The following is a 57,671-nucleotide window of genomic DNA, read 5'->3' as shown; positions in this document are numbered from 1 at the left end:
CTGCCCGCAGGGCGTGCAGACCAACATGCTGTTCGGCGAGAAGGGTGAGCGCAAGGGCTTCCTGCAGGAGGGTTCGGTCACCGCGGAGCACGTGGCCGCGGTGACGCTCGAAGGCGTGGCCGACGAGCGCTTCCTGATCCTGCCGCACCCGGAAGTGCTGGAGTATTACCGCCGCAAGGGCCAGGACTACGACCGCTGGCTGCGCGGCATGCGGCGCCTGCATGACAAGGTGATGCAGGAGTTCGGCGGCATCGCGGTGTAAGCGCGCAGGGGCCCGCGCGGGCCGGCTTCAGGCGTTTGCTTCGGCGTTCGCTTCAGGCGTCCGGTTCCGCCGCCGCCTGCGCGTTGCCTTCGCCGCTGGGATCGCGCAGCCGGCTCAGGCTGATGAGGGCGCCGACGGTCGCGACCGCCGCCGCCACATACAGCGCGATCCGCGCGGCGCCGTCCGGCGCCAGGCTGAACAGCAGCGCCACCAGCGCCGTGCCGGTGGTCTGGCCCAGCAGCCGCGTGGTTGCCTGCGCGCCGCTGGCGCCGCCGCTGCGTGCCGGCGGCGTGGCGCCGATCATGGCGCGGTTGTTGGGTGACTGGAAGAAGCCGAAGCCAGTGCCGCACAGCGCCATGCGCCACGCTATGTCGAGGCTGCTGGCATCCGGTCCCAGCGTTGCCAGTCCCACCAGCCCGCCGGCCAGCATGGCCAGCCCGAGGCCGGCGAGGATGCTGGCCGGGTAGCGGTCCGACAGCCGCCCCGACAGCGCCGCCATCACCGCCACCATCATCGGCCACGGCGTGATCAGCAGCCCGGTCTCCTGCAGCGAGCGGCCAAGCTGGTATTCGAGGTAGAAGGGCAGCGCGATGAAGGACAGCATCTGCGTCATGAACGAGCAGAAGGAGGTACCCACCGCCAGCGCGAAGGCCCGGCTGGCGAACAGGTCCACCGGCACCAGCGGCGCGGCGCGGCCGCGCTGGCGCCGCACCAGCAGCCATCCCAGCACGATCGCGGCGGCAAGCCCCGCGACGCCGGCCGCGCGCCAGGCCGCATGGCCGAGCCCGTCCACGCCCAGGATGAACAGCCCGAACACCAGCGCCGACAGCAGCGCACTGGGATAGTCGAAAGTGCGCGGCTGCGGTGGCGTGTCCGGCAGCGCGCGCCGGCTCAGCACCAGCGCCAGGATGGCCACCGGCACGTTCACCGCGAACAGCCATTGCCAGCTGGCTACCGCCAGGATCAGCGCGCCCAGCGAAGGCGCCACCGCAATGGTCACGCCCACCACCACCGCGTTCAGCCCGATGCCGCGGCCCAGCTTCGTGGGCGGATAGATAAAGCGCACCAGCGCGGTATTGACGCTCATGATGCCGGCGCCGCCGATGCCCTGCAGCACGCGCGCCGCCACCAGCATCGGCAGGTTGACCGACAGCGCGCATAGCAGCGAGCCGACCAGGAAGGTTGCGAGCCCGGCACGGTACACGCGCTTGTAGCCGAGGATATCGCCCAGCGACGACAGCGGCAGCAGGCACACGGTCACCGTGAGCTGGTACGCGTTGACGACCCAGATGGTGCTCGACGGCTCCGCGTGCAGTTCGCGCGAGATGGAGGGCAGGGCGATGTTGGCGATCGAGCCATCGAGCACGGCCATGATCAGGCCGAAGAAAACGGTGAGAATCGCCCAGGTGCGTTGCGGCTGGGGGAGGCCTTGTTCTGGCTGCATGAGGGAGACATTGGAGACAATGGCGCGCCCGGAAGGCGGGGGATGGCGGGCCATCGCGCGGCTTTGCCATTATCGTCCTGCGTGGCAGGACTCGCAAATCCGCCAATTGTGGTAGGGCGTGCCGGTCGGGCACTTGTGGGCACTTGCAGCCACCGCCGGCGCGCTAGGCCGCGGCGCCGATGTCTTCCATATAGCTGCGCAGCCGCTCGCGCAGCGCCGCGGCCGCGGCGGCGACCGCCGGGGTCCAGCCCGGCGCCGCGCCGCACAGCGCTTCCAGCGCCCGGCACTCGCGCACGATGCCCTTGCGGCGCACGATCATGAACGCGCCAGCCGCGGCATGGGTCCAGCGTCCGAGGGCTGCCAGGTTGCATTGCGCGATGCTGCGCTCCAGCTCGGGCAGGTCTTGCTGCAGTTGCCTGCGCAGCATGGCTTCGTAGCGCTGGCGGTCGTTGCCAGCTTCGATGCTGGCGTGATCCTGTGCCACGCCACCCTGGCGCCCGGGCAGATGGTCCAGGCAGTCCCGCAGGTCCTGCAACGATGCCGGCTTGGCCACGTAGCCGGCGAACCCGCGCTGGCGCCAGTCCACCGACCATTCGCCGCGCGGAAACGCGCTGAAGGCCAGCACCGGCACGCCGGGATGGCGCGCACGTACCGCCTCGAGCAGTTCATGGCCGTCCATGCCGGGCATCTGGATGTCGGTCAGCACGGCATCGACCCGCGCGGTCTCCAGCACCGCCAGCGCCTGCTTGCCGTTGCTGACCACGATCGGCTGGTAGTCGAGCGTTTGCAGCTGTTCGGTGATCAGGGCCTGGTTCAGCGGGTTGTCCTCGGCCACCAGGATGGAGCCCCGCGGCGTGGTCGGGACTGGCAAGGGCTGTGGCGCTGCGGGCGCGGTGTCCGCGGTGTCCGTGGTGTCCGTGGTGCTCTCGGCTCTGCTTTCGGTTCTGCTGTCGGCATTGCCTGGCCTGTTGCCCGGCCCTTGCGCACCGGCGCTGTCATGGCTGGCGTTGCCGGCTGCCGCCGCCACGCACGCCAGCAACGCATGATGGCTGTACGTTGTGACCTCGAGAATCCCGGGCGCGCGCTGGTGCGGACGATGTGGGCCGTCCGGCGTGACCCACACCACCGTGGCGGCGCCCGCTTCGTGCAGCGTGGCGAGCGCGGCCAGCGCAAAGTCGTCGCTGGCCACAATGACCCGGGCCGGCTTGTACGCCAGGTATTCCCGCGCTGCCGCCAGCGATGCCAGACCGCTCGCGCGCCAGCCCGCGGCATTGAGCCATGCTTCAAGGTTTTCCGCGATACGCGCATCCTGGCACAGCACCAGTACGTGGCCCTGCGCGTGGCCCTGCGGCGCAGTGGTGTCCGCGAGCGCGGTGGCCCGCTGCGCCGCCGGCACGGTCTGCACCGGCAACCGCACCGGCAACCGCACCGTAAAGGCGCTGCCGATATCGGGCACGCTCGCCACTGTGATGCTGCCCCCCATCAGCTCGCACAGCCGCGCGCAGATCGAGAGCCCGAGCCCGGTGCCGCCCAGGCGCCCCGCGCTGACACCATCGCCCTGCACGAACGGCTGGAACACCCGCGCCGCCAGCGACGGCGGCATGCCGATGCCGGAATCGCCGACGCGGCAGACCAGCTGGGGCACGCCCTGGCCCTCGGTGCACAGCTCCGCGCTGAAGGTGATGCGTCCGCTGGTGGTGAACTTGAACGCGTTACTCAGCAGGTTGTTGAACACCTGCACCAGGCGCGTGCGGTCGCCAGTGATCTCCACGTCGAGCGATGGTGACAGCAGCAGGTGAAAGCGCAGCGGCCGACCCGCCGTCATCGGCGCGTAGGTCAGCGCCAGGCTTTCGAGTGCGTCGATCGGGCGGAAGGGTTCGTCGACCAGTTCGAGCTTGCCGGCATCGATCTTCGAGAAATCCAGCACATCGTTGACGATGCGCCGCAATGCCTCGGCGGCCGCGTCGAGCGCCTGCAGGCGCGGCGCATGCGGCTGCAGCCCCGGGCTGCGCGCGAGCAGTTCCAGGTTGCCGAGCAGCGCATTGAGCGGCGTGCGGATCTCGTGGCTCATGGCGGCAAAGAAAGTCGAGCGCGCGCGCATCATGGCCTCCGTGGCCTGTTGCGCCGAGCGCAGCTGGTCCTCCAGCGCCTGTTGCGCGGTGCAGTCCAGCACCGCGCAGAACAGCACGTCATCATCGCGATAACGCGCCGGCGCATAGGTGACCTGCAGGAAGCGCCCGGCGGTGGCGGCGACATTGGTGGCGTCGGTGGCGTCGGTGGCGTCGGCGGGTGGGGCCGCTGCCGGCGCGGCGACTGTCAGGCTGGCAATGGCGGCAGGGCCGTCGCCGCAGCGGCGCGGCTGCGCGCCGAACGCTTGTACCAGCGCGTCGGGCATTTGCCGGGAGCCGCGCAGCTGCAGCAGCGTGTCGGCTCGCTGGTTGCACATCAGCACGCCGTAGTCGCGCTGGCGCACGATGCACAGCCCGACCGGCGTGGCGCTGACCAGGATATGCGTCATCAGCTCGCTTTCCAGCGCGCGCGAGGCATCGGCATGCGTGCGCCGCAGCAGGTGGCGGCTCCAGTAGCGTGCGGTCAGCACGATGCCGCCGACCAGCACCAGCATGGCCGCCGCGATGCCCGCGAACTCGGCGGCGAGCGCCGCGGCCAGCATCCGGTATGGCAGGAAGTACACCAGCAGTCCAAGGCCCGCCTGCAACGGCTCGACCAGCAGCACGCCGTTGCCGGCGTACCGCAGCGTATCGTGATCGATGTGGCGCGCCCGCGCCGTCAGGTCGTCTATCTGGGCGGCCGATGCCACGCCTTCGCGCGGCGACACGTCGATGATCTCGTCGGCTTCACTGACCAGCAGCAACAGCGCCGGATTGCCCGGCCGTTGCAGGGTCGCCAGGAAACCCTGCAACGGGATGCAGGCGGCGACCAGCGTAGTCGGCCTGTCGCCGGCATAGGCGGCACTGACCAGCATCATGACCGGGGTATCGTCGACCGGATGCCGCAGCGGGCCGATCCACACCGGCTGGTCGCGCGCCGGCACGGCATGGCCGGTGCGGTCCCGCAGCGCTTCGGTCAGGCGCATGCGCAGCAGCGGGATCAGCGTCGGGTCGAGCGCCATCGGCGCGCGTGCGCCGGCTTCGGGCTGGCGCACGACCACGGCGCTGTCTTCGTCCAGCGCGACGGCAAAGGCGTCGTGATCGAGGCCGAACGCCTGCTGCGTTGCCATGGTGGCCAGCGCGATGCCGCGCAGCCCGGCGAACTGCCTTGGCAGCCTGGCGCCCCAGGCGAGCCGCGTGTCGTCGGTGGCGAGCAGGTGATAGTCCTTGCCCACCGCGTCGATGTGGATGCTGGCCGCGCCGGTGCGCCGGAACGATTCAAAGGCGGCATCGCGCGCCGGGTCGGCAGCAGGGGTTTCACGCTGGTAGCGGATCGTCAGCACGCTGCGCCGCAGGAACGACGCCTCGTTCTGCAGCAGCTGCGACAGCGCCGCCATGTACTGCGCCACGTGCCCGCGCCGGTAGTCGATGTGCCGGCCCGCGGCCAGCCCGGCCAGCAGCAGGCCGGAGAACACCACCACGGCGATCAGCACGGCAATGGTGGCGGCGTAGCGCTGCTGCTGGCGCCGGGATTGCTCGGCCAGTGCGTCGAACGCGCTCGTGAGCGATTCGCGCGTGCGCTCCACGTTCGCTTCCATCGGCGCGTGTTCAGGCCGGCGCGGCGTCAGATAAGGCCATTTTCGTACGCATAGCGGATCAGGCCGGTGTTGGTCTGCACGCCGAGCTTGCGCATGGCGACCGTCTTCTGGCTGGAAATGGTGCTGACCGAGCGCCCGAGCTTGCCGGCGATGTCGGCCAGCTGGATCCCCTGCGCATAAAGCCTTACCACTTCCAGTTCGCGCAGGGTCAGTTCGGTCGCCGGGGCCGCGGCGAGTGCGGCGCTGTCAAGGATGGCCTGCGCCGAAGGCGAGTGGTAGCAACCGTCGCAGGCGACAACCTGGAGACAGGCCCGCACCACTTCATCGATCGGATCTTCCTTGCTGACGTAGGCGCGCGCACCCAGCTTCATGGCGCGGCGGATGATCGCGGCATTGGCCTGGGCACTGATCACCACGATGCGGGTCAGCGGATGGCGGCGCGCGAGCCGGGTCAGCAGGTTGAAGCCGTCCGACGAGGCATCGCCGCGGCCCATGCAGAAGTCGGTGATGGCAATGTCGGCGGGCTCGCGGTCGAGCGCTGCCAGCAGTTCCGTGCCGTTGCCGCAGGCGCTGGTGACCCGGAGGTTGGGCGTGCGCTGCAGGCAGTCGCGCAGCGCGACCATGACCAGTGGATGGTCGTCCGCCAGGGCGACACGGATGATTCGGTCGTACATCGTTTTCGGATCCTCGGGTTCTCGGCGCGTGCTTGGACGGGGGACCTGCAGGCGCCATGGCGGCACCGCAAATCCGCATTCTGGCTATGTTCCCGGCGCCCCTGAATCGTAATTCGGCTAGTTCCGGGGTACTGCCGTTGTGCCGGACGGCGGGTGGGCAGTCGGGTATAAGGGTACGGCCTGAACCCCGCATGGCGTGACGGCGAACTGCGCGGGAGCAGCGCGATTTTTCCGCGGATCGCGCGCAATGGCATTTGCGTGACATCAATGCATGGCGCAGCGGTGCTTTCCCGGGCAAGTGGATTGCCAACGACATATGCCGGGGCGCCGGCGGCAGCCATCGAACTTTCACGCTTGGCGCCCGCGCACGCTGTCCTAGAATGAACCTGACACGCGCCCGCGGCCATCATGCCGCGCAAGGCCCGGCTCGCGCCGGGTGGCGCTTGCGGCGCGTGCCGCGTGGGGGAATTGCCATGCCCGTTTATCAATACCGCTGCGAGAAGTGCGGCCATGTGTTCGAGAAAACCGAGCATCTCGCAGAACATGCCTCTGCCCATCCGAATTGCCCGAACTGCGGCAGCCAGTCCGTCCAGCACGCACCGGCCCCGTTCGTGGCAGTGACCCAGCGCAAGAGCTGAGCCGTAACAACAACGTTCCAGGAGATTTGCGCTCCGCCGCGAGGCCGCAGCGGGGCGTTGGCGTGCATGCCGCCGGGCGACTGCCGACGGGATGCCGGAGTGGTTTCATGCGTGGCGCCTGCACCGCCACGCGCGTTCGCGCTGCGCGCAAGCGGCGATCTCAACCTTGACGGAGGATGCCATGGCCACGAGACCGTTTTCCCAGTTTCCCGCCGACGAGCAGCAACAGGTAACGCAGGCTTGCATGCATGTCGGGATCGCGCTGGAGGCGTTCCAGATCACGGACGAAGGCGATGGCGCGGGCCGCCGCGTCAGCGTGAAGCGGCTCGGCACGGACGCGGTCAGCGTCTATGAGGCCGGGCCGGGCTCGGTTTGGGTCGAAGAGTTCGAGAGCGATCTCGAGTGCGGCCTGTTCGGCCGCGTGACGGCATAGCGCGCGAGGGTAGTGCGCGGGGGTAGTGCGGGCGGTGCGGGCGGTGCGGCTCAGTGCCGGCCGCGCTCGCCCAGGCGCGACACCACCGAGGCGCCGGCAATCAGTTCCTTGAGCAGTGCCAGCGAGGCCGCGCCGCAGGTTCGGAACGGATCGAGTTCGGCGCGTGCCGAGAACTTCAGCAGCGTCGCGGTGTTGATGCGCGCCGCGTTGACCTGCCCCATGGCCCAGCCGGCGAAGTCGCGCGTGCAGGTTTCCTCGAAATGCAGCAGCGTCACGTCCTGGTGGCGCGGGTCGCGCGCGATCGACTGGAACAGTTGCGAGACTTCCTGCCGGTCGCCTTCGAGCGCCTGCAGGAAGACGCCGTTGCCGTGGCACAGCACGCCGGTGATGCCGTGGCGCGGGTTGCGCTCCAGGCTGGTGGCCAGGATCGCGTCGAGCAGGGCCGTGTCGATGGCCTGGCGGGCACGGCTGGCATAGATCAGGCGGACTAGCATGGTCGTGGCGGTTCCGTGATGGGGAAGAGGCGGGTGCCCGTGCGTGGGCAGCGCTCCTAGCCGCGGTTATTGTTCAGCAGCGTGAGGAATTCACGCCGCAGGCTGTCGTCCTTCAGGAAGGAGCCGCGCATCACGCTGTTGGTCATCTTGGCGTCGGTGTCGCGCACGCCACGCCAGTGCATGCAGAAATGCTCGGCTTCCATCACGATGGCGAGGCCGTCGGGGTTCATTTTTTCCTGCAGCAGGTCGGCGACCTGTGCCACGGCTTCTTCCTGGATCTGCGGCCGGCACATGATCCATTCCGCCAGCCGTGCGTACTTGGACAGGCCGATCAGGTTGGAATGCTGGTTGGGCATCACTCCCACCCACAGCTTGCCGATGATCGGGCACAGGTGGTGCGAGCAGGCACTGCGCACGCGCAGCGGGCCCACGATCATCAGCTCGTTGAGCTGGCCGACGTTGGGGAACTCGGTCACCGCCGGGGACTTCGCGTAGCGGCCGGCGAAGATTTCCTTCAGGTACATCTTGGCCACGCGCCGCGCGGTTTCCTGCGTGTTGTGGTCGTTGTCGACGTCGATCACCAGCGCGCGCAGCACGCCTTCGATGCGGGACTGGACCTCGGCCTGCAGCTCCTCCAGCTCGCCCGGCTCGATATAGCGGGCGATATTGTCGTTGGCGTGAAAGCGTTCCTGCGCCGCCTGCAGGCGCGCGCGGATCCGCTCCGAGACGGAAGAGGCCGGGTCGCCGGCCGCCGCGTCGGCCGGGTGGGGGTCATGCGGGCGGTGCGCCGCGTCCTTGCTGTTCATGGAAAGCGTGGTGGGTTGCGGAGTGGTCCGGCACGGTTGCCGGCGGGTGTGCCGGATTCACTATATGGCAGATGCGGTGGCCCGACAACCTGCCCGCCCGACGCCCTGCGGATCCTTTCCCACTGCCGGACGCGCCGCATAACGCACACCCAGGCTTGCCTCCGTGAATTGTTCGTGACAACGCTCAACCTCGCCCCGCGCGACGCCGGCAAGCGCACATAATGTCTGCAAACATCAGCCGCCCGCCACCTGAATCCACCTGAACGGCGGGCGTATCACAAGTTGCGGCCTTACTTTTTGTCGGGAACAACGTGACCATGCCGATCGCCTTTCCGTGCAGCAGCCTGATGCTGCTCCATGTCGTGACGATACCGCTGCCGGCAACGCCGGTGGAAACGGGCGTGGCGGAGCATCATGCCAGCGCTGCCCGTGCGCGCAAGCCCGGCTTGCGGCGGCCGCTCGCCGTGGGCGCGCGCGCACCGACAGGCGGGCGTGCTCCCACCGGCTGAGGCGCGCGGCAGCGTGCCGGACCCGCTCAAGGCGCGCGGCAGCGTGCCGGACCCGTTCAAGGCGCGCGGCGGCGAGCCGGACCCTGCCCAGGCGCCCCGCAACGCCTACCAGAGCAGCAGCGCCAGCGCCGGCACCATCGCGGCCGGCATGACGATCGCGCCCAGGCGCAGGAACTGGCCGGCGCTGACCATATGTCCCTCGCGGCGCAGCGCGGTGAGCCATAGCAGCGTGGCCAGCGAGCCGGTCACCGACAGGTTCGGGCCCAGGTCGATGCCGATCAGCACCGCGCCGGTGACCGCGTGCGACGCATCGCCCGCGGACAGCGCCGACGCCGCGATCAGCCCGGCCGGCAGGTTGTTGGCGATATTGCCCGCCAGCGTCACCAGCCCGCCCACCGCCAGCAGCGCCAGCGCACCGCCATCGCGCGAGGCGGCCGCGACCGCATCGGCCAGGTAGCCGATCACCGACGTCTGTTCCAGCGCGGCCACCAGCACGAACAGGCCGGCCACCATCGGCAGCACGCTCCACGAGACTTCGCGCAGCGCCGGCAGCAGCAGGTCGCGCCGGGTGGCGCAGACCAGCAGCAGCGTGGCCACGCCCGCGGCGCAGGTGGGCCAGCCCAGTTCGCTGCCGCGCAGCGACGCCACCAGCAGCGTGATGCCGGTCAGCACGATGCCCAGCGCGGTCAGCCAGGCCTGCAGCGACAGCGGCGGCACCGGGACGTCGCTGCCGATCGGCTCGGCCAGCGCATGGCGCTGGGTCCACCAAAGCGCGGCCAGCGTCGCCAGTACCGCGGCCAGCGACGGCAGCGCGAAGCTGGCCAGCCATCCCGCCAGCGGCGGCATGCGCTCGCCGAAGATCACCAGGTTGGCCGGATTGGAGATCGGCAGCACGAAGCTGGCCGCGTTGGCGATGAACGCGCACGCGTACAGGTAGGGCAGCGGATGGCGCACGCGCGCCGCACGCGTGGCGGCCAGCACCGCCGGCGTCAGCACCACCGCGGTGGCATCGTTCGACATGAACGCCGTGACCAGCGTGCCGAAGCCGTACACCAGCAGGAACAGCCGCAGCGCCGAGCCGCGCGCCTGGCGCACCGCCAGCGCGGCGACGTGGTCGAACAGGCCGGTCTTGCGGGCCAGTTCGGAGATCAGCATCATGCCGGCCAGGAACAGGTAGACGTCGTAGCCGCGCATGACCGCCGCGAAAGCATCGGGCAGCGCCAGCAGCCCGGTGGCGCACAGCAGCAGCGCGCCGGCGGCGGCCCAGAATGCCTCGGGCAGGCGGAACGGGCGGAACAGGACGCCGGCGGTGGTCAGCGCGGCGACCGACCAGATCAGCTGCGGGCTGTGGCTGGATATCAACACGGGAACGAAGGTGGGGTGAGGCGGCAGGAAAGCGTGGAGTCTACAGGCCGTCCCGGCTGACGGACATGGCGGGCGCGGCCACGGCCGCAGGCGCCGGCATGCCGGTGGCGGTGCCGGAAGGCGGCGTGCCCGCGGCTGGCGGCGCCGAGGATGTGGCGGGATGGGCCGGGTTGACCGCGTTGCTTGCCACCGGGGCCGCGACAGGATCCGCGGCCGGCGCCACCAGCGGCTCCGCCGGCGGCGGGAAGCCGAGCGAGGCGATGCCATGGCTGCCGTCCGCGTACTCCGCATAGATCCAGTCGTTGCCCGCGCGCACCAGGCCGGCCGGGACGTCGGACTCCGCCTCGGGAATGCCGGCCAGCCGTCCTTCCATGTACGCCGCCCACACCGGCAGCGCGGTGGTGGCACCGAACTCCTGCTCGCCCAGGCTGCGGTTGTCGTCGTAGCCCATCCACGCCACCGTGACCACGCCGGCAGCATAGCCGGCAAACCAGCCGTCCATGGCTTCGTTGGTGGTGCCGGTCTTGCCGGCCACGTCGTGGCGGCGCAGGTAGCGGCGCACGCCCGTGCCGGTGCCTTCGTCGACCACGCTGCGCAGCAGGCTGTCCATCACGAAGGCGTTGCGCGCGCTGATCACGCGCGTCGGCGCTGCGGCGCCATCGGCGCCGGCGTGGCCCGCTTCAAACAGCACGTTGCCCTCGCTGTCGGTGATGCGCTCGATCAGGTAGGGCTCCACGCGCTGGCCGCCGTTGGCGAACACGCCGTAGGCCGCGGCCAGCCGCAGCGGCGAAGTGGTGCCGGTGCCCAGCGCCAGCGGCAGGTAGCGCGGCAGCCGCCTGGGCGAGAAGCCGAAGCGGCTGGCGAACTCCACCGCATAGGGAATACCGATCGCCTGCAGCGTGCGGATCGCCGGCAGGTTGCGCGATTCGGCCAGCGCCTGGCGCACGGTGACCGGGCCGATGAAGCGGCCGTCGTCGTTGGACGGCTGCCAGCGCGACGAATTGGCCAGCGGCGCGTCGTTGATGACCGTGCCGGGCGACATGCCGCGCTCCAGCGCTGCGGCATAGACGAAGGGCTTGAAGGTCGAGCCCGGCTGGCGCTGTGCCTGCGTGGCGTGGTTGAAGCGGCTGGTCCCGAAGTCCGCGCCACCCACCATCGCCTCGATCGCGCCGGTACTGGCGTCGAGCGATACCAGCGCGGCCTGCGGCCCCTGCGCCAGCGCCGGCACCGCCTTGCGGTGGCGGCGCGCATAGCGCTGCAGTCCGCCGGTCACGGCATCGTAGGCCAGCGTCTGCCGCACCGACGACACCGTGGTGTAGACGTTCAGGCCGCGCGTGTAGGCCTCGTCGCCAAAGCGCTCGCGCACCAGCTGGCGCGCCAGTTCGGCCACGTACCCGGCATGGCCGGCGAAGCTGCCGGGCGTTTCGCCGGAGATGGCCAGGCGCTCGGCGCGGGCCGCGCGGTAGTCGTCCTGGCTGACCATGCCGAGCGCCAGCATGCGGCCCAGCACGTATTCCTGGCGGCGCTTGGCGCGCGGCAGGTTGACCACCGGGTTCATGGTCGACGGCGCCTTGGGCAGCCCGGCCAGCATCGCGCTCTCGGCCAGCGACAGCGCCGCCAGCGGCTTGCCGAAATACGCTTGCGCCGCGCTGCCGAAGCCATAGGCATGCTCGCCCAGGTAGACCTGGTTCATGTACAGCTCGAGGATGCGGTCCTTGGACAGCGACTGGTCGATGCGCCAGGCCAGCAGCATTTCATACCACTTGCGCGCCAGCGTCTTCTCGCGCGACAGGTAGAAATTGCGCGCGACCTGCATGGTGATGGTGGACGCGCCCTGGGCGTAGCCCTGGCCGAGGTTGGCCAGCGCGGCGCGGAACAGCCCGGGGATGTCGACGCCCTCGTGCTCGTAGAACTGGTCGTCCTCGGCCGCCAGCAGGGCCTGGACCATGCGCGGGGGGATCTGCCCGAAGGGGATGAATTCGCGGTGCTCGCTGCCGAATTCGCCGATCTGCACGTTGTCGCTGGTGTAGATCCGCAGCGGGACGTCGGGGCGATAGTCGCGCAGGGCGTCGACCGGCGGAAGCTGCCGCAGGCTCAGCACCGCGGCAAAGCCGGCGAGCAGGCTGGCGGCCACAGCCAGCGCCAGTATGGCGCCGCCTGCCTTGACTGCGATTTTGTTCATGCGCGCATTCTACCTGCTGGCCGAACCGGCGCAGCGGTCATCGGGTGGCTGCCAGCGGCAGCGGGCTGCCGCTGTCGTCCCGCTCGGCGGGCGGGACGTTGAGATCCGGCACGGCATGCAGCGCCGGTGCAGGGCCTGCGGCGGTATTGTCAGGGTCCGGCTGCCCCGGCGTGCCCGCCGCCATGCGCAGCCTGGCCTCGCTGTGCTGGCGCGCGAACTCGCACAGCGACAGCCAGGTCTGCTGCTGCTCGATGATGGTGAAGTGGTCCGTGCCGGGCACGGTCTGCAGTGCGACCGGACCGGGCCACGCCGCCATCAGCCGCTCCGAGCAGGCATGCGGCACGACCTCGTCCGACTCCGCCAGCAGCACCTTGGTGCTCTGCACGACCTTCTTGCAATGCGAAATCGAATCGAAATGGTGGCGCATCAGCTGCCGCAGCGGCACCAGCGGGAAGCGCTTGCGCACCAGTTCCAGCAGCGAGTCGTAGGGCGTGATCAGCTGCAGGCTCTCGAATTCCTGCAGGTCGGCCAGCTGGATCGCCACGCCGGTGCCGAGGCTGCGCCCGACCACGTGCACGCGGGTGTCGGGAAAGACACGCCGGACATGCAGCAGGAACTGGCTGGCATCGGCGACTGCCCCCGCTTCGGACGGACGGCCGTCGGAATGGCCCAGCCCGCGGTAGTCATAGGTGGCGAAGGCCATGCCTCCCGGCAGCCAGCACGCGTACTGCAGCGTTTCCAGCACATCCTCGCCGCGTCCGGGCAGGTAGAACAGCAGGTCGCGCACGCTGTCGCCGGGCGTGTGATAGATGTAGCCGCGCACGACGCCGCCGGGAATCACGTGCGAATAGCCGATGATGCCCTCCGGCAGGTCGCGCGGCGGACGCCGGCGCGCGTCGAACAGCAGGCGGTCCTGGTTCAGCGTCAGGTAGGTCCAGTAGCAGGCGAAGCCGCTGGCGGTCATCAGCGCGGCGGCCAGCGCGTGGCGGGTCTTGAATCGCATGGCAAGTCTTCAGGTGCGCGGCGGGCGTGGCGCCGGGGGGCGCCGGCCATGCCGCCCAAGCTGCGCAGCCTACCTCATTTTCGTCAGGCGCGACCGTGCAGCGCAAGCCAGGCCGCGCAGTTCTTGTACGATATGCCTCATACGCGCGCGCCCACCCACAACCGGCATCCTGGCCGACGGCGCGCCCTGGGAGCAAGCATGAGCGAGCAGAAAGACGAGCAGTTCCGCACCGAAGAGGCGCAGGCCATGGAGCGCGTGGTCGCGGCCACGCGCCAGGTACAGGTGGCATTCACCGCGCTGCAGGCCCACTATCCGCCGCAAGGCAGCGGCAAGCCATCGAAGCTCGCGCTGCAGACCTTCGATGCGGCGCTGCAGGCGCTGGAGGACGCCCAGGCGGCGTTCGACGAGATCCTGAACGACCTGCTCGACGAAAAACGCTGAGCCCGGCGCCTCGGGGGGGCGGCGCGGATCCGTACACGGCCAGTCCGCTGTGATAAGGTTGCCGGACAACCGCCGCCCGGCCTGCCGCAGCGTCCGCGTGTGCGGCCGCTGCGAGCCGTGCCGAGGGACGGCAAGGCAGCGGCCGCCACGCGAGCCGCCAGCCGTTACCGGAGACCTCGCGGAGACCCGCCGTCATGCACCGTGCCGCCCATCCCGCAGCAGACCCAGCGCTTGCCGGCGCCCAGCGCCATGGCGCCGACACTGACGACAGCGACCGCACCGCACTGATCGCGCGCGCGCATGCGCGTTCGGCCGGCTTCGGGCTCGATGCCGGCCACGCGCCAGGCTACGAGGCCCTTGCCGCATGCGCACTGGGCGAACTGGTCGACGCCAGCCGCGACCTGTACCGCCATGCGCTGCCGGTGATGGAAACCCTGCACGCGCAGATCGCCAACACCGACAGCATGGTGCTGCTGACCGACAGCAGCGGCGTGATCCTGCACAGCCTGGGCGATGGCGCTTTCGTCGCGCGCGCCCGCCGCGTGGCGCTGGCGCCGGGCGTGTCGTGGTCGGAGCCCAGCAAAGGCACCAACGCCATCGGCACCGCGCTGGCCGAGGCGCGCCCCACCATTGTCCACGCCGGCGAGCACTTCCTGCAGGCCAACCACCAGCTCACCTGCTCGTGCGCGCCGATTGCCGGCCCCACCGGCGAGATCCTGGGCGCGCTCGACGTCAGCGGCGACCACCGCGGCTTCCATCGGCACACCATGGCGCTGGTGCGGATGTCGGCGCAGATGATCGAGAACCACCTGTTCGCCAACCATTTCCCCGAAGCCGTGCTGGTGCGCTTCCATGCGCGGCCGGAATTCGTCGGCACGCTGTTCGAGGGCATGGCGGCGTTCACGCCCGACGGCGCCTTCCTGGCCGCCAACCGCAGCGGTCTGTTCCAGCTCGGGCTGGCGCCGCAGGCGCTGGCGCTGTCCGGCTTTGCCGCGCTGTTCGGCCAGCCGGTGCGCATGGCCATGCAGGCGCGCGCGGCCGCGACGCTGCACGTGCTGACGCTGCCGAGCCGCGTGCAGGTGTTCGCGCGCATCGAATACCGCGCCGCGCCGGTCAGCGTGCGCCAGCCGCTGGCGGAGGAGCCGCTGCCGCCCGCGCTGGCCGCGCTCGACACCGGCGACGCCGCCGTGGCGGCCGTGCTGCGCCGCGTGCGCAAGGTCAGCGGCCGCGATATCCCGATCCTGGTCCAGGGCCGCACCGGCGCCGGCAAGGAGTGGCTGGCGCGCGCCATCCACGCCGCCTCGCCACGCGCCACCGGCCCGTTCGTCGCCGTCAATTGCGCGGCGATCCCGGAAACGCTGATCGAGGCCGAGCTGTTCGGCTATGAAGAAGGCGCCTTCACCGGCGCACGCCGCCGCGGCAGCCCGGGCAAGCTGGCGCAGGCGCATGGCGGCACGCTGTTCCTCGATGAAATCGGCGACATGCCGCTGGCACAGCAGGTGCGGCTGATGCGCGTGCTGCAGGAACGCGCGGTCACGCCGCTGGGCGCGGCGCAGGCGGTTCCGGTCGATGTGCGCGTGGTGTGCGCCACCCACCGCGACCTGCGCGCGATGATTGCCGAGGGCAGCTTCCGCGAAGACCTGTACTACCGCATCAATGCGCTGGCGGTGACGCTGCCCGCGCTGTGCGAGCGCAGCGACCTGCCGGTGCTGGTGGAGCGGATCCTGCAGCGGCAAAGAGAAGAGTCGGGGCCGGAATCTCCGCTACGGGTGAGCGCGCAGGCGATGGCGTTGCTGCGCAGCCATCCGTGGCCGGGCAATATTCGCCAGCTCGCCAATGTGCTGCGCACGGCGGCGATACTGGCCGAGGGCGAGGTGGAGATCGGCTGCGAGCACCTGCCTGAGGGGTTTGAGCAGGAGTGCGGCGGGCCGGTGGATCTGTCGCCTTGCGCCACGACGGCGCCTGCCTCAGGTGCGGGCCGCATGCGCGACTGGGAGGCCGGCATCATCCGGCAGGCGCTGGCACGGCACGGCGGCAATGTCAGCCATGCCGCGCGCGAGCTGGGGGTGTCGCGCAATACGATCTATCGCAGGCTGAAGGAAGGGCTGGACGACGACCCGGCAGCGGAGGGCTGACGCTCAGGCGAGGCGCTTCGTTTGCCGCCGGTTTGCTCCCCTCTCCCGCTCGCGGGAGAGGGGCCGGGGGTGAGGGCAGGCGCTTGCGTAGCGTGATGGCTCTCACTTCGTGGAGGCTCCCGCCCTCACCCCAACCCTCTCCCGCAAGCGGGAGAGGGAGCACACCATCGGCAAGCCATTCACAATCCCGGTTGCGCCGCCAGCCACGCCGCCTCTTCATCGCCGAACAACTCCGACCGCGTCAGGAACCTCTGGCCCGTTGGCCCCTCCAGCGAAAACATCCCGCCCGCGCCCGGCACCACGTCGATCACCAGCCGCGTGTGCTGCCAGTATTCGAACTGTGCGCGCGTCATGTAGAACGGCGCGCCGCCGATCTCGCCCAGCCGGACATCGGCCGGGCCGACCAGCAGCTCGCCGTCGGGGTAGCACATCGGCGCGCTGCCGTCGCAGCAGCCGCCGGACTGGTGGAACATCAGCGGGCCATGCCGCGCAGTCAGCTGCGCGATCAGCGTCAGCGCGGCAGGCGTTGCCACTACGCGGGCGACGGACGGGGCAGCAGAGGTGCAAGCCGGCATGACCCGTCTCCCCGTCAGGCGTTGAAGTCCAGCACGACCCGGCCTTCGACCTTGCCGTCGCGCAGGCGCCCGAACACGCTGTTGATGTCATCGAGCTTCGCGGTGGACACCGTGGCCTTCACGTCGCCATGCGCGGCAAAGTCCAGCGATTCCTGCAGGTCGCTGCGCGTGCCGACGATGGAGCCCCGGATGGTGATGCCCTTGAGCACCATGTCGAAGATCGGCGTGCCGAACTCGCCCGGTGGCAGCCCGTTGAGCGCGATGGTCCCGCCGCGGCGCACCATGCCGATCGCCTGCGAGAAAGCGATCGGCGACACCGCGGTGACCAGCACGCCATGCGCGCCGCCGATTTCCTTCTGCAGCCACGCGGCGGGGTCGGTGGTGCGCGCGTTGACCGTGGCCTCGGCGCCGAGCTTGCGCGCCAGCGCGAGCTTGTCGTCATCGATATCGACCGCGGCCACGCGCAGGCCCATGGCACGCGCATACTGCACGGCCACGTGGCCGAGGCCGCCGATGCCGGAGATCACGACCCACTGGCCGGGCCGCGTATCGGTCACCTTCAGCCCCTTGTAGACCGTCACGCCCGCGCACAGGATCGGCGCGATCTCGACAAAGCCGACCTTGTCGGGCAGCAGGCCCACGTAGTTGGGATCGGCGACGACATATTCGCCATAGCCGCCGTTGACGGAATAGCCGGTGTTCTGCTGCTTCTCGCACAGCGTTTCCCAGCCTTGCAGGCAGTGCTCGCAATAGCCGCAGGCGCTGTACAGCCACGGCACGCCGACGCGGTCGCCTTCTTTCACGCGGGTCACGCCGCTGCCCACGGCAGAAACATAGCCCACGCCTTCATGGCCGGGGATAAAGGGCAGGGTGGGCTTGACCGGCCAGTCGCCGTCGGCGGCGTGCAGGTCGGTGTGGCAGACGCCCGAGGCTTCGATCTTTACCTGGATCTGGCCGGGGCCGGGTTGGGGAACAGGAACTTCGTCGATCGTGAGCGGCGCGCCGAATTCGCGCACCACGGCGGCTTTCATCGTTGCAGGCATCTCGACTCCTTGAATGACTCCTTGGCAGGGTTGGCCCCGCGCCCGCGGGGCAACAACCCGGATCATGGCACGCGTGGGGCCGCTACAGGCGGCCATTGCGCCATGCTTTGCGCACCGTCAGAAAAATCCGAGTGCGTTGGGGCTGTAGCTGACCAGCAGGTTCTTGGTCTGCTGGTAGTGGTCGAGCATCATGCGATGGTTCTCGCGGCCGATGCCGGACTGCTTGTATCCCCCGAATGCGGCATGCGCGGGGTAGGCGTGGTAGCAGTTGGTCCACACGCGCCCGGCCTGGATGCCGCGGCCCATGCGGAATGCGCGCGCGCCGTCACGCGTCCACACGCCGGCGCCGAGGCCGTAGAGCGTGTCGTTGGCGATCGCAAGTGCTTCTTCCTCGTCCTTGAAGGTGGTGACCGACACCACCGGCCCGAAGATCTCTTCCTGGAAGATGCGCATCCTGTTGTGGCCGGCAAAGACCGTCGGCTTGACGTAGTAGCCACCCGCCAGGTCGCCGTCCAGCGCATTGCGCTCGCCGCCCGCCAGGCACTGCGCGCCTTCCTTGCGGCCCAGGTCGATGTACGACAGGATCTTTTCGAGCTGCTCCGCCGAGGCCTGCGCGCCGATCATGGTGCCCTTGTCGAGCGGATGGCCCTGGCGGATCGCCGCCACGCGCTTGAGCGCGCGTTCCATGAAGCGGTCGTAGATCGATTCCTGGATCAGCGCACGCGACGGGCAGGTGCAGACCTCGCCCTGGTTCAGCGCGAACATGGCAAAGCCTTCGAGCGCCTTGTCGAAGTAGGCGTCGTCGGCGGCCAGCACGTCTTCGAAGAAGATGTTGGGCGACTTGCCGCCCAGCTCCAGCGTCACCGGGATCAGGTTCTGCGACGCGTACTGCATGATCAGCCGGCCGGTGGTGGTCTCGCCGGTGAAGGCCACCTTGCTGATGCGCGGACTCGACGCCAGCGGCTTGCCCGCCTCCAGCCCGAAGCCGTTGATCACATTGACCACGCCCGGCGGCAGCAGGTCGCCGATCACCTCCATCAGCACCAGGATCGACGCGGGCGTCTGCTCGGCCGGCTTGAGCACCACGCAGTTGCCGGCGGCCAGCGCCGGCGCCAGCTTCCAGGTGGCCATCAGCAGCGGGAAGTTCCACGGAATGATCTGGCCGACCACACCCAGCGGCTCATGGAAGTGGTAGGCGACGGTGTCGCCGTCGATCTCCGAGATGCCGCCTTCCTGCGCGCGGATGCAGCCGGCGAAATAGCGGAAGTGGTCGACCGCCAGCGGCAGGTCGGCGGCGGTGGTTTCGCGCACGGGCTTGCCGTTGTCGATGGTCTCGGCCACTGCAAGCAGCGTCAGGTTGGCCTCGATGCGGTCGGCGATGCGGTTCAGGATGTTGGCGCGCTCGGTGGTGGAGGTGCGTCCCCATGCGGCCCTGGCCGCGTGCGCGGCGTCGAGCGCGGCATCGACGTCCTGCTGGCTGGAGCGCGGCACTCGCGTGAACGGCTTGCCGGTGATCGGCGTGACCGACTCGAAGTACTCGCCGCCGGCGGGCGGCACCCATTGGCCGCCGATGAAGTTCTCGTACTGCTGCTTGTAGGGGTTGCTGACGCCCAGCTGGGCGATTTCCGCCATGTTCATGTCTCGCTCCGGTTCGAATTGATCTGTGTCGTGTCGTCACGGCTTGGGGCCGTGCGCACCGGAGCGGATCGCAAGAGGTGTGCCGGGGGGCGAGAAGGCGAAAAAACGGGGGCGAATCGAAGAATTGACCGCGAAATCAGGCCGGCGGTGTGTCACGCGCTGCCGGTGTGTGCCATCGCGTGACAGCGGCTGTTCCAGATTGGCACACTGGGTGAACTGAACTGGCGCTTGCCAACGACCCTCGCATACGCTCCCCTCTCCCGCAGGCGGGAGAGGGGAGCAAACAAGAGTCGGCGCTGGCCGCCCAGGTCTGTCCTCAACCCTTCGGCCGCTCAGATGCCGGATCGTAGGGCGCGCGCAGGTGTACGCGTGCGGGCAGCAGTTCGCCGGCCAGGTCGACGTGGTAAATGCCGGCCTCAAGCCACGCCGCATCGGCCGGCCCGTCCTCGCGCGCCAGCAAGGCCATGCCGACGGGGCAGCCCAGCGTGTGGCCGAACGCGGCGGAACTGAGCGATCCCACTGCGCGCACGCTGCCGTCGGGGCCGGTGCGCAGTACCGCCTCGCCGCCCCACAGCATGGCATCGCTGGCGCCATCCACCGTCACGACCACCATGCGCCGCGTGGGAGCGCCCGCCTGCCGCAGTTGCAGCAGCGCTTCCCGGCCGCGGAAGTCGATGCCGCTGGCCAGCTTGCAGGCGAACGACAGTCCCGCCTCGAACGGGTTGACCGACGGCGACAGCTCGCGGCCCCAGGCGCGGTAGCCCTTTTCCAGCCGCAGCGATTCGATGGCGTAGTAGCCGGCATTGACCAGCCCGAGCGTGCGCCCGGCTTCGTGCAGCGTCTCGTAGACGCCCACCGCGAATTCCACCGGCACGTACAGTTCCCAGCCCAGCTCGCCCACGTAGGTCAGCCGCGTCGCGCGCACGGTGGCGTAGCCGAGGTCGATCTCGCGCGAGCTGCCGAAGGGAAAGCCTGCATTGGAGAAATCCGCGCGCGACACCTGCTGCAGCAGCTCGCGCGAGCGCGGTCCCATCACCGCCAGCACCGCGTACTGGCCGGTGATGTCGACGATCACGCAGCGCTTGTCGGACGGGATCAGCCGCTCGATATAGCTGAGGTCGCGCGTGGCCTGCGCCGACCCGGTCACCACCAGGTACTGGTCGTGCGCCAGCCGCGTCACCGTCAGGTCGGACTCATAGGTGCCGCGTTCGTTGAGCATGGCGGTATAGACGGCCTGCCCCGGCGGCACCGCCACGTCGTTGCTCATCACATACTGCAGCACCGCCTCGGCATCGGCGCCTTTGACCAGGTATTTGGAGAACGAGCTCATGTCGAACAGCGCCACGCCTTCGCGGCAGGCGCGGTGCTCGGCACCGCTCCACGGCAGCCAGTTCTGCTGGCCGAAGGCATACTCGATCTGCGGCGATGCGCCCGGCGGCGCGAAGAAGCTGGGCCGCTCCCAGCCCATCTTGCTGCCGAAACTGGCGCCGGCATCGCGCAGGTGCGCATACAGCGGCGAGCGGCGGAACGGGCGTGCGGTCTCCAGCTCGCGGTTCGGCCACGGCATCGCGTAGTGCAGGCCGAGCGTTTCCTTGATGCGGTCGTGCAGCCAGTTCTGGTTGCCGTTGAAGCCGGCGAAGCGGCGGATATCGACCGGCCAAAGGTCCATGGTCGGCTCGCCCGCGACGATCCATTCCGCCAGCGCCATGCCGGCGCCGCCGGCGGAGGCGATGCCCATCGAGTTGAAGCCCGCGCCGACGTAGAAATTGCGCAGCTCCGGCGCTTCGCCGAGGATGAAGTTGTTGTCCGGCGTGAAGGATTCCGGGCCGTTGTAGAACTGCCTGACCTGTGCCGTTTCCAGCGCGGGCACGCGCACCAGCGCGTTTTCCATCAGGACCTGGAACTGGTCCCAGTCGTCGGGCAGCAGCTGGAATTCGAATGGTTCGGGGATGCCCTGCATGCCCCAAGGCTTGGCGTCGGGCTCGAAGCCGCCCATCACCAGCCCGCCCACTTCCTCCTTGAAGTAGATGAAGCCGTCCGGGTCGCGCATCACCGGCAGGTCGGGGTGCACGCCGGCGATGCGCTCGGTGACGATGTAGTAATGCTCGGCCGAATGCAGCGGCACGGTCACGCCGCACATCCGGCCCACCTGCCGTGCCCACTGGCCGGCGCAATTGACCACGATCTCGGCTTCGAGCCGGCCCTCGTCGCCGTTCTTGTTGCGCCAGCTGACGCCGGTGGCGCGGCCGCCGGCGGTATGGATCGCGGTGGTCTTCGTGTCCTGCACGATGATGGCGCCGCGGCTGCGCGCGCCGCGCGCCAGCGCCTGCGTCAGGTCGGTGGGGTTGGCCTTGCCGTCGCCGGGCAGCCAGACCGCGCCGCGCAGGTCGTCGGTACGCATTGCCGGCCACAGCTCGCCGGCCTGGGAAGGGGAGATGACTTCGCACGCCACGCCATAGGCGCGCGCCACCGCGGCGGTGCGGCGCAGCTGCGTCATGCGCCCGGCGGTGCGCGCCACGGACAGGGAGCCGCATTGCTTCCAGCCGGTGCCGAGGCCGGTTTCGGCTTCCAGCTCGCTGTAGAGCTGCGTGGAGTAGCGGATCAACCTTGTCATGCTTTCCTGCGTGCGCAGCTGGCCGACCAGCCCGGCTGCGTGCCAGGTCGTGCCGCACGACAGCTGGCCCTGTTCAAGCAGCACCACATCCTTCCAGCCCAGCTTCGTCAGGTGGTAGGCAACGCTGCAGCCGATGATGCCGCCGCCAATGATGACGACACGGGTTTGGGCGGGGAGGGTGACTGGCATGGCGGGTCTCGAGAAGCGCGGATCGAGACTTGATGTTATTCCACAAAATGCCAATTAACAACACAAAATGCAACATGCAGTGCACTGGCGTGTAGCCTTGCGGAATGCCTAAACCATTGAATACAAAGATCAAATCCCGCATGAAAGCTGATCTGCGGCAAACTTAATTGCGTTTCGGCCACCATGGGCTAGTGTGTAGCCATCCCGCCTCTTTGCTGCTGCCCTGCACAAAGGCGCCGGGTGAGGCATTTGGGCCGGTGACGCGATGCTTGTCGCTGCGCTGCCGGCGCCGGGGGAGGGAAAGATGTCTCCGAAACAAGAAATCGCGCCTGCGGGCATCGCGCAGGCAGGGGAGGACGGCGTCATGCCGGACGGCGAGAACCCCGGCGGATTGCTGGGATCCAGCCAGGTGTTCCGGGAGGCGATGGCGGTGGTGGCCCGGCTGGCCCGCGTCGACGTGCCCGTGCTGATCCTGGGCGAGACCGGCACCGGCAAGGAGCTGGTGGCGCGCAGCCTGCACTATCGCGGCGGGCGCCGCGACCGCCCCTTCGTCCCCGTGGATTGCGGCGCGTTGCCCGAAACGCTGTTCGAAGGCGAACTCTTCGGCCACGTGCGCGGCGCCTATACCGATGCGCGCCGCGACGCCGCCGGCCTGGTTGCGCAGGCAGAAGGGGGCACGCTCTTCTTCGACGAAATCCATGCGCTGTCCCTGCGCAGCCAGGCGGCGCTGCTGCGCTTCCTGCAGGACTTCCGCTACCGCCCGCTGGGCGCCGCGCACAGCCGCAAGGCCGACGTGCGCATCGTCGCCGCCACCAACCGCGAACTGAAGCAGGGCGCCCGGGATGGCTGGTTCCGCGAAGACCTGCTCTATCGGCTCAACGTGGCCAACGTGCGCATGCCCAGCCTGAGGGAGCGCCCCGAAGACATCCCGCCGCTGGTCGAACTGTTCGCGTCGCGCTTCTGTGCCCGCTATGGCTGGCCCGGCTGCCGCTTCGACCAGGTCTCGCTGGCGTGGATGCTGGCACAGCCGTGGCGGGGCAATGTGCGTGAGCTGGAGAACTTCGTGCAGCGCTGCGTGCTGTCGTGCGACGGGCGCGTCGCGCATGCCGAGGGCTGCCCGGCGGAATGCGCGGCCGGCGATGGCGGCGATGGCGGCGGCGATGGCGCCGCTTGCCGGCTGCAGGAAGTGCCGCCGTTCAAGCAGGCGCGCGACCAGGCGCTGGCGGCGTTCGAATGCGCGTACTTGCGCGCCGCGCTGGCGCGCAGCGGTGGCAACGTGTCCGCGGCGGCGCGCGAGGCGGGGAAAGAGCGGCGGGTGTTCGGGCGCCTGCTGAAAAAGCACGGGATCGACCGCGCCGAATTCCTGTAGGCCGATGGCGCCCGGAAGGGCCAACGCCTACGGCGGCGCGGCCGGCATGCCTTCGGCGATCAGCCGCGCGATGTAGTTCAGCTCCTGCGGCGTCACCGGCAGCGCATGGCGCTGCACCGGCCCGGCCACGCCCATTCCAGAACCCGTGCCAAGCTGCTCCGCGCCAAGCGGGGCAATGATGTGGCGCGGCGCCGAGGCCAGGAAGATCACGCGGCCGGGGCCGGTGGTCCGGTCGGGCGCATACATGAAGCGGCGGCCGTCGGCGAGGATCAGCTCGGCACCATCCGCCAGGCGGCCTTCGATCCAGCTGTGGATCTGTTCGGTGGCCTCCTGGCCGCCCGCGCCACCGGATTTGACCTCGAAGCCGGCGCGCACGTACAGGTTGCCGTCGGCCTCCGTGGCGATCAGGTTGTCGGAGAACTCCACCGGCTTGCCGCCGGGCAACTGCATGTGCAGGTCGGCATAGCTGCGCGCGCCCGGATGGCTGGTCCGCACCGTGGCCAGTACCTCTGCCTGGATCGACTCGCTCAGGATCTCGCCGATATTCCCTTTCAGGTTGTTGAACAGCCCGAGGCCGACTTCGTCGCCGCCGGCACCGCCGCGCTGCATGCCCGCGACCTTGCGGCCGAGCTTGCCCGGCTGGGCCTGCACTGTGGCAAGGTGCTTGTCCAGCGCCGCCTGCGTCAGCGTGGCGGGGCGGGCGATCCGTCCGAGCTGGATGTTGGCGCCTGATGCGGCCGATTCCGCCGGGCCGGGGAAATTGGGCCCGAGCAGATCCACCAGCGTCGCGCGCGGCCCACCGCGCGTGGCGAGGATCCAGGCCAGGCGCGGCTTGGGCGCCGGGGCGCCGGCGACATAGCCCTGGTAGGCCGTCTCCACCGCCGGGACCGCGAACGGTTCCGCCGGGTTCGGCAGGAGTTCCGCGACCGTCAGGTAGCGCGGCGCCAGTGCCGCCGGCGTGCCCGGCGCGGAAGCGGGGGCGGATGCGGGTGCGGTACCGGCGCTGGGACTGGCTGCCGGCCCCAGCAGCGGACGTTCCGGCTGCAGCTGCCAGCGGCTGACGGCGCGCACCGTGGCGCCGGATTGCATCACGCCGTCGCCGGTTTTCATGTTGATGCGCAGCACGGCAACCTCGCCGGTGGCCGGGTTCTGGCCGAGCACGGTGCATTCGCCCGTGACCGGGTCGACTGGCAGCATGCGCAGCGGGATCGCACCTTCGGCCGCCGCACCGCCGCCCGCGCCACCGCCCGGCACCGCGGGCTCGATGGTGCCGGGCGGCCGCGGTGCCAGCGCGCCCGGCGGCTTGCCGCCGAGGCTCGCCGCGCCCATGAAGCCGGCCGCCATGAACAGCGCGCTGGATACCAGCAGGATGCCGCGCGTGAGCTTGTCGGTGCTGTCCAGCGGCTTGCCGTCCATGCCGGTGCCGGTTGCCAGTTCCACCAGCGCCTGGGTGCCCTGGTAGGCGGCCACGCCGGTGCCGCCTACCAGCATGACGCGCCCAAGCGTCGGGAATGCCTGCGCCACAGGCCCGCCCAGGCCCGCGGTGGCGAGCGTCGCCACCGTGGCGCCGGCCGTCTCCGGCGTCCACAGCACGGCAAAGCCAAGGCCCACGCAGGCGGCGCCCGAGCCGGCACCCTCGCCATGCACGCATTCGTCCGCATAGAACTCCGCGGCTTCGTGGCCGAGCCGGGTGGTGTAGGGCAGGTACTTCCCGCCCCAGCCGCGCCCGCCCGTCAGCGCATCGACCGTGCCGCCGGGCAGCACCTTGCTTTGCCTGAGCGCCTGCGCGGTGCGCTGGCGGTCCGCCTCGGTCATGTCCTCGAACAGGAAGTACAGCATGCCGCCTTCCCACGCCTCGCCGAAGCGCCCGAAGATCCCGGTCCAGTCGGCTTCGCCGAAGCGGTGCATCAGGTTGCGCAGCACTTCGGCCTGCGCCGCCGGCGGCATGCCGCCGATCAGGTCGCCGATCACCTTGCTGTCTTCGGCGGTGGTGACGCCGGCCAGCCGCTCGGCGATCAGGTCAGACGTGCGCGTGACCAGTTCGGGATTGACCTCCGGCATCGCGGTGCCGCCCTGCGCCACGCTGGCCAGGTCTTCCAGCCGCGCCCACGTCGGACGGTAGGCGCCGTACTCGCGGCTGTTGCTGGCGATCATGGAGTTCAGCTCGCCGACGCGCTCCTCCACTTCGGTATAGAGCTTGTCGAGGAAGGGCTTCGACGCGCTGTCGGCGACCAGGTAGTCGGTGTGCCAGGTGTCCTGCCTGAGCCGTCCCAGGAACATGTCGAAGTAGGTGCGGCCATTCCCGGCGCGCAGGTCCTTGCGCCGCGACCACCAGTCGACGTAGTCGATCAGCCGGCGCTCGTCGGCGGCATCGATGCGGGCCTGCAGCAGGATGCTCTCGACCGCGGCGACATCGGCCTCCAGGCGTGCCGACATCCGCTCATAGAACTGCGTCTTGAAGGGCTCGACCAGCAGTTCCGGCTGGACCTCGAATTCCTGGATGCCGACGAGCTTGCCGAGATAGAGCGATGCCCACTCGGGCATCTTTTTCGGCATGGCTTGCGGGTTGGCACCGTACAGGGCCGTGGCGACCGCATCCGCGCCGGCTTGGGCCGGGGCCATGGCGAGCCAGGGCTTGGTTGGGCTAAGCCGCACATCGGCGCTGGCAGCGGCCCTATCGGTGGCGGGTGCATCGGTGGCGGGTGCATCGGCGGCGGGCGCGCGGCGGATGCCGCCGTGCCCTTGCACTACATGCGCAAGCTCGTGCGCCAGCAAGTGCCGGCCCTCGCGCGTGTGCGGGCGGAACTCGCCCGCGCCGAAGGCGATGTCTGCGCCGGTGCTGAAGGCGCGCGCGTTCAGCCGCGTGGCGCTGGCGGCCGCCGAGGAGTTGTCGTGGACGCGCACCGCGGACAGGTCGGCGTGGTACCGGCGCTCGAAGAAGCCGCGCTCGCTGTCGCCAAGCGGCCGCGCGTGGCCGAGCGCAAGGCCCGGCGAGTCGCGCAGCAGGTCGTGGCTGCGCGGCTTGCGCCGCAGGATGGCATTGCCGCCGGCAAGGCAGGCGGGGCAGGGCGGCTGGCCTGGGGTGCAGCTGCAGGCGGTACTGGCCTGCGGCGCCGGCACATGGCTGCCGACGTCGCTGCCGACATAGCTGCCGACCTCGCCGCCGACGTCCCGGCCGCGCCTCAGCAGGCCGAGGCTGGCCTGGTCCTGGTGCGTCTGGTTGTCGAGCCGCGCAGGGTCCGCCGGCGCGGCAGCATCATGCGGCTTGCCTGGCGCAGCCACGTGGCGGGCATCGCCGGGCCGTTGGTTGCGGCGCGTTGCGGCGGCGCGCCCGGGCGGTTTGCCTGCCTGGCTCATGGCAGCTTGTTGTGCGCCAGGATGCCGCCCGCGAAATAGGTATGCGTGCCGGTCACCGAGAGGTCGTAGACGGGCCCGGCCGGCGCCGCGGCGGTCACCGATGCCAGGCGCGCGCCGGCCACGGCCGGAACGCCTGCGGCGGACGACGCAATCCACAGGATGTCGCCGGGCCGCAGGTCGCCTGCCGGCATCCAGCCATGCGGGGTGCGCAGCTTGTGGGCCGGCGTGACCTGCACGGGTGGCGCATTTTCCAGTTGCAGCCGCAGCATCAGCGCCGGCGCCGCCTGGTGGACCGCGCTGACCAGGCAGGTCTGCAGCCGCTGCAACTGCTCGTTGTAGCTCAGTACGGCATCGCCGATCGCGATATCGGCGATGCGCCGCTCGCTGCCGTCGGCCAGCCGCACCGGCGTCGCGGCCTCGAAGCAGTTGAACATCACCGAGTTGAACCCGCCAGGCGCGCCGCCAGTCCAGCGCGAGACCGTCGGCAATGGCGTGCAGCCGGCCTCGTGCGCATCCCAGTCCTCGCGTCCGCCCGGCACCAGCTTGTCGCCGATGTAGTAAAGCGCGCCGCCGACCGCCAGGCCAACGATGAATCCCACCGGCCCGCCGACCGCCGTGCCGGCTGCCGCGCCGGCCCAGACACTGGCGCCGCCCAGCCCCCCCGAGCGGAACAGGCGGGTGCCGACCTCGGGGCCGGAATGCTCGCGCTCTTCCAGCAGGCCCATGCTGATGCCTTCGACGAACATGGCACCGACCGAGCCGCCGCCAAAGCGGCTGGCACCGCGCAACAGCCCGGGCGTCAGCGAGGAGGTGCCGGTCGACGCCAGGCTGCTTTCCATGCTGCGCAGGCCGGCCGAGTAGATCAGGCTTTCGGTGGCACTGCTCAGGTATCCGCTGCTCGAGCCGAGCGCACCGGACCATGCCAGCTCCCGTCCCCATTCCGGGTGCTCCTCGGCGTCCGCCAGCATGAACGCCGCCGAGCCCAGTACCGCGAGCCCGCCGCCGGCACGGGCCCCGCGCATGCCCTCGGCACCCGCGACCCTGGCCGCACCGGGCCGCACTGCCACGATGCCGCGGTTCGGGACGGCCTCGAAGCCGCCCGCACGCAGGGCGTCGCGTACGGCCCGGCCCGACGGGGTACGGCCGGTGCGGATGATGTCCCGCATGTTGGTGTTGATGGTGTTCTTCAGCTGCGTCGGGCTGAGCGCGTTGATATCGGGGATCTCGGCCAGCGCCTCCGCGAACAGGGTGCGCATCTCCGTGACCTCGCCGAAGCGGCGCGTGAACACGGCGCCGGGGTCGTCCGCCAGCGAGACCTCCGGCAGCGGCGTGCGGCCGCGTTCGATGTCGCGGAAGTCAATGCCCAGTCCCTTGGTCCTGCGGTTGGTGATGCTGTCGAGCAGCTGCCGGTTCTGCGGGTCCAGCGCGCGCTGCACCTGCCGCGCCGGGCTCGCGTTGCGATCGCCCACCGGCAGCGGTTCGTCGATATCGAACGAGACCGGATGGTCCAGCGGCACGCTGCCGCCGGTGGCGAGCCGGCGCGCCAGGGTGCGGCCGAACCCGGGCTCGAACGGCATCGCCCAGGCGTCGATCGTATTGACGCCTTCGGCGAACACGGCGCCCGGCACCGGCGAGGGCCCGGGGCCGAGCGGGTCCCGCAGGAATGGCGGGCCGAACGGCGAGCGCCGCAGTCCGCCGCGCATCGGCCACATCGACAGCCCCGCCAGCGTGCCGGACGTGGATGGCCCGATGGTACGCATCATGTATTCGTCGGCGCCGACACGCTCAACGTCGTGCGTGCCCAGGAAGCTGTCGAACTGGGCCTGCGTCATGTAGGGCGCGCGCCGGCTGTCGCCCTCGGGGGCGCCGGCGACGGCGGCGCCGGTGGTCCGGACCACCGAGAAGGTACCGCCGGGGCCGTCGATGATCTGGAACAGCGCCGGCGGCAGGGCCGAGGGCATCGTCGCCAGCCAGGCGTGGCCCAGGTCGACGCGGCGGTCGCGTTCGGCGATCAGGCGGCGCTGCAGGTTGCGGTAGTCGAAATAGCCGTCGGCGCCGCGGCCCCGGTTGACCACGCCGAGCGCGTGGCTGTACTCGGCCAGCAACTGGTAGTTGGTCAGTGTCCGGACATCGACGGCACAGGGATCGAAGCCGGCCGCGTGCGTGACCTGGGCCGGGCCCATCATCGAGCTTGCCGGGGTCTCGGCGGGGGGCGCGAAGCTGGCGTTCGCGTCCGCCGGGGTCATGCTGGAACCGACCTGGCTGGCCCCGGCCTGGCGCCGGATGCCGCCATGGCCCTGCACCACGTGCGCCAGCTCGTGGCCGAGCAGGTGCCGTCCCGCGGCGGTATGCGGCTGATACTCGCCGGCCCCGAAGGCGATGCGCGTGCCGAGGCTGAAGGCACGTGCATTCAGCCGTGCGGCACTGCCCGCGGCCTGCGGGTTGTCGTGGATGCGGACCTCGGACAGGTCGGCGCCGTAGCTGCTTTCGAACGCGGCGCGCTCGCCGGTGCCCAGTGCACGGCCGCTGCCGAGCAGCGGTGCCGGTGGATGCGCCGGCGCGTCCCGGCCGCGCGGCTTGCGCCGGATGCCGGCTGCGGCGGCCGCCTGGCATGCGGGGCAAGGCGGCTCGCCGGCGCTGCAGGAGCAGCCGGCAGGCTTGCCCGCCAGCGCGGCGTCGGCCATGCGGTCGGCCTGTGCCTCGAGCGGGTCGTCGGCGGCGCCCACGGCCAGCTGCGCCCGTAGCGCGCCGCTGGCATACAGCGCCTGCAGCACGAGATTGCCGGCCGCCGGCTGCGGCCGGGCGAGGTGCGGGCCGCTCGCCGCGCTGTGTGTCGCATCGTGTGCCGCACCGTGTGTTGCACCGCCGGCGGCAGGTTCGGCACTGCGGGGAGCCCGTTCCGTCGCCTTCATCGCGCGGGCTCCGCCGGCCGTGTGCGGGCTGGCTTCATGGCACTTCTCCGCCGTGGAAGATGTCGTAGTAGGCCTGCACGTTGTCCGGCAGCGGCTGCCCGTTGATCTCGGCCATGACCGCGGCCGCCTCGTAGTAGTCCTGCACGCTCTGGCCGTTGGTGGCGGCGGAGTTGAACCATGCCGACGCTTCCATGAACCGGTCCGGGTCGGCCAGCAGTTCGCCGCCTTCGACGAACGCGTCGCCGACATCGCGGCCGATCAGCGCGCCGAGCATGCCGCCCAGCACGCCGCCGACCAGGGTGGTGCCGACCATGCAATAGAAGGCCGCCGGGCCAGTCTCCGCGCAGACCACGGCGCGGCCCAGCATGCCCGAGAGCGTGCCGCCGACGAGATTGCCGGTCCATCCGCCGGCCTCTTCGATGACCACCTTGGTCCGTTCGCTGCCCGGTTCCGCCTCGGCGATGCGGCTGGCGCTGTGCCACACGCCGTAGACCAGCAGCACCGTGCCGCCCACCCGGATGACGCCGCCGGCCAGGTTCGCGGGGCCGACGCGGGCGCGCGCCAGGCCGGGCGGAAGGTCCTCGTTGCCGAAGAAGTACCGGTCGACCGGATCCAGGAAGCGGCCCGGCGCGCCCGGTTCCGGCACGAACGGCAGGGGCTCCTTCGGCCCCAGCCCCAGCGCGCCGCGGTGCTGCGCCTGCGGCAGGTTGACGCAATTGGCCGTCGGCGGCGCGCAGCCGCCGCCAAAGGCTTCAACGAATGCGGTGCTGCCCTCCTTGGGCGGGCTGAAGGTATAGGTCTTGCCCGCGTATTCCGGCACTGACGATTTCATGTATTCGGAGAACGCCGCCGGGTCCACCTTCGGATCGGTACGGTAGACCACCGTTGCCCTGGGGTCGTACTTGAACATCCAGTCGTTGGCATAGCTGCCCGGCACGCCGCGGTTGAGCGTGGTGGTGGCGCCGGGCGGATAGAACAGCTGGCTCAGCGGACTGGCCACGGAGCGCGACCACGGATTGCGTTCCAGGGCGGACAGCACGTGCCGCCAGAAGCCGGCGCGGAAGCCGCGCATGTCGGTCATGGCGCCGCCGCGCACCGAGAAATCGACGAGGTGGGCGCCTTCCCACAGCACGCCGGTGGTATTGGGCAGGCCGGCCATCAGAGACGGAGCCGGGCAGACCATGCCGTAGCCTGCCGCATTGAGCACCGCCTGCATCGGCGTGAATTCATTCTCCGGCAGCGTCGAGGCGTCCAGCCCGGTGTACTGCTGGAATTCTGCCAGCGTCATGGCCTGCACATCGAGCGGATCGCCGCCGGTGAGGACGTGCGGATCGGCCTCGGCCTGGTAGATGGCCTGGGCGCTCTGGTTGTCGAGCGGCGCGGGCTCGCGCGTCCCTGCCGGCGGCGCGGCGGCAGGCTTCGGGCCGCCGGGATCGGCGGGGCGCGGCAGCCAGGTCGGGTAGGGAGGCATCGCGGTATCGTGCCTTCAGGCACGCCCCTGCGCGCTGACAGCCTGGTGCGCGCGCAAACGCGCCGCCGCGCCAGGATCCCCATGCTTGGTCTGCCGCCGCGACAGCGCCCGCATCAATTGCGCCATGCCCACCGCGCTGCCTTCGCCGGCGGCCAGGAAGGCCGCCTCCAGCGCAATGGTCTGGATGTCCCCGCCCGTCAGCTCGAACTGCCCGGCAACGAAGGCATAGTCGATATCGCCCGCCAGCGGCACCTCGGCGGGGAACATGCCGCGCCAGAGCTGCTCGCGCAACACCGCGTTGGGCCGGCCGAACTCCACCGTGTAGTGCATGCGCCGGGCAAAGGCGGGGTCGAGGTTCTTGGGCAGGTTGCTCGCCAGGATCACCACGCCGTCGTGCGTTTCCATGCGCTGCAGCAGGTAGGCCACCTCGATATTGGCGTAGCGGTCGTGCGCGTCCTTGACCTCGGCGCGCTTGCCGAGCAGGGCGTCGGCCTCGTCGAACAGCAGGATCGCATCGGCGTCCTGCGCGGCGCTGAAGATGCGCTCCAGGTTCTTCTCGGTCTCGCCGATGTATTTCGACACCACGCTGGCCAGGTCGACGCGGAACAGGTCCAGGCCGGCGTGGTTGGCCAGCACCGACGCCGCCATGGTCTTGCCGGTGCCTGAGGCGCCGGCGAACAGCAGCATCAGCCCGGCGCTGCGGCCGGTGCGGCCCTGCATGTTCCAGTCGCGGAACACCCGCTCGCGGCAGGCGATGGCGGCGGCGATTTCGTGCAGCAGCTGCAGCGTGGTGGCAGGCAGGACCAGCTGCGGCCAGCGGTGCGGGCGCGTGGCGAGCTCGGCCACCTGCGCCAGTCCCTGTGCGGCAAGCTGGCGCGCGGCGCGGTCGAGCGCCTCGCGGCCGCTGGCGATGGCCGGGTCGGCCGCCCACAATGCCTGCGCGGCGCGCACCGCCTGCCGGATGCGGGTGCCGGACAGGGAAAACCGGGCGGCGAGCGCTTCGGCCATGTGCGCGGCCGGCGGTCCCGCATCGGCCAGGCGGGTGTCGTGGATGGCATCGGCCCAGTCCTGTGCGCGCTCGGCGCCGGTGGCGGCGGCGAGCGTGAAGGTGGTCAGCGGCAGGCGCGACAGCGCGGGCAGGGGGCGCCAGTTCGGCGGCACCAGCCACAGCACGTCCAGGCCGGCGTCGAGCGCGCGCCGCAGCGCACCGGCCAGGCGTTCGTCCGCGGCGGCGTCGCGGCTGGTGCCGGCGGCATCATGCAGCACCAGCGCGGCGTGCGCGAGCCGGGCGGTCAGCAGCGGCGATGTGCCGGCCAGCAGGGCGTGCGGCGCCAGGTGCAGCGCGTGGCGGCCGCGGCGGGCCAGCAGGCGGCGCGCCCAGCCGGCCTGGCGCTCGGGGTCGTCGCTGCGGCAGGCGATCAGCTCGCTGCCGGCGGCTGGCGCGCCGATCGTGCCGATCGCATCGGCCACGGCTTCCAGCCAGGGTTCGTCCATGCCTGCCATCTGCTGCGCGGCGGGCGGGATGCCGAGCAGGAATTGCGCGACCGGCGGCGCCAGCGCCAGGCCTTGTCCGAGCGTGCTGCGTGGTTCGCCACTGTCGGCCAGCACCAGGATGCCGGCCGCGGCCAGCATGCCGATGCGGCTGCGCAGCGCCGCGGCGTCATGCGGGACCACGTCGGCGCCGAGCAGGCGGCGTGCCATGTCGACGGTGGCGAACTTGCGCGCGATGTCGTTGTTCAGGTAGGCGTAGAGCGTCTCGTAGCGCAGGTCGAGTTCGGGCGCGAGCACGACGAAGAGCAGCTCCAGGTCCGCCGGCGCCAGCGCCAGCCGCTCGCCCAGCAGCGCCAGCGGCGAGCCGGTGTTGAAGTGCTCGCGCCACTGCGCGGCCTGGCGCGTCAGCGCGCCGGCGGGATCGGCGTCGGGCTGGCCGTGCTGCCCGGCCTGCTGGCGCAGCAGCGCATCGACCTGGCGGTCGGAAATATAGAGGCCGCGCAGTTCGTCGAGCGACAGTTCGTAGCGTGCGCGCAGGCGCAGGATTTCGCGCTCGACCAGGCAGTCCAGCCACAGCCGTTCGTTGCCGAAGGGGTGGGCCTGCGGCCATGGCGCCGCTATCGGTGCGTGAATCGGTGCCTGAATCGGTGCCTGCAGGCCGCCGTCGATGAGCGGGTCGAGATCGCGGCGCATCGCCTCACTCCGTGCAGTGCAAGGCCAGTTGGCGCTGGCCCGGCCAGGTGAGCCGCAGCCGCGCCATGCCGTTCAGGCTCAGCAGCACGTGCAGCGGCGGGCGGCGCAGCGAGAGCGTCCAGGCCGCCGCGGCGGCACCGTCGCGTCGCGCTTCGCCGCGCGTGTCGAGCACGTTGGCGAACAGGTACGGCAACGTGCAGCAGGCCGCGCCCGGGATGCGGAAGGCAGTGCGCCGCAGCGCGGCCTGCGCCAGCGTGGCGAAGAGGTCCTGCCAGCCCGGCGGCAGCGCCGCCAGCACCGGGCTGGCGCGCAGCAGCGCAAGATCCTGGCGCAGCAGCCGCGTCAGGCGCAGCCGCATGGCGAAGGTCAGCGGGGCGGATTCGGCCAGGTCGGCCGGTGGCGCCATGGCATGCAGGCGGCAGGCGCTGCCGGGCTCGATCCATACCTCGGTGCGGGTCGCGCCGGCCGGCACCCGGAGTCGCGCGGCGCCGGTGAACGCGCAGCGGCGCAACGTGGCGGCCAGTGCCCGAGCGGGCGCGCAGGCGTCCGCGTCGGCCAGCCAGTCGTGCAGCGCCGGCAGCGCGAAGCCCGGTGCCACCTGCAGGAAGGTGCGCCAGAACGGATCGCGCCACACCCGTTCGCCACGATGGCCGGCGGCGATCGCCAGCGCCAGCAGCACGGCAAGGTCGCGCGCGCTGCCGGCCCCGGCGGGCGGCGCGGGCAGTGCGCTGGCCCAGCCGCTGTCGCACAGGTCGCACAGGTCGTGCAGCGCTGGCAGCAGCCACGCGAGGCCGCCGAATGGCGCGTCAAGCGATTCCTGCGCAGCGCCGGTTGCGGGTTGCGCGCGGTCCTGCGGCATCTGCCTGGCCTGCGCCGCCAGCGATGCCATCGCCGCACGCACGGGCTGCGGCGTGGTGGCGAGCCGCAGCAGCCAGTCGGGATCCGTGGCCAAGGCTGGCATCTTGTCGATCACGCCATGCGTTGCCATCCGCGCCAGTTCGCCGGTGGCCATGTCGTCAGGCATCGACAGCAAGGCCGCCAGCCAGCACAGCGCGCCGATGCCGGCTGACTGCGCCGCGCCGCCATGCGCGAGCAGCCACAACGCCAGCAGCGGCGGCGCGACGCGCCCGGGCGGCGCCTGGCGCCATGCACTGGCGGCCGGCCCCAGCGCGCCCGCTTCGGTCGCCTCGCGCTCCTGCTCGTGCCAGCGGTACAGGATGCGCACCGCCTCGCGCTCGCCCAGCGCCGCCAGCAGCATGGGCCAGCTTGCCTCGTCCAGCAGCGCCAGCGTGGCGCGCCCGGTGGCGGCGTCTTCGGTCAGCAGCGTGCGGATGGCCGCGCCCGCCGGCAGCATGCGCAGGCCGGCAAAACGGTGGAAGAGCCAGCTGTCCCAGCCGTCGCCGCGCAGCAGCCGTTCGATGAAGCGCGCATGGTAGGCCGCGCGCGAGGGCATCCGCACGGCGTCGCCGGCGGGATCCGCCAGCGCGTGGGCAAAGGCCAGCGCCAGCTGGCGCGACCAGTGGCGCACAACCTGCTCGCCGGGGCAGGCGGTATCGATCTCGCATTCGATTTCCAGCCGCGGCAGCAGCACCACGGCATCGTCGTCCAGGCCGAGTGCGTCGAGCTGGTCCGCCAGTGCCTGCGCCAGCTGCGGCGCCAGCGCGTCGAGCTGGTGGCCGAGCGCGGCCGGTGCCGGGTGCGAACCCGGCGCGGTGTAGTCGTTGTGCCAGTGGCGGATGCGAAGGTGGGCCATGTCTACGTCTGCGCAGCGCCGGCCGCGCCAGCCTGTTGCGCGTCGACGGACAGCAGCTCCTCCAGCACCTGCGCGGCGCCGCCGATGCGCAGCAACTGCTCGCGCAGCGTGGCGGTGCGCGCCTCGGCCTCGGCCAGCAGCCGCTGGCCCGCGCTGTATTCGCTGCGCAGCGTGGCCAGGCGCGCCTGCAGCAGGCTGCGCGCGATGGGCGCGGTGGCGGCAACGGCGATGGCTTGGTCCATGGCGGCTCCTGTCAGTTGCGGGGCCCGTAGGCGATGAAGTGGAAGGCGTTGTCGACAAAGCTGCCTTCCGACGGCGGCGTGACGTCGCGGGCGACCAGCGTGAAGCCGCCGGGGCCGACGTTGCGCACGGTGCCGGCCTGGTCGTCGTTGGCCGAGTCGACCAGGCTGGCGACGACCACCGGCGTCGCGGTAAAGGCCGGCGAAAAGCTCACCGTATAGTGGCCGGTGCTGGTGCGCGTGGCGCTCCACCCGGTGCCGGCGGAGCCGCCGCCGGCGCTGGCCTGCCCTGCCACGATGCGCATCTCGGCCACGCCGCCCACCGCGAAGTAGTCGCCGTTGTCGCCGAGCCGGATCGCGCCGCGCACTTCCAGCGTGCTGGCGGGCGCGGCGGTGCCCAGGCCCATGCGCCCGGCCGGGGTCACGGTCAGCTTGTCGCCGTTGCTCCACAGCCGCGCATTTCCGCCGCTGGCGTACCAGACCCAGCGCTCGCCGTTGCCCGGGTTGGCGATAAAGGCGCCGGTCTCGCGGTTCTCGAACGACAGCCCGGCACCGCCGCCGCCGCTGTGGATCTCGTTGCCGAGCACGTGCAGCGTGCGCGACGGTGTCAGCGTGCCGATGCCGACGCTGCCGCCGAACAGCGCCAGGTCGGGCGAGTTGCTGCGCGCCTGGCCGACCCAGCTGGAGAACTGCGCGGCGGCCTCGTTGCCGTTGCCGACCTGCTGGAACTGGACCCGCGGCGGATCGTCGAGGTCGCTCAGCACCAGCAGCGGTGCCAGCTGCGGGCCGTACTGGAACCAGGCCTGGCCGGCATCGGGCGCGCCGCTGCTGCCCATCTGCAGCCACTTGCCGTTGCCCACCGCGTTGCCCTGCGGCGACGGCACCTGCTGGATGTCGAGCCGCGCGCCCGGCGCCAGCGTGCCGATGCCGACATTGCCGCTGGCCGCCTCGATGAACAGGTTGCTCAGCGTGGGATCGTCCTGGGTCACGTTGAGGCCGTTCTTGGCCGGCCCCAGGTTGACCTGCCACGCCAGCGCGCCGCCGGTGCCTTCCAGCCCGACCAGGCCGCCGTTGGCGGCGAGCGCGCGCACCGTCAGCGGCAGCGCCAGCGCCTTGTCGGTGCTGCCGATGCCGACCCGGCCGTCGTGCTGGATCGCCACGCCGGCGGTATAGCTGAAGCCGACCGCGCAGGGGTCGGTGCCGGTCGGCGTGGCGGCGCCGAGGGTGAGACGGGTCGGGCCGGCGGTGCCTTGCGGCTGGCCCAGCAGCACCCGCAGGTCGACCCCGTCGACGGCACTGGGCGCGGCGCGCTGCAGCGCGGTGACGGTGCCCTGTGCCAGGTAGTCGGTGCCGCCGGCATCGACCCACTCGGCGCGCGTGCCGTAGTAGCGCAGGTGGCCGCGCGCGCGCGTGTCGGCGTCGAGCCAGACCGGTTCGCGGAAGTGCGGCGTGTCGGGGTCGCTGGCGCAGAACACCAGGTCGGCGGCCGTGGGCTGGTCGGCTTCGCACAGTTGCTCCACCGGCGTGCCGCCCGCGCGCGGGATCCAGCGCCCGCGCAGCCGCAGCAGGCCGCCGGTGCCGTGCAGCGCCTCGCCGATCCAGCCGGCATGCCGGCGGAACAGGCGCGACTGGGTGGCGCTGGCCGGCGTCGGCTGCTGCAGCGCGCCGCCCTGCCACAGCACGCGCCCGACCGGGATCAGCCACAGGCTGGGATCGTCAGCGCCGGGAAAGCGCTGCGCCGGCACCGAACCATCCGGCGCGATGGGCTGCAGCGGCAGCAGCGCGCCCGGCGCCTCGCGCGCGTCGCCGTAGCTGTCGTCGCCCAGCGCCACGCCGCTCTGGCGGGTCTCGATGGTCTTGCGCTCGCCGACCTCGACCAGGAAGGACTCGACCACGCGGGCATAGGCATCGGTGGCGCCGCAGACCTCGAAGCCGGGACGCACGCCCTGGCCCGCGGCCTCGTCATAGCGGATCCACACGTTCACCAGGCCGGCGGGCTGCCCGGCGAACAGGCCGGCGTCGAGGGGGAAGGGCTCGGCCACCACGATGGCGCGGCCATAGCCGTCGGTGGCCAGCCCCGGCGTCAGGTAAGCCTCGACCGTGCCCTGCGGCGAGTCCTGGTAGACCAGCTCGATGCCGGAGGCGATGCCCCAGCTGTGGCTGCCCAGGTGGTGGCGCGCCAGCAGCGTGCTGAAGTAGCGCAGCAGCGCCTGCAGGTCCTCGGCGCCGAGGTACTGGCCCTCGAAGAAGCGCGGCCGCTCGGCAAATTCGGTGGTCATGGCGCATTCCTCCTAGCCGGGTTTGCGGCCGCCGCGCTTGGTGGCCGGCTTGGGCGCGGGCCTGGCCTCAGCCTTGAGCCGCTCGATTTCGGCGGCCTGCGCCTTGAGGCTGTCGCGCAGTGCGTCCATGTCGGTCCGCAGGGCGGCCATGGCGTCGGGCGTGGCCGTGTCCGGCGCCGCACCGGTGAAGGCCGTGGCGCGCAGCGACAGGCCCAGTGCGGCATCCAGCATCGGCGCCAGCGCGGCGCTCACGGCCGGCCGCATCAGCTGGTTGGCGATGACGAACTGGGGCAGGTTCGCGCTCTCCGCGGCCGACAATCTGTCCCGCTCGTTGCCGGCGCCGCCGGGCAGCATCATGCTCTCGGCCAGCGTGCTGAACTCCAGTGTCTTGCCAGTGCGCGCCAGCGCGGCGCGCAGCAGCCCGGTGGCGCCGGCGATGCGTTCGGGTTCGGCCACGGCCGGGTTCAGCAGGTCGTTGGCGCGCTGGTAGGCGGCATTGGCCAGCTTGATGTCGGCGTTGCCGCCGTTGCCACCGTTCCCGTTCCCGTTCCCGGCCGCGTTGTCGGGTGCCACGTTCGACGCCACATCGGGCGGTATCTCCGCGCGCATCGCGAAGAGCCCGGGCTGTGCGCCCGGCACGTTGTCCTGCTGGGGGATGTCGGCCAGGATGCCGCCGATATCGAAGCAGCACAGGTTCTCCAGCAGCTGCCGCAGCTGCTTGCCGAACGGCAGGATCCCGAGCCAGTACTGCAGCGACGGGAAGGTGGTGGCGAACTTGCGGTGCACGGTCCAGTTGCACACGCGCAGCACGCGGCAGGACTGGGCGCCGCAGCCGCCGGCGATATGCAGCGACGCCAGCGGCACGCGCACCTCGCGCGTGGGCGCCGGGCACGGCGGCAGCAGCGCCGAGCAGAAGCAGGCGAGCATGGCGTCGAGCCAGACGATCATCAGCAGCACCGCCGCCAGGTAGATCGCGCCCGCATTGGCGAGCGTGCCCGCGGCGGGGTAGGGGATGGCATTGAACTGCGCCATCAGGTCGCAGTTGTAGCTGCCGTGGCTGGCGAAATAGCGCCGCAGCTGCATGCGCGCGGCGCCGAGCCACTGGTACCACGCCTGCGCCTCGGCGGCGGTGGCGGGAACCTTGAGCGCGCCGGGCAGCTTGGGCATCTGCGTGACCAGCAGCTCGACGCAGCAGCGGAAGCGCTGCATCAGTTCGGAGTCGGGGTTGAAGGCCTGGTTGTTGCCCTGATTGCCGCCAGCCGCGCCGCCGACGGTGCTGTCGGTGGTGCCGACCGGGTCGGGGGCCTTGTCGGGCGGCTTGCGGTAGACCTCGAAGGCAAAGCCCTCGCAGATCACGGTGGGCTCGCACTGCACCGGCGCGCCGCGCGGTTTGGCCAGCGTGGCGCCGTTGCCGCCGCCGCCGTTGCAGCCACATTTCATGCCGCCGCAGGCCCCGCCGCATCCGCACTTGCCGCCATTGCCGCCACAGGCGCAGCTGTTGGCGGTGCAGTCCGGCGCCGGGCGCAGCGGCTTGACCCCGCGCGCCGGCGCTTCGGCGTAGCGGATCGCCAGGATCCATTCCTCTTCGCCGGCGTCGCACTGCTGCGGCGGCGGATGCTGCATCGGCTCGCACTGCTGCCAGCGGTGCTCGGCATCCTTGCAGCGCCGGATCAGCTCGCACACATCGACGCTGACCGCCTCGCACACCACGATGTCGTCGCCGCAGGGGCTGAGCGCGTAGCCGCAGCCGACCGCGACGCCATCGCCGCACGGGTTGCAGGTGACTTCGAGCCCGTTGACCACGCCCCAGCCGTGCAACTGCCGGTTGTGCAGCCGGTGCTTGCCGCGGATATAGCCGTCGAGCCGGTTGAGGTCGTCGGCGGTCAGCACCTGGCCGGCGAAGAAGCGCGGCCGGCACAGGCATTCCAGCATGCCGCAGGTGCCGCACACGCAGGGTTCCGGCGGGCAGGCGGTGGGGCTCTGGCCCTGGCGCTTGCGATAGAGGTCGTTCACGGTGTTCATCGCCTGGTGCTCCCTATCCTCGTTCTACGGTGAACCAGCTTTCGAAGGTGCCGCCCTCGATGCCGTCGCCGCTGACGCGCTCGTCCTGCGGCTGCAGCCACTCCGGCACCTTGCCGGGCTGCGGCGGACCGGGCGGCGACGGCGGGACCAGCTTGGGGATGTGGTCGGCGTCGAGCGCGCGCAGCTGCCTGGTGTCGTGGTGCAGCCCGCGGATAAAGTCGCCGTTGACCAGCAGCCGCAGCTTGGCCGGCTTGCCCTGCATGGTCTCGACCAGCTTCGGCAGGATCAGCTGGCCGATGCGCACCGCGGTGGCCATGCCGTTGGCGTCGATGCCGGGGTCGAACTGGGTCTGCGCATCGCAGTCGCGCTCCAGCCGGCCGGGTTCCAGGTCTTCGCGCGACAGCGGCAGGTCGCACCAGCAGCGCAGCGGCAGCTCGACCAGGCGCTCGTCGTGCTGCACCTGCAGGTGGATGGCGTCGGCATGCAGGTCGACGGCCATCACCGGCGTGTCGAACGCCACCACCAGTCCCTTGGCGATGGCGTCGAAGGGGATGCGCTCGGCATGCTTCCAGTTGATGTCGCAGATATGCGGCAGGGCCCAGTCCAGGCCGTCGCCGGGCTTGCCTGGCTCGCCCTGTTCGCCGGGGTCGCCTTTGTCACCCTTGTCACCTTTATCCCCTTTGTCGCCCTTGTCACCCTTGTCACCCTTGTCACCCTTGTCACCCTTGTCACCCTTTTGCCCCGGCAGCCCGGGATCGCCCTGCTCACCCTTGGCGCTGGTGCCGCCGCAGCAGTGCTCCAGCATGCAGCGCACCGCCAGCGCCAGGTCGGCTACGCTGGGCACGGTCGCGCGCCAGGTCAGCATGTCGATCCGGGCGATGTTGGCGGCCGCGTCGGCGAGCGGATCGGTGGGCGGCACGGTCGGGTCTTCGAGCCTGCGCGACGGGCGGTATCGGGCGATCGTGGCCAGCGTCACGCAGTCCGGCGCGGGGCAGGCCGGGCAGGGATGCGGATCGAGGAAGTCCTCGCAATGGGTGGTTTCGATGGCGGCGATCGCGGCGCCGTCGTCATAGACCGCCCACAGGCGCTCGCCGGCCATTGCCAGCGCGTCGCCGCCCGGGCCGATCTCCAGCGCGTTGGACAGCAGCGCCGGCTGGCCCTGTTGCATGCGGCGCAGGTCGACCGCGACGATGCGGCTGTTGCCGGCGGCGGGCTGCATCAGCACGTAGCCGAAGCGGCCGGTGGGTTCGGCCACCAGCGCCACGGGCGGCGCGGGCAGCGGGTCCTGGTGCAGCAGCGTGCCGTCGGGTCTGGACAGCGCGATGCGCTGGCCGGACTGGTCGGTCCAGGCGAGCAGGTCGAGGGCATCGGTCTTGACCGCGGCCAGCGCGCTGACGCTGGTGCCGGACAGGCCGAGCGCAACCGGTGTCAGCGCAGCCGCCGTCAGGTCCACCGACTGCATCGCGCCGTTGGCCTGCGCCAGGGTCAGCGTCTTGCTGTCGCTGCCGAGCGCCCAGGCGGTCGCGGCAAAGCCGCTCAGCGTGGCGTCGAGCACGGCCGTCAGCGTGCCCGGCGCGACATCGACGCTGAACAGCAGGCTGTCGCCGCCGCTGACCACCAGCGCCGCCATGCGGTTCGCGCCGATGGCCATCACCCAGGCCTGCGTGGCGCCGGCCGTGCCGGTCAGGTCGAGCGTCGCGTCCTCGGCGCCGGCGAAGGCGCCGGCGGATGTGGTGTCCAGCAGCGCCAGCCGCGCCGGGTCGGCCGCGGTGGCGCCGGCGACCAGCGCCACCAGCCGCGTGCCGTCGCCGTTCGCGGCGATGCCGAAGACCGCGGTGGCGAAGTTGTGCGTGGCGATATACGCCTGGTTCGACAGCCACAACTGCTGCACGGTGCCGCCGCCACCGGCCAGGTCCGCCGCCAGGTAGGCGCGCTGGCTGCCCTCGTGCAGCGCCACCGCGCGCGCGCCGTCCAGCGTGACGCTGGCCTGCCACGCCAGCGTGGGCGGCTGCGGTTGCGCCGGCGGCACCGCCGGCAGTTCCGGATCGACCAGCACGTCGAATTCGTAGCTCTCCAGGATGCGGTTGGGCGCGCAGCGGGTATCGTCGCAACCGCATTCGTCGTACAGCACCGGCACTTCCTCGGTGGGGCACTCGCGGTAGCGCAGGCACAGCAGCAGCAGGTGGTCCGCGCCGTCGGGCTGCTCGATCAGCGCGCGCACGGCGGGGAAGCAGGTGATGTCGAGGGTTTCCTCGTCGATCACCAGGATCTCGTTGCCGCAGCAGTCGAGCGCCGCGCCGGGCCTGACCACCACGTAGCGGTCGCGGCAGGCCGGGTTCTGGTGCGCCACCACCTCCAGCCCGCAGATCACGCCGGTGCCGTGCAGCCGCGCGTGGTGGCGCCGGAATTTCTCCACCATATAGGCCTGCTCGACATCGAAGTCCGGCACGTCCATCAGCTTGCCGAAGAAGTAATGGTTGCGCAGCGGGGTCTGCACCTCGCAGACCGGGCAGGGTGCGTCGCAGCAGCCAGTCGGGGTATGCATTGCGTTGCCCATGGTTGAGACCTCTCGTCGTTCGTCCGCTGTGGTGGCCAGCTACGGCAGCCGTTACTGCATGGTGGTGTCCATCCCGACGCGCCGCGTGCCGACGCGCAAGGCGCGCGCGCCGCCGTCGCGGTCCGTGCCGCCCAGCACGGTCGCGCGCCCGAGTTTCATCGCATCCAGCGTGACCGGCGCGGCCCGGTAGCCGATCACGGCATCGAGCCCCAGCATCGCCTGCACGCCGATACGGAAGCGCGGCGCCACCGGCACCAGCGTGGCCTGCACGTGCGCCGGCACGTCGGCCTTGAGCAGCTGCGCCAGCGCGCGTGCCAGCGCCGGCTCCCGCACGCAGGCCGCGGGCACGAACACCGACAGCTTGTGCGCGTAGACATGGAAGGGATCGCGCCACGGGTCCTGCGCGGTCTTGAGCTGAGTCACGCCGATACGCGCGCTTTCGTCCGCGCTTTTGTCCGGCCTGGCGGCGCCGTGGCGGCCGGCATGGGTGGCGCCGACGCAGGGCTCGCAGTCATCGCCGCCGGCACTGGCAGGCAGCGGGCAGCCCGGCATCGCCGCCGGCGGCGCGCCCGCGCCCAGCCGGCTGCGGTTGACGATGCGCTCGCCCCACAGGCGCGCGTTGTCGGACAGCCGGCCGAACCCCAGGAACAGCCAGCGCCGCAGGATGTAGTGCTCCAGCAGCAGCCGCGGCGGGCGCCAGCGGAAGCGTTCGGGAATGGCGGTGGCGCACGGCACGCAGGCGGCAGCGTCGGCGCTGTAGCCGCACCAGCGCTGCAGCCCGAGAAACAGGTAGAGCGTGTGCGTCAGCCCGCGCGGCGTGCCGCGCCAGGCAAACGCACGCGCCGCATGCCGGATGAACGCGCGCTGGCGCGCCAGCGGCAGCGCCGACAGGCCGCTGCCCAGCCCGAGCCAGCCGGCCAGGAAGCCGAGGAAGTCCTGGCGCCCGCCGGCAGGGGCCGAGAGCGGGTCGAACAGGCGCGCCTGCCCGTCGATCCGGCTTTCGATGTCGCGGAACTGGCGGTCGAACAGCGCCAGCCAGCGGTCCGTGAACTCGGCGCTGACCGGCTCGGCGCCGAAGATCGCCGGCAGGTAGCGGCGCCAGCTGATGCGCGGGAAATCGATCGCCAGGCAGGCCAGCGACGGCGTCGCCGTGCCGTTGCCGTCCAGCCGCAGGCGCAGCCACAGGAAGCGGCCGGGGCGGGCGCGCAGCATGTAGTCGACGCCGTCGAAGGCGGTGGTGCCGTCCGGCTCGGGATGCAGCGCCAGCGCGGGCTGCCAGTCGCCGCTGTCGAACAGGTCCGCGGGTTGCAGCGCGGTTTCGGCCGTGAGCACATCGATGGCGAGCCGCGTGTGCGCGGGCAGGCTGGCGCCGAGCACGATGCGGTCCCACACGCAGTCCGAGATGCCGCTGTCGAGCGCCTGCGAGTGCCACGTGCCGGTCGCGGGCCAGGCATCGGGGGGAGCGTCGGGCGGATCTTCCAGCAGCGTGCCGGACGGGTCGAACACGCACGGCGCGGCGCACGGCGGGCTGCACAGCGCGGACAGGTCGACCGAGCCATCGGCATGCACTGTCAGCGGCAGCGGCGCGAAGGCGCCGGCGAGGTCGGCCGGGCGCTGCGGCGGATCCAGCCGCCTGCGCGTGGCCGGGTCGTAGCACACCACCGCTTCGGCGCCCTCCGCGGCGACCAGCAGCCTGCCGTCGCAGGTGGCGGCCAGCGCGGCGACGGCGCCAAAGCCGTCATGGCGCTCCAGCACGCAGCCGGACGCGGCGAAGCGCAGCAGCAGCCCGTGCATGCGGTCGCCGACCCAGATGTCGCCATTGGGCGCGACGGCCAGTGCCGCCGGCTGCCAGTCGTCGAGCCGGCTGCCGGCGTCGCACGGCGGCGTGGCCAGCGGCGCGCGCCACACGCCGCGCGCGGCGCCGGTGGCGGCGTTGAGCACGACCACGCGGCGTGCCGCGGGATCGGCGAGGTAGAGGCGCCCGCAGCGCGCGGCCAGCGTGGCGGGGCCCGCCGGCAGCCGCGGGTCCTGCGGGCGCAGGCAGAAGGTGTCGGTGAACGCGCAGGCACAGGGGTCGAAGCGCAGCAGGCGGCGACCCCTGGCATCGAACAGCAGCAATGCCTGCTGGCAGGGCCCGAGCGAAGCGAGCGCCAGGTGCCGCGGCAGCGCCAGCCCGCCGAAGCTGCCGCTGGCTTCCCACAGCGTGCGGCCGGAGCCGGGCAGCGGCAGCAGCGCCAGCGCGCCGCATTCCCCCAGCGGGCCGATGGTGGCGGCGGGCACGGCTGGCGGCTTGCCGGGCAGCGCCTGCCAGCCGAGTCGCCCGTTGAGCACCAGCGTCAGCGGATCATGCGGCGGGCGCGGCACGGGCGGCAGGTAGGGCGCGTGGGATGCCGGCCCCGCCTGTGCGGTGCCGCCGGGCAGGGTGCAGGGCTGGTTCATGCATCCACCTCGCTGGTCTCATAGCGCACGCTCAGCGCCAGCGCGTCGTCGGCCAGCCGCAGCAGCGCGCCGCCGCCGACCGGGACATTGGCGCAGGCCGGGTAGTCGGTGTCGTCGAGCCGGAACAGCAGGTCGTCGACGCTGGCCACGCCGGGCAGCAGCAGCCGCTGCACCACGCGCGAATAGTGGATGTCGCCGCCGAACGGCCAGCCGCTGCCGTCGGCATCCGGCTTGCTGTCCTCGCCGCCGACCAGCGCGTGGAAGTAGCGCCGCAGCGCCAGCAGCGCGGCCTGCCTGACCGCGGCCAGGTCGGCGTCGCCGGCCACGGTGAGCGTGGCGGACAGCCTGAGCATCCGGTAGGTCGGCGCCAGCACGTAGAGCTCGGTGGTGGCCAGGCGGCGCTGGTCGAGCTGCGCGCAGACCTCGCGCAGCAGGCCCTCGGTGGGCTGCGGCGCGGGGTCGTCCAGCGGCCGTTGCGGGTCGCTGGCCTCGGGCACCACCACCACACTGACCACGCCGGGCACTTCCACGTTGGGGAAGGCCGGATGGAACAGCGGCAGCGCCTGCGCGCGCGCCACGCCGCCGACCTGGCGCGCATGCAGCGCGAAGTCGTCGCGCGTGACGGCGCGCTCGTGGCTCTTGAGCGTGGCCGCGGCGCGTTCGCGCGCGGCGTCCAGTGTCTCCTCATCGGCGCCGCCGAAGGCCGGGAACAGGTTGCCGACGCCCTCGGTGTCGATGCCGGGCAGGCTGCCGCGCAGCGTGGTGATCACGCCCGCGCCGACATTGCCGTGCGCGCCGCCGCCCACGCGGTAGCGCCGCGCGACGATATTGGCGGGCCGGTTCGGGTTGGCCACCGGGATGCGGCCGCCGATGCCGTGGAAGCGGATCTCGCCGGTGGTGCGGTTGAGCACGTAGTGCGCATCGTCCGGGCCGGAGGCGAGGAAGTCCGCCACCTCCTGCCAGGGTTGCAGCCCGTCGCCTTCGTCGACCTCCAGCGCCAGGCTGCCGGCCAGCACCGGGTGCTGGGCGAGCTGGAACACCTGGTCGGGCATGCCGGTGCTGCGCCCGGCGATCTCGGCATCGACCGACTGCGCGGCGATCGCCGGGACCGTGTTGGTGCGCACCGCCAGCAGCCGCGGCGGGCGCTGGTAGGCGCCGCCGGCCAGCCGCGCGCGCAGCCAGTAGCGCGGCGCGGCCACCTTGCCCAGCACCGCGCGCTGCGGGCCGTTGCGGGGCGCGGCGCCGAGCAGCACATGGCCGCTGCGGGTCAGCGCGGCGGTGTCGTCGCGCAGCGTGTCGAGCGGGTACCAGTCCTTGCCGTTCCAGTATTCCCACGCCAGCGTCGCGGGCGGCGCGGTGGCCAGCGGGCTGTCGACATAGAACGGCGCGCGCGCGTCGCGGCGGGCGATCCATACCGCCAGGTCGATCGGCACGCCGGGGAATTCGAGCGGGGAGTCGAAGCCCAGCATCAGCGCATTGCCGACCCGCACCGCCGGCCCGAAGGCGAGGAAGCCGGCCTGCACCTCCGCGTTGGCGGCGCTGACGTCGGTGGTCTGCAGGCCAAGGTCGACCTGCACCGCGTCGAGCCGGGCGCTGAGCGCGACCAGCGCCTTCTCGGTCTCGAACACCACCGGCCGCTCCTCGCCCGGCACCTCGGCCGCCACCTGCGTGTGCAGCGGCACGATCAGCGTCGGTTCGGCGTAGGTGGCCTGCACCGGGAAGCTCAGCTCCGCGCGCGCCGGCCGCGCCGGCAGCAGCTCGATGCCGAGCAGCTCCAGGAACTTCAGGTAGTTCAGCTTGGGCACGCGCCCCAGCCGCGCGATCAGCAGGTCGCTCATCCAGGCCATCAGCTGCACCACCGCCATGCCGGGCTCGTTGTCGTTGACGTCGTCCCACTCCGAGGTGTAGCGCGGGATGCGCGCGCGCGCCTCGGCCACCAGGTCGGCGTAGCGCCTGTCGTCGATCACCGGGTATTCGTTCCTGAGCGGCATGATGCTGGCCCTAGACGTAGGATTCGTTGATGTAGAACGGGTACACCAGGTTGGCCAGCGCGTTGTTGGCGCGGATGCGGTAGTCGATGCGGATCAGCAGCAGGCTCGGCTGCGCGGGGTCGAAGTCGGCCGTCACGGCCAGCACGTCGATGCGCGCTTCCCACAGCGCCAGCGCCTCGCGCACCGCGTCGACCGCCTCGGTGCGCGTGGTGGGATCGTTGGGCGCGAACAGCAGGTCGTGGATGGCGCAGCCGAACGCGGGCAGCATCACGCGCTCGCCCAGCCGGGTGCCGAGGATCAGGTAGATCGACTCTTCGATGCGCTGTCCGGCACGCGCCAGCGCCAGCCTGCCGCGCGGCGTGACCGACAGCGGGAACGCCAGGCCGGTGCCGAGGAAGTCGGGTTTCATGTCAGCCTCCCAGCCCGTCGGCGACCAGCTGCAGCGCCTTGGTCAGCTCGTCGAGGGTGGTGACCACGTTCTGCAGGCTCTCGATGTCCTCGGCCGAGCCGATGGCGGGTGTCTTGATCGGGTCCACGCCGGCGATGCCCATGAACGGCTCGGCCAGCGCCAGCAGCACCAGCACCGGGTCGATTGCGGACATCATGTGCTGCGCCGAGGCATTGGCGTTGGCCTGCGCGCATTCCAGCGCCGCCATCAGCTCGCTGTTGCCCTCGGCCTGCGCCGACGAGATCTGCAGCGCCAGCCCGCCCATCACCGCCAGGATGCTCTTGAGCTGGCCGACGATGCACTTGAGCAGCTTGATGATCAGCAGCAGGATGTCGCGCACGAAGGGGATCATCACCGCCGGCGTCGGCACCGCCAGGCAGGGCAGCACGGCCTCGGCCGCCTGCAGGAACTCCGGCACCACCTTGATCAGCGTGGGCGGGTCGGGCGGGCCCAGCGCCTTGACCACGTCGATCAGCGGCTTGATCAGCTTGAGCACCTTGACCAGGCACTCGATGCTCGCCATCACCGGCGCCAGCTGCAGCACCAGCGAGAAGTTCAGCGAGCAGTCGTCCGGGATGCCCTTGGTGATGTCGACGATGCCCTTGAGCGTGCCGCCGGTGGGCAGCTGGATCTGCGCGCTGCCGGGCTTGGGCAGCGGGATGCAGACCGGCTTCTGCAGCGCCTTCTGCAGCGATTCGGGCAGCGGTACCTCGATCGGGACGTCCATGCTTGCCTCGCAATGATGGTTAGCACCTGCGTGGGAGATGTGCCGTTGCGCTTCCTGCTGGTCGTTCCCGCGCAGGCGGGAACCCAGCGTCTTGAAAGTCACTGGATTCCCGCCTGCGCGGGAATGACGGGAGCGGAATCCGGGGCGGCGCAGAGAGGAGAGGCATGGCCGGCTCGCCCTTCAGATCGGCCCGCCGGTGGGCCGCACCAGCCGGTCGTTGATGGTCACGCTGCCGACCGCGTTGAGCGCCAGCGCGCCGCGCGTGTTGATGCTGATATGCGTGTTGGTCATCACCACGGTATTGCCGTGCGCGTCCTCGATGATCAGCGCGCCCTTGTTGCCGGCGGCCGGGGTCGAGTCGACCATGCGCAGCGCATGCCCGTTGCGCGAGCGGATCATGCGCTGGCGCTCGTCGGGCGACGGCGGGCGCTGGCGCGGGTTCCACAGGAAGCCGATCACGTACGGGTGGTCCCACATGCCCTGGTCGAAGGCGAGGATCACTTCGTCATCCACCTCCGGCATGAAGAACGCGCCGCGGTCGCCGCCGGCCATCGGCGCGGCCACCGGCACCCAGCGCTGCTCGGGGCCGGACAGCCACGGGTAGGTGACCTGGATGCGCCCCAGGCGCTCCGGGTCGCGCACGGCGATCACCTTGCCGAGGACGATGCCTGCACTGCGTTCGCTGCGGTTCATGGGGTGCCTCCGGGGACGAGTTGCTGGCCGGTGTCGGGGTCTTCGCGGCGCGCCGTGAACCTGGTGACGTAGCCGCTGGCATTGATCGTGTGCGTGGTCTCGGTGACGAAGTACTCGCCCGAGAGCCGCGCGCCGATGCCTTCGATGCTGACGTGCGAGCCGGCCCGCAGCCGCGGCAGGCCGACCACGCTGGCCTGGATCTTGACCAGTTCCTGGGCGTGGCCCGTCAGGATGTCCAGCGCCAGCTGCCGCGCTTCATTGCGGGTCGAGACCGGGCGCGTCACCACGCGCTCCTCGCGCGGGTCGCATTGCCTGACGATCTCCAGCAGGCGCGGGTTGCGCCGCAGGAAACGCGGGTCTTCCAGGTCCGCGGTTTCCTCGATGGCGCGCTGGCCGGCGCGGTCCCAGCCGCGCACGGTCACCTTCTTGACCTGGTTGGCGGTGGTCAGCGTGGCCTTCAGGTCCATCAGCCCGGCGCCCCAGGCGAGCCGGTACGGGGTCGGGCCGCCCTTGGTGGACGGGCCGAAGTAGAGCCGGTCGCTGCCATCGGCGGGATCCTGCTCGATCGTCACCACGTAGCCGCGGATGCGCGCGCGCCGCCACAGGAAGTCGATGTCGTACTCGTTCTTCTGCCCGACGAAGACCAGCTGCGGCTCTTGCTCGGGATCGGTGCGGACCGGCATCGGGATGCGGCGCGCGTCCTGGCCGCTGTTGCGCCAGTCCGGATCGGTCAGGCCCTCGAAGCTCCTGGCGATGGCGCTGTCGGTGGTGTCGTGCCAGTTGCCGTCGTAGCGCTTGCGGCGCAGCCGGTGCAGCCGGTTCAGGCCGCGCACCGCCAGCGTGTGCGGGCCGCCGGCGGAGAAGGTCGGCTCCATCGTGGTGAAGTTGCCGGTCAGCATCTCGACCAGCTCGCTGCCGTAGCCCATCCTGATGCGGACCACCTTGGCGCAGGGCTCGAACAGCGTCTCCCGCTCATGCAGGGTGGCGTCGGCCGCGCTCTTGCTGTCGTCCGAGCCGATGTACTTGTAGCGGCGCCGCGCCGGGTCCCAGTTGCCGACCGTCAGCTCGAAGCCGTCGATCTGGTCGATGTTGTCGCGGTAGGTGATGTCGACAATGTCGCGCAGCACGCTGTTCTCCGGCCGCACGCCGTCAATGGTCAGCTCGAAGCGCGGCACGCGGAAGCCCCCGATGCCGGTGCGGGCCGATTCGCGCGCGAGGGTCAGGTATTCGTCGGCGTCCATGATGCGTTGGCGTCCATGGGGCAGTGCTAGCGGATCGACGGCACCGTCAGCCGCAATCCCGCCGCCAGCCGGCGCGGGTCCTCGATGCCGTTCTCGTCGGCAATGGCGCGCCATTCGCCGGCGCGCTCGTAGTAGTCGCCGGCCACCGCGCTGAGCGTTTCGCCCCGCTGCAGCACGTGGGCGTGGCTGCGGTCGGGCGAACTCGGGTTCTGCTTGCCGAGCTGCTGCTCGATCGGCCGCCACTCGCGCAGCACCAGGTTGACGGTGGCGCGCAGCGGGATGCCTTCCGGGCTGAACAGCGTGAAGCGGCTGCGCACGCTCTCGGCCACGCCGGTAAAGCTGGTGCGCCGCTGGCTGCCGCCCCAGGCCTTGCCGAGCTCGTTGCCCGGGAACTGGTCGTTCCAGATAAAGGTGACGACGGGCGGCGCGTGCAGCGCGGGGATCAGCTTGACCAGCTGGTAGTACTTGTCGGTTTCCTTCGTCACGGACTGCGCGCCGATGCCCATGCCCTTGTCGGTGCTGTCGCAGAACAGCTCCAGCGTCAGCTTCTCGGCATTGCCGCGCACGAACTGCTGCAACGGCGCGTCCAGCCCCGGAATGCCGATCTCGGCCAGCTGCACCTGCTTGTCGAACTGCAGCTCGGTGGGGTTGAACTGCACCGGGTAGGTGATGGTGTTGGCGGGCTTGGGCCCGACCTGCACCTTGAACTTGCCCTTGGCGGGGATCGTCATGGCATGGCTCCGTCAGATCCGCCCGACCCGCCGGATCCAGTCTCGCCTTCCATCCAGTCCAGGTAGCCGTTGCGGGTCGAGGTCTCGCTGGCCACCTGGCGCTGGTGGGCCAGCATCTGCTGCACCGCCGGCAGGATCGCCGCGACGATGCTGCGCACGGTCTGCTCGGACAGGCCGCCGGCGCCGTCGACGACGCGCACGCGGCTGACCACGCTTTCGATGATGACGTCGCTCAAAACAGGCTCCCGATGGCTTCGGCGGCCTCGCCGATGGCGCCGGCCAGCGCGGCCGCGCCGCCCAGCTGGTAGAGGCCTTCGTGGGTGATGGTGACGGCCTCGACCGCCACCGCGCTCTGCTGGGCATTGAGCTGCGGCCCGCTGTATTTGGTCGGCAGGCCGCGGCGGAAGCCCCACACGGTATGCGGCTGGTGGCGCGCGTCGCACAGCGTGATCAGCCCGTCCTTGCGCTTGCCGGCGCCTGCCGTGAAGGCGTAGAACCAGTCGAACAGCTCGGTGCTCTTGGTCATGCCGTGACGCAGCACGATCTCGGTATGGCGGATGCGCTTGGGGAACTTGAGCACGGTGCCGTTGAGGCCGCCTTCCATGTAGTCGTCGGTCTCCATCGTCATCTCCAGCCCGCTGCATTCGCTGAAGCCGGCCACCGGCGCCGGCATCAGCGGCGACAGCGCGATCCGCGTGACGGCCGAGCCGGTCGAGGCGGTCGAGTCGTACAGCGTGACCAGGAAGTTGAAGCCGAGCAGCGGGTCGCGGCGGGTGGCGAGGCTCATGCGAACTCCTTGCGTTCGAACAGCGAGAACACCGGCAGGTTGTCCTGCCTGCCCACGCGCAGCACGATGAACTCGGCCGGCGCCACCGGCGCGATGCCGACCAGCGCGATCAGCTGGCCGTGCTCGCGCGCGTCGGCACCGGTGGTGTCTTCGGTGGGGTCCTCCTGGCACCGCACGAAGAACGATTCCGCCGCGGTAGCGCCGGCAAACGCGCCGCGCTGCCAGAACAGCGTCAGGATGGCGATCAGCGTGGTGGCCACGGCGGCGCGCGTGGGCGCGTCGTTGGGCTCGAACACGGCCCAGCGCAGCGCGATGTCGCACGCGCGCCGGAGCGCGATCAGCATGCGCACGGTGCTGACGTAGCGCCACTCGGGTTCGTCGCTGACGGTGCGCGCGCCCAGCAGCATCGGCACGCGGCCGAACTCGGCGCGCAGCACGTTCACGCCGGCATCGTTGAGCTCGCCGTGCTGGGCATCGCTGACGGCGCTGCGCACGTCGACCACGCCCTGCACCGGCACGTTGGCCGGCGCGCGCATCACGCCCAGCGTCAGGTCGGTATTGGCGATCGCGCCGGCAACGTGCCCGCAGGCGGGCACGACCCTGACGCCGGCGACGCTGCCGGCCACCGGCGGCGCGGCGCCGTCGTCCTCGGCCACCGCCAGCCACGGTGCGTACAGCGCGGCGGCGCGGGCCGGCTGCTGTTCGACCAGCATGCGGCGCCACTCCGTCAGCGCGCGGATGCCGCGCCCGCGGCCGGTGGCGCGCGCGAACGGCGCGGACAGCACGGCAAAGCGGTCGCCGCGCGCCTCGCAGTCGGCGATCAGCGCGGTCTGCACGCGCAGGATGTCGGCCTCGGCAAAGACCGGCGGCAGCTCGGCGATGGCGCGCGGCTGGTGCACGCGGCGCGGCGGCGCGGGCGGCGGGCAGGGGCGGCAGGGGTCGGCGGTGTCAGGCGGCAGCGGCTCGTAGTCGGGGTCCGGCTGCGGCCGGATCAGGATGTCGGGCGCGGCCACCAGCGAGATCTCGTCGATCTCCGCCAGCGCCTGCAGGCCGCGCGCCTTGCGCAGGCGGGCGAAGTCGCTGTCGCGCGCCGAGTACGGCTCGCCGAGGAAATCGCCGGCAGTGAGCGCGGCCAGGCCGTCGGCGCCGGGCGCGAGCGGCAGCCGCTGGCCGGACGCAGCAGCCAGCGGCAGCGGCGGCAGCGCGGGGGCAAGGTCAGTGATCTCGACCAGTCCGGGCGGCACGGGCAGGGCGCCGGGATTCACCGCCGGCAGGCGCAGCCGCTCCGCGCCGCTGCGATAGGCCGGCGCCAGCACGGTGCCGAAGCAGCGCGGGTGCCGCGGCGACGGGTGCAGGTCGCGGTATTGCGCGGCAAAGGCGTCGCGCCGCCAGACGTCGAGCGTGTAGGCGACACGCTCGACCGTGAGCGGCTGCGCGGGATCCAGCGCGCTCCAGGTGAGCTGGTCGGCGCCGCGCTGGCGCGGATCGGGATGGACCCAATAAAGCTTGCCCGCCGCTGCGTCGATATGCACCAGCACGCGATGCGCGCTTGCCGCCGGCTGCGCCAGCCGCACCAGCTCGCCGGGCGCAAAGCCGGCCACGGCGGCCAGCCGTGCACTGGTGCTGTCGGCCGACAAGGCGCGCTGCGTCAGCGGCCGCTCGCGGCGCCACGCGATGGTCAGTTCATTGCCCCAGCTGCCCGGCGAGGTGGCCGACAAGCGCCAGCGCGGCACGCCCGCGGTGTCCGACAGCAGCACGCCGGCGCTGCGTGCGCCGCCACCGGGCGCTTCATCATCGTTGCCGCCCTCGCCAAACTGCCGTGCCGCCACGCGCACCACCCAGCAGCGCATGCCGCCGTTGTCGAAGAAGCCGCGCACCGCCCACGCCAGGTAGCCGCTGCCGAAGGGCCGCCCGAAATGCGCCTGGAACTGCCGCCACGACTCCACCGCCACCGGCGTGTCGAGCGGGCCGCGCTCGGCCAGCCCGATGAACGCCGCGATGTCGGTGCGCAGCACCACCGGTTCGGCGCCGGCGGCGTCGGTCCGTTCGATGCTGACTGCGGGCATGCCATGGTGCATGGCGGTCTCCGGCTGGTGCGCCCGCGCTCAGGGCGCGGTGCTGATGATCTCGATGGTCAGGCCTTCGTGGTGCAGCTCCATGCTTTCCACGGCCACCTGGTTGCCGGTGGCGGTCAGGCTCGGGCCTTCGATCTTGTTGATCCAGGCGTTGACGAAGTTCCAGCCCAGCACGTCGCGGTGCGCCTCGTTCATCAGGATCACGCTGCCGTTGCGGCGCTCGTTGGCGCCGTCGGCGATGCGGCGGTACCACTGCCACAGCGTGTCGTCCTGGACGTAGCCGCGCTTGAACATCAGCGGCGTGTACTTGCGCAGGCCCTGCAGCTTGCGCACGTTGTTGGTGGGGTCCTTGCCTTCGCGGTAGTCGATCGCGTCGCCGTCGGCGGTCAGGCCGCTGACCTCGCTGAACGAGGCCACGACCAGCCCGTCCAGCTCGACGCGGAAGTTGAAGACCGGGAAGGGATCGATGCGGATGTCGGTGGCAGCCATGGCCTCGCTCCTCAGCGTTCGCTCGTTGTTTGCTCATTGCTCCGCGTCGGCCGTCCACAGGCCGATGCGGATGATCACGTACTCGGCCGGCTTGACCGGCGCCACCCCGACCACCACGATCAGGCGCCCGTTGTCGATGTCGTCGCGGGTCATGGTGGTGCGGTCGCACTTGACGAAGAAGCCCTGCTCGGGCGTGGTTCCTTCCAGCGCGCCGTTGCGCCACACCGTGGTCAGGAAGTTGGTGATGCTGCGCCGCACACGCGCCCACAGCTCCTCGGCGTTGGGCTCGAACACTACCCACTGCATGCCGCGGTCGATCGAGTCCTCCAGGAAGATCAGCAGGCGGCGCACGTTCAGGTACTTGAACTCGCTCTCGGACGTGATGCAGCGCGCGCCCCATACGCGCAGGCCGCGGTTGTTGGGCCGGAAATCGCGCACCACGTTGATATTGGTCGGGTACGGGTTGAGGATGTCCTGCTCGCCCTTGCTGAAGTAGCGCGTCAGCCCGGCGATGCCGCGCACCACTTCATTGGCCGGCGCCTTGTGCACGCCACGCTCGTTGTCCACGCGCGCATAGATGCCGAGCATGTGGCCCGACGGCGGGATCGGCACCTGCCGCAGGTTGGCCAGGCTCTGCGGGAACGGGTCGGGAATGGTCAGCCACGGGTGGTAGACCGCCGCATAGCGCGAGTCGTAGCGGCTGCGCAGGTCCTGCACGTCGGCCAGCGTGTCGTTGTCGGGCGGCGGGCCGTCGAGCACCGCGAAGCGGTAGCGCATCGCCTCGCACTGGTCGATCAGCGCCTGCTGCAGCGCCGCGGTGGTCTGGCCGGGAATCGCCACCAGCGAGATGTTCTGCGGGTTCTTCAGCGCCTGCAGGCCGGTGCGCTGGTCGGGCTCGTTGCTGTCGGTGCCGGCGTACATCGCGTCGCCCATCAGCGACACGGCATCGCTGCCGCCCGACAGCGGCAGGCGCGCGGGACGCACCAGGCCGGAAGGCAGCACGTCGAGCAAGGCCTCGGGCCCGAGCCGGATCGCGGTGCGGTTGGCCATCACCGGCTCCAGGTCGAGCACGCGGATATAGTGCGACGCGCCTTCCGAGCGTCGGTCCCAGCGCCGCAACGGGTTGCCGGCGTCGTCGGCGGGCGCTCCCGGTGTGAAGGTGGCGCCGATCACGCGCTCGAAATAGCGGCTGTGGCGCGGGTCCATCGACAACTGGCGGAAGCTCTCCTGGTCCAGCAGGTTGTCGTTGCGCGTGGGCACGGCGGGGTCCGGGCGCTGGCGCAGCAGCACCGTCAGGCTCCACTCGCGCGAGCGCACGCGCGCATTGAGGCCGGCCATCAGCGCATTGCTGACCGCATTCATGTGCACCGCCTGCAGCCCCGGCGGGTCCAGCAGCACCAGCCGGCTGGCGCGGTCGACCGCGCGCGCCTTCAGCAGCGGGGCGCCGGCCACCGGCGCGCCGTCGGGTTCGAGCAGTTCCAGGATGGTGCCGGGCTCGATCCCGGTCAGCGTGGCCAGCTGCAGCGACGAGAACATGCCCGGCCCGGGCGGCGGGTTGGCGGCCAGCACACTGGCATTGGCCGCCAGGCTGCTGGCTTCGTCCGCGGCGGCGATCATCAGGCGGTCGCCCCAGCCGCCGGCGTCCAGCGCCTGCACCGCGAACAGCCGGTTGCGCTCGACCACCACCGCGCCCGCGGCGTGGCTGAAGCCGAGGCGGTCGTCCAGCTCGATCTCCCGCGGGTTGGCGTTGGCCGCGGCGCCGTCGAGGCGGTGGAAGTAGGCGATGCCGTCCGCGGTGGTGAAGCGGACCAATTCCGGCAGCACCGCGCCATAGGTGGTGCCGTCACCGACCAGCAGCTGCTCGCCGCCGGCCGCGGGCGACAGCACCAGCGTGGCCGGCTGGCGCGTGGTGTCGACCGCCACGTCCTGGCGCGCGACCTCGGCGCCGCTGGCGTGGCCCGCGCTGAGCGGATGCGCGAGCTGGACCACGCCGGCGTCGGGCGAGACGCCGCGTTCGCCCAGCACGCGCGCGATGGTCGCGTATTCCTCGTCCGGCGCCACGCCGATGCGCAGCACGTCGCCGGCATCGAGGCCGAGGCGGTTGTCCAGCGCCAGTGTCGCCGCGCCCGCGCCCGCGGCCTGGGTGGTGTGGCGCAGCGCGAAGCCGGCGGTGCTGCCCGCCGCCGGGGCCGCGGGCAGCGGCGCCTGCAGCGCGACCGCGCCCACCGTGGTGTTGACCGCGCTGATGGTGCCGGTATCGGCGCCGATGGTGATCGACATGCCGGGCGCGAGGCCGTCGACATCGTCCAGCGGGATCACGTCGGGGCGCAGCAGGGCCTGCGCGGTATTGGCGTTGCCGCCGACCGTGACGGCGGTGCCGGCGGCAGGCGCCGCCGCCAGCGCGGTCGCCAGCACCACCGCGCGCAGGTCGGGCAGCACGGTCGCGACCAGCGCGGTGTCGCCGGCATTGTCGAAGGTCATGCCGGTCTCGACGCCGTTGACGCTGTCGAGCGGCACCACGCGCGCAGTCGGATAGGCCACCACGTTGGCGGCCACGGCGCCGACCTGCACGGCGTCGCCGGCGGCCAGCGCCGGGCCCGGCAGCGGCGCGGCCAGGCGCACCAGGCCGAGGGCCGGGTTGACCGCCGCCACCACCTGGTTGCTGGCGCCGAAGGTGAAGGTCATGCCGGCGCTCATGCCGGCCACGGTATCGAGCGGCACCACCGTATTGGTCGGCAGGTCCGTGACGGTGCGCGCGTCGTCGGCCAGCGTGACCAACTGGCCGATGGTGCCGGCCGGGTAGGCGGCATAGGCGGGCACGTCCAGCGGCAGCTGCGCCAGCGTGCCGACGCGCTGCACCTCTTCCTGCGCGCTGCCGACGCCGACCACCACCAGGTTGCCCGCGGTGCTGAAGCCGGGCCCGAACAGCAGCAGGTCGCCGGCGCTGGCCGCCACCTCCAGGTTGACGTTGGCGCCTGCCGGGATGTCGAGGCCGTCGACCTGCGCGCCGCGCGCGTGCGGCAGCCGCAGCGGGGTTTCCAGCAGCACGCGCGCCTCGGTGGCGCCCAGCCCGACCACCGCGGCGGCAAACACGTACTCGGCGCCGTCGACCTGCAGCAGCTGGTGCGTCAGCGGCAGCAGGTTGGTGATCAGCGCCGCGGTGCCGCTGAGCACCAGCTCGGTGGCGCCGGCGCCGGCGTCGTCGCGCAGCGTGAAGGGGCTGAGCGTGGCCGCCACGGTGACGGCGATATCGCGCGTCGGCGCGCCGGCCGCATGCGAGAAATACAGCGGCAGCGTCAGCGAGGTATGGCTCGGCGCGGCGCCCAGCGCCTGCACCTGGCGGTAGTCGGCACGGCTGCCGTCGCCCACGCGCACCCAGTCGCCGACGCCGAAGTTGCCGGGATCGAGCACATAGAGCCGCGGCAGGTTGATGGCCGTGCCGGTGTCCTGCAGCGCCGGGCGCAGCAGCACGCTGCCGCCCATGGCGGCATTGGCCAGGTCGAGGTGGAACATGTCGCGCCGCGCGCGCTCGGCCTGTTCGGGCAGCACGCGCGTGACCCAGGCGCGCTTGCCGCCGTTGAGGAAGAAGCCCTCGACCGCATGCGGCAGGTAGCTGTGGACCCGCCCGCCCGGCCCGGTGAACGCGTCCGGCGGCAGCATGCCGCCGAACAGCCGCTGGAACTCGCCGAAGCTGGTGACCAGTTGCGGCACGTCCAGCGGGCCGCGCTCGGTCACGCCGACCAGCCCGGTGGTGCT

Annotated in this window: 40 protein-coding genes (2 of these 40 cut by a window edge); 7 read left to right on the top strand and 33 right to left on the bottom strand. The window is 71.3% G+C overall.

Annotated elements, in window-relative coordinates; translation table 11 throughout:
- A protein-coding gene (locus JTE92_RS09610) for an SDR family oxidoreductase (RefSeq protein WP_063239692.1) crosses the window boundary here: on the top strand, positions 1–262 show its final stretch. Its footprint begins 551 nt before the window's first position; 262 of the gene's 813 nt are visible here — the last part of the coding sequence; the start codon falls outside the window, past its left edge; its stop codon occupies positions 260–262.
- A gap of 52 nt (positions 263–314) precedes the next feature.
- On the opposite strand, the gene JTE92_RS09605 is transcribed toward JTE92_RS09610, so the two are convergent.
- The 3 genes from JTE92_RS09605 to JTE92_RS09595 all read right to left on the bottom strand — a co-directional run bounded on the left by JTE92_RS09605 (position 315) and on the right by JTE92_RS09595 (position 6,086).
- Positions 315–1,706, bottom strand: coding sequence for an MFS transporter (locus JTE92_RS09605; RefSeq protein ID WP_063239693.1), 1,392 nt, complete (start codon positions 1,704–1,706; stop codon positions 315–317).
- Positions 1,707–1,869: 163 nt separating this feature from the next.
- Positions 1,870–5,412: an ATP-binding protein gene (locus tag JTE92_RS09600; RefSeq protein ID WP_063239694.1), complete on the bottom strand. Its 3,543-nt coding sequence runs from the start codon at positions 5,410–5,412 to the stop codon at positions 1,870–1,872.
- A 26-nt stretch (positions 5,413–5,438) separates the two neighbouring features.
- Positions 5,439–6,086: a response regulator gene (locus JTE92_RS09595; protein WP_063239695.1), complete on the bottom strand. Its 648-nt coding sequence runs from the start codon at positions 6,084–6,086 to the stop codon at positions 5,439–5,441.
- Positions 6,087–6,559: 473 nt separating this feature from the next.
- Between JTE92_RS09595 and JTE92_RS09590 the strand changes: the two genes are divergently transcribed.
- Positions 6,560–6,724 carry an FmdB family zinc ribbon protein gene (locus tag JTE92_RS09590; protein ID WP_029044829.1) on the top strand — a complete coding sequence of 55 codons (165 nt, stop codon included), beginning with the start codon at positions 6,560–6,562 and terminating at the stop codon, positions 6,722–6,724.
- Positions 6,725–6,905: 181 nt separating this feature from the next.
- Positions 6,906–7,157 (top strand): hypothetical protein, encoded by a 252-nt coding sequence (locus JTE92_RS09585; RefSeq protein ID WP_063239854.1) that lies wholly within the window; start codon positions 6,906–6,908, stop codon positions 7,155–7,157.
- A 50-nt stretch (positions 7,158–7,207) separates the two neighbouring features.
- On the opposite strand, the gene JTE92_RS09580 is transcribed toward JTE92_RS09585, so the two are convergent.
- Both JTE92_RS09580 and folE read right to left on the bottom strand, forming a co-directional pair.
- Complete coding sequence (locus JTE92_RS09580) at positions 7,208–7,651, bottom strand: BLUF domain-containing protein (RefSeq protein ID WP_063239696.1); 444 nt, start codon at positions 7,649–7,651, stop codon at positions 7,208–7,210.
- Positions 7,652–7,707: 56 nt separating this feature from the next.
- Positions 7,708–8,457 carry a GTP cyclohydrolase I gene (gene folE / locus JTE92_RS09575; protein WP_063239697.1) on the bottom strand — a complete coding sequence of 250 codons (750 nt, stop codon included), beginning with the start codon at positions 8,455–8,457 and terminating at the stop codon, positions 7,708–7,710.
- 317 nt (positions 8,458–8,774) lie between these two features.
- Here folE and JTE92_RS09570 point away from each other — a divergent pair, with 317 nt between their 5' ends.
- Entirely contained in the window at positions 8,775–8,966 is a 192-nt protein-coding gene (locus JTE92_RS09570; protein ID WP_063239698.1) for a hypothetical protein, read from the top strand.
- 105 nt (positions 8,967–9,071) lie between these two features.
- On the opposite strand, the gene JTE92_RS09565 is transcribed toward JTE92_RS09570, so the two are convergent.
- Genes JTE92_RS09565 through JTE92_RS09555 form a run of 3 tightly spaced genes read right to left on the bottom strand, consistent with a single transcriptional unit; the run spans position 9,072 to position 13,516 of the window.
- Positions 9,072–10,325 (bottom strand): arsenic transporter, encoded by a 1,254-nt coding sequence (locus JTE92_RS09565; protein WP_063239855.1) that lies wholly within the window; start codon positions 10,323–10,325, stop codon positions 9,072–9,074.
- 46 nt (positions 10,326–10,371) lie between these two features.
- Positions 10,372–12,513, bottom strand: a complete 2,142-nt coding sequence (locus JTE92_RS09560; protein ID WP_063239699.1) for a penicillin-binding protein 1A — start codon at positions 12,511–12,513, stop codon at positions 10,372–10,374.
- 37 nt (positions 12,514–12,550) lie between these two features.
- The gene (locus JTE92_RS09555) at positions 12,551–13,516 is read right to left on the bottom strand and encodes an alpha/beta hydrolase (RefSeq protein WP_063239700.1); all 966 of its coding nucleotides are present in this window, start codon (positions 13,514–13,516) and stop codon (positions 12,551–12,553) included.
- A gap of 198 nt (positions 13,517–13,714) precedes the next feature.
- Here JTE92_RS09555 and JTE92_RS09550 point away from each other — a divergent pair, with 198 nt between their 5' ends.
- Both JTE92_RS09550 and JTE92_RS09545 read left to right on the top strand, forming a co-directional pair.
- Positions 13,715–13,957 carry a hypothetical protein gene (locus JTE92_RS09550; RefSeq protein ID WP_063239701.1) on the top strand — a complete coding sequence of 81 codons (243 nt, stop codon included), beginning with the start codon at positions 13,715–13,717 and terminating at the stop codon, positions 13,955–13,957.
- Between the two features lie 194 nt (positions 13,958–14,151).
- Positions 14,152–16,092: a sigma-54-dependent Fis family transcriptional regulator gene (locus tag JTE92_RS09545; protein ID WP_084254656.1), complete on the top strand. Its 1,941-nt coding sequence runs from the start codon at positions 14,152–14,154 to the stop codon at positions 16,090–16,092.
- Between the two features lie 179 nt (positions 16,093–16,271).
- Here JTE92_RS09545 and JTE92_RS09540 read toward each other — a convergent pair whose 3' ends face one another.
- From JTE92_RS09540 to JTE92_RS09525, 4 genes are all read right to left on the bottom strand, one after another.
- Positions 16,272–16,667, bottom strand: coding sequence for a DUF779 domain-containing protein (locus JTE92_RS09540; RefSeq protein WP_063239702.1), 396 nt, complete (start codon positions 16,665–16,667; stop codon positions 16,272–16,274).
- A 14-nt stretch (positions 16,668–16,681) separates the two neighbouring features.
- Positions 16,682–17,710 carry an alcohol dehydrogenase AdhP gene (adhP, locus tag JTE92_RS09535; protein WP_063239703.1) on the bottom strand — a complete coding sequence of 343 codons (1,029 nt, stop codon included), beginning with the start codon at positions 17,708–17,710 and terminating at the stop codon, positions 16,682–16,684.
- A 117-nt stretch (positions 17,711–17,827) separates the two neighbouring features.
- Complete coding sequence (gene adh / locus JTE92_RS09530) at positions 17,828–19,348, bottom strand: aldehyde dehydrogenase (protein ID WP_063239704.1); 1,521 nt, start codon at positions 19,346–19,348, stop codon at positions 17,828–17,830.
- 316 nt (positions 19,349–19,664) lie between these two features.
- Positions 19,665–22,151, bottom strand: coding sequence for a GcvT family protein (locus JTE92_RS09525; RefSeq protein WP_063239705.1), 2,487 nt, complete (start codon positions 22,149–22,151; stop codon positions 19,665–19,667).
- Positions 22,152–22,455: 304 nt separating this feature from the next.
- Between JTE92_RS09525 and JTE92_RS09520 the strand changes: the two genes are divergently transcribed.
- Positions 22,456–23,520, top strand: a complete 1,065-nt coding sequence (locus JTE92_RS09520) for a sigma-54 interaction domain-containing protein (RefSeq protein ID WP_198065785.1) — start codon at positions 22,456–22,458, stop codon at positions 23,518–23,520.
- Between the two features lie 27 nt (positions 23,521–23,547).
- Here JTE92_RS09520 and JTE92_RS09515 read toward each other — a convergent pair whose 3' ends face one another.
- The 21 genes from JTE92_RS09515 to JTE92_RS09415 all read right to left on the bottom strand — a co-directional run.
- A complete protein-coding gene (locus tag JTE92_RS09515) occupies positions 23,548–26,877 on the bottom strand; it encodes an eCIS core domain-containing protein (protein WP_063239706.1) in 3,330 nt (1,109 codons plus the stop codon).
- Positions 26,874–29,789, bottom strand: a complete 2,916-nt coding sequence (locus JTE92_RS09510) for an eCIS core domain-containing protein (RefSeq protein WP_169834830.1) — start codon at positions 29,787–29,789, stop codon at positions 26,874–26,876. Before JTE92_RS09510 ends, JTE92_RS09515 begins: the two co-directional genes overlap by 4 nt.
- Before the next feature lie 34 nt (positions 29,790–29,823).
- Positions 29,824–31,260 carry a hypothetical protein gene (locus JTE92_RS09505; RefSeq protein WP_063239708.1) on the bottom strand — a complete coding sequence of 479 codons (1,437 nt, stop codon included), beginning with the start codon at positions 31,258–31,260 and terminating at the stop codon, positions 29,824–29,826.
- Between the two features lie 15 nt (positions 31,261–31,275).
- Positions 31,276–33,444, bottom strand: coding sequence for an ATP-binding protein (locus JTE92_RS09500; protein WP_063239709.1), 2,169 nt, complete (start codon positions 33,442–33,444; stop codon positions 31,276–31,278).
- Between the two features lie 4 nt (positions 33,445–33,448).
- Positions 33,449–35,197: a hypothetical protein gene (locus JTE92_RS09495; RefSeq protein ID WP_063239710.1), complete on the bottom strand. Its 1,749-nt coding sequence runs from the start codon at positions 35,195–35,197 to the stop codon at positions 33,449–33,451.
- A gap of 2 nt (positions 35,198–35,199) precedes the next feature.
- Positions 35,200–35,439 (bottom strand): hypothetical protein, encoded by a 240-nt coding sequence (locus JTE92_RS09490; RefSeq protein WP_063239711.1) that lies wholly within the window; start codon positions 35,437–35,439, stop codon positions 35,200–35,202.
- A gap of 11 nt (positions 35,440–35,450) precedes the next feature.
- Positions 35,451–37,715, bottom strand: coding sequence for a hypothetical protein (locus tag JTE92_RS09485; protein ID WP_063239712.1), 2,265 nt, complete (start codon positions 37,713–37,715; stop codon positions 35,451–35,453).
- A gap of 12 nt (positions 37,716–37,727) precedes the next feature.
- Positions 37,728–39,737: a hypothetical protein gene (locus JTE92_RS09480; RefSeq protein WP_063239713.1), complete on the bottom strand. Its 2,010-nt coding sequence runs from the start codon at positions 39,735–39,737 to the stop codon at positions 37,728–37,730.
- Positions 39,738–39,750: 13 nt separating this feature from the next.
- The gene (locus JTE92_RS09475; RefSeq protein WP_147318602.1) at positions 39,751–42,282 is read right to left on the bottom strand and encodes a hypothetical protein; all 2,532 of its coding nucleotides are present in this window, start codon (positions 42,280–42,282) and stop codon (positions 39,751–39,753) included.
- 63 nt (positions 42,283–42,345) lie between these two features.
- Positions 42,346–44,733 carry a hypothetical protein gene (locus tag JTE92_RS09470; RefSeq protein WP_063239714.1) on the bottom strand — a complete coding sequence of 796 codons (2,388 nt, stop codon included), beginning with the start codon at positions 44,731–44,733 and terminating at the stop codon, positions 42,346–42,348.
- Positions 44,730–46,724: a putative baseplate assembly protein gene (locus JTE92_RS09465; RefSeq protein WP_063239715.1), complete on the bottom strand. Its 1,995-nt coding sequence runs from the start codon at positions 46,722–46,724 to the stop codon at positions 44,730–44,732. The genes JTE92_RS09470 and JTE92_RS09465 overlap by 4 nt, the downstream gene beginning before the upstream one ends.
- 10 nt (positions 46,725–46,734) lie before the next feature.
- Entirely contained in the window at positions 46,735–47,133 is a 399-nt protein-coding gene (locus JTE92_RS09460) for a GPW/gp25 family protein (RefSeq protein ID WP_029044851.1), read from the bottom strand.
- A gap of 1 nt (position 47,134) precedes the next feature.
- A complete protein-coding gene (locus JTE92_RS09455; protein ID WP_063239716.1) occupies positions 47,135–47,899 on the bottom strand; it encodes a hypothetical protein in 765 nt (254 codons plus the stop codon).
- A gap of 180 nt (positions 47,900–48,079) precedes the next feature.
- The gene (locus tag JTE92_RS09450; protein ID WP_063239717.1) at positions 48,080–48,592 is read right to left on the bottom strand and encodes a phage baseplate assembly protein V; all 513 of its coding nucleotides are present in this window, start codon (positions 48,590–48,592) and stop codon (positions 48,080–48,082) included.
- Positions 48,589–49,833 carry a phage late control D family protein gene (locus JTE92_RS09445; RefSeq protein ID WP_063239718.1) on the bottom strand — a complete coding sequence of 415 codons (1,245 nt, stop codon included), beginning with the start codon at positions 49,831–49,833 and terminating at the stop codon, positions 48,589–48,591. Before JTE92_RS09445 ends, JTE92_RS09450 begins: the two co-directional genes overlap by 4 nt.
- Before the next feature lie 26 nt (positions 49,834–49,859).
- Entirely contained in the window at positions 49,860–50,564 is a 705-nt protein-coding gene (locus tag JTE92_RS09440; protein ID WP_063239719.1) for a CIS tube protein, read from the bottom strand.
- Positions 50,561–50,800 (bottom strand): hypothetical protein, encoded by a 240-nt coding sequence (locus JTE92_RS09435; protein ID WP_063239720.1) that lies wholly within the window; start codon positions 50,798–50,800, stop codon positions 50,561–50,563. Before JTE92_RS09435 ends, JTE92_RS09440 begins: the two co-directional genes overlap by 4 nt.
- Complete coding sequence (locus tag JTE92_RS09430) at positions 50,797–51,351, bottom strand: phage tail protein (protein WP_063239721.1); 555 nt, start codon at positions 51,349–51,351, stop codon at positions 50,797–50,799. The genes JTE92_RS09435 and JTE92_RS09430 overlap by 4 nt, the downstream gene beginning before the upstream one ends.
- Entirely contained in the window at positions 51,348–53,429 is a 2,082-nt protein-coding gene (locus JTE92_RS09425) for a phage tail sheath subtilisin-like domain-containing protein (protein ID WP_063239722.1), read from the bottom strand. The genes JTE92_RS09430 and JTE92_RS09425 overlap by 4 nt, the downstream gene beginning before the upstream one ends.
- A gap of 27 nt (positions 53,430–53,456) precedes the next feature.
- Complete coding sequence (locus tag JTE92_RS09420; protein ID WP_029044858.1) at positions 53,457–53,915, bottom strand: phage tail protein; 459 nt, start codon at positions 53,913–53,915, stop codon at positions 53,457–53,459.
- A 33-nt stretch (positions 53,916–53,948) separates the two neighbouring features.
- Positions 53,949–57,671 carry the 3' portion of a phage tail sheath C-terminal domain-containing protein gene (locus JTE92_RS09415; RefSeq protein WP_063239723.1) on the bottom strand. The gene runs 78 nt beyond the window's last position, so 3,723 of the gene's 3,801 nt are visible here — the last part of the coding sequence; its start codon lies beyond the right edge, outside the window — the gene reads right to left on this strand; it ends in the stop codon at positions 53,949–53,951.

It is taken from the genome of Cupriavidus oxalaticus, from assembly GCF_016894385.1.
Lineage (GTDB): Bacteria > Pseudomonadota > Gammaproteobacteria > Burkholderiales > Burkholderiaceae > Cupriavidus > Cupriavidus oxalaticus.
This window is presented reverse-complemented; position numbering and strand designations above follow the sequence as displayed.

Coding starts and splice junctions, on each gene's coding strand:
- JTE92_RS09605 (WP_063239693.1), bottom strand. CDS start 1,706: ATGCAGCCAGAACAAGGCCTCCCCCAGCCGCAACGCACCTGGGCGATT.
- JTE92_RS09600 (WP_063239694.1), bottom strand. CDS start 5,412: ATGGAAGCGAACGTGGAGCGCACGCGCGAATCGCTCACGAGCGCGTTC.
- JTE92_RS09595 (WP_063239695.1), bottom strand. CDS start 6,086: ATGTACGACCGAATCATCCGTGTCGCCCTGGCGGACGACCATCCACTG.
- JTE92_RS09590 (WP_029044829.1), top strand. CDS start 6,560: ATGCCCGTTTATCAATACCGCTGCGAGAAGTGCGGCCATGTGTTCGAG.
- JTE92_RS09585 (WP_063239854.1), top strand. CDS start 6,906: ATGGCCACGAGACCGTTTTCCCAGTTTCCCGCCGACGAGCAGCAACAG.
- JTE92_RS09580 (WP_063239696.1), bottom strand. CDS start 7,651: ATGCTAGTCCGCCTGATCTATGCCAGCCGTGCCCGCCAGGCCATCGAC.
- folE (WP_063239697.1), bottom strand. CDS start 8,457: ATGAACAGCAAGGACGCGGCGCACCGCCCGCATGACCCCCACCCGGCC.
- JTE92_RS09570 (WP_063239698.1), top strand. CDS start 8,775: ATGCCGATCGCCTTTCCGTGCAGCAGCCTGATGCTGCTCCATGTCGTG.
- JTE92_RS09560 (WP_063239699.1), bottom strand. CDS start 12,513: ATGAACAAAATCGCAGTCAAGGCAGGCGGCGCCATACTGGCGCTGGCT.
- JTE92_RS09555 (WP_063239700.1), bottom strand. CDS start 13,516: ATGCGATTCAAGACCCGCCACGCGCTGGCCGCCGCGCTGATGACCGCC.
- JTE92_RS09550 (WP_063239701.1), top strand. CDS start 13,715: ATGAGCGAGCAGAAAGACGAGCAGTTCCGCACCGAAGAGGCGCAGGCC.
- JTE92_RS09545 (WP_084254656.1), top strand. CDS start 14,152: ATGCACCGTGCCGCCCATCCCGCAGCAGACCCAGCGCTTGCCGGCGCC.
- JTE92_RS09540 (WP_063239702.1), bottom strand. CDS start 16,667: ATGCCGGCTTGCACCTCTGCTGCCCCGTCCGTCGCCCGCGTAGTGGCA.
- adhP (WP_063239703.1), bottom strand. CDS start 17,710: ATGCCTGCAACGATGAAAGCCGCCGTGGTGCGCGAATTCGGCGCGCCG.
- adh (WP_063239704.1), bottom strand. CDS start 19,348: ATGAACATGGCGGAAATCGCCCAGCTGGGCGTCAGCAACCCCTACAAG.
- JTE92_RS09525 (WP_063239705.1), bottom strand. CDS start 22,151: ATGCCAGTCACCCTCCCCGCCCAAACCCGTGTCGTCATCATTGGCGGC.
- JTE92_RS09520 (WP_198065785.1), top strand. CDS start 22,456: ATGTCTCCGAAACAAGAAATCGCGCCTGCGGGCATCGCGCAGGCAGGG.
- JTE92_RS09515 (WP_063239706.1), bottom strand. CDS start 26,877: ATGAGCCAGGCAGGCAAACCGCCCGGGCGCGCCGCCGCAACGCGCCGC.
- JTE92_RS09510 (WP_169834830.1), bottom strand. CDS start 29,789: ATGAAGGCGACGGAACGGGCTCCCCGCAGTGCCGAACCTGCCGCCGGC.
- JTE92_RS09505 (WP_063239708.1), bottom strand. CDS start 31,260: ATGCCTCCCTACCCGACCTGGCTGCCGCGCCCCGCCGATCCCGGCGGC.
- JTE92_RS09500 (WP_063239709.1), bottom strand. CDS start 33,444: ATGCGCCGCGATCTCGACCCGCTCATCGACGGCGGCCTGCAGGCACCG.
- JTE92_RS09495 (WP_063239710.1), bottom strand. CDS start 35,197: ATGGCCCACCTTCGCATCCGCCACTGGCACAACGACTACACCGCGCCG.
- JTE92_RS09490 (WP_063239711.1), bottom strand. CDS start 35,439: ATGGACCAAGCCATCGCCGTTGCCGCCACCGCGCCCATCGCGCGCAGC.
- JTE92_RS09485 (WP_063239712.1), bottom strand. CDS start 37,715: ATGACCACCGAATTTGCCGAGCGGCCGCGCTTCTTCGAGGGCCAGTAC.
- JTE92_RS09480 (WP_063239713.1), bottom strand. CDS start 39,737: ATGAACACCGTGAACGACCTCTATCGCAAGCGCCAGGGCCAGAGCCCC.
- JTE92_RS09475 (WP_147318602.1), bottom strand. CDS start 42,282: ATGCATACCCCGACTGGCTGCTGCGACGCACCCTGCCCGGTCTGCGAG.
- JTE92_RS09470 (WP_063239714.1), bottom strand. CDS start 44,733: ATGAACCAGCCCTGCACCCTGCCCGGCGGCACCGCACAGGCGGGGCCG.
- JTE92_RS09465 (WP_063239715.1), bottom strand. CDS start 46,724: ATGCCGCTCAGGAACGAATACCCGGTGATCGACGACAGGCGCTACGCC.
- JTE92_RS09460 (WP_029044851.1), bottom strand. CDS start 47,133: ATGAAACCCGACTTCCTCGGCACCGGCCTGGCGTTCCCGCTGTCGGTC.
- JTE92_RS09455 (WP_063239716.1), bottom strand. CDS start 47,899: ATGGACGTCCCGATCGAGGTACCGCTGCCCGAATCGCTGCAGAAGGCG.
- JTE92_RS09450 (WP_063239717.1), bottom strand. CDS start 48,592: ATGAACCGCAGCGAACGCAGTGCAGGCATCGTCCTCGGCAAGGTGATC.
- JTE92_RS09445 (WP_063239718.1), bottom strand. CDS start 49,833: ATGGACGCCGACGAATACCTGACCCTCGCGCGCGAATCGGCCCGCACC.
- JTE92_RS09440 (WP_063239719.1), bottom strand. CDS start 50,564: ATGACGATCCCCGCCAAGGGCAAGTTCAAGGTGCAGGTCGGGCCCAAG.
- JTE92_RS09430 (WP_063239721.1), bottom strand. CDS start 51,351: ATGAGCCTCGCCACCCGCCGCGACCCGCTGCTCGGCTTCAACTTCCTG.
- JTE92_RS09425 (WP_063239722.1), bottom strand. CDS start 53,429: ATGCACCATGGCATGCCCGCAGTCAGCATCGAACGGACCGACGCCGCC.
- JTE92_RS09420 (WP_029044858.1), bottom strand. CDS start 53,915: ATGGCTGCCACCGACATCCGCATCGATCCCTTCCCGGTCTTCAACTTC.